Annotated in this window: 54 protein-coding genes, 2 tRNA genes and 1 pseudogene (1 of these 57 running past the window's edge); 30 read left to right on the plus strand and 27 right to left on the minus strand. The window is 60.2% G+C overall.

The annotated features are described in order from the left end of the window. The 10 genes and pseudogenes from H8711_RS09500 to H8711_RS09545 all read left to right on the plus strand — a co-directional run. A pseudogene (locus H8711_RS09500) lies at window positions 1-409 on the plus strand (hypothetical protein); the annotation flags it as partial. Between the two features lie 66 nt (window positions 410-475). Continuing rightward, the gene (locus H8711_RS09505) at window positions 476-700 is read left to right on the plus strand and encodes a hypothetical protein (RefSeq protein WP_249283237.1); all 225 of its coding nucleotides are present in this window, start codon (window positions 476-478) and stop codon (window positions 698-700) included. 42 nt (window positions 701-742) lie between these two features. After that, complete coding sequence (locus H8711_RS09510) at window positions 743-1777, plus strand: aldose epimerase family protein (RefSeq protein WP_249283238.1); 1035 nt, start codon at window positions 743-745, stop codon at window positions 1775-1777. A 251-nt stretch (window positions 1778-2028) separates the two neighbouring features. Further along, a complete protein-coding gene (locus tag H8711_RS09515; RefSeq protein WP_249283239.1) occupies window positions 2029-3060 on the plus strand; it encodes an ABC transporter substrate-binding protein in 1032 nt (343 codons plus the stop codon). A 159-nt stretch (window positions 3061-3219) separates the two neighbouring features. Beyond that, window positions 3220-4728, plus strand: a complete 1509-nt coding sequence (locus H8711_RS09520) for a sugar ABC transporter ATP-binding protein (protein ID WP_249283292.1) — start codon at window positions 3220-3222, stop codon at window positions 4726-4728. Then, entirely contained in the window at window positions 4700-5740 is a 1041-nt protein-coding gene (locus H8711_RS09525; RefSeq protein ID WP_249283240.1) for an ABC transporter permease, read from the plus strand. The genes H8711_RS09520 and H8711_RS09525 overlap by 29 nt, the downstream gene beginning before the upstream one ends. Further along, window positions 5737-6732 (plus strand): galactofuranose ABC transporter, permease protein YjfF, encoded by a 996-nt coding sequence (gene yjfF, locus H8711_RS09530; RefSeq protein ID WP_249283241.1) that lies wholly within the window; start codon window positions 5737-5739, stop codon window positions 6730-6732. Before H8711_RS09525 ends, yjfF begins: the two co-directional genes overlap by 4 nt. 256 nt (window positions 6733-6988) lie before the next feature. Beyond that, window positions 6989-8773: a histidine kinase gene (locus tag H8711_RS09535; protein WP_249283242.1), complete on the plus strand. Its 1785-nt coding sequence runs from the start codon at window positions 6989-6991 to the stop codon at window positions 8771-8773. 23 nt (window positions 8774-8796) lie between these two features. Further along, window positions 8797-10002, plus strand: a complete 1206-nt coding sequence (locus tag H8711_RS09540; RefSeq protein WP_249283243.1) for a response regulator — start codon at window positions 8797-8799, stop codon at window positions 10000-10002. Window positions 10003-10047: 45 nt separating this feature from the next. Then, the gene (locus H8711_RS09545; RefSeq protein ID WP_249283244.1) at window positions 10048-11925 is read left to right on the plus strand and encodes a substrate-binding domain-containing protein; all 1878 of its coding nucleotides are present in this window, start codon (window positions 10048-10050) and stop codon (window positions 11923-11925) included. 79 nt (window positions 11926-12004) lie between these two features. Here the strand turns inward: H8711_RS09545 and H8711_RS09550 are convergent, their stop codons facing one another. Further along, the gene (locus H8711_RS09550) at window positions 12005-12292 is read right to left on the minus strand and encodes a helix-turn-helix domain-containing protein (RefSeq protein ID WP_249283245.1); all 288 of its coding nucleotides are present in this window, start codon (window positions 12290-12292) and stop codon (window positions 12005-12007) included. A 282-nt stretch (window positions 12293-12574) separates the two neighbouring features. Between H8711_RS09550 and H8711_RS09555 the strand changes: the two genes are divergently transcribed. The 3 genes from H8711_RS09555 to H8711_RS09565 all read left to right on the plus strand — a co-directional run bounded on the left by H8711_RS09555 (window position 12575) and on the right by H8711_RS09565 (window position 22339). Beyond that, on the plus strand, window positions 12575-13831 hold the full coding sequence (locus H8711_RS09555; RefSeq protein WP_249283246.1) for an AGE family epimerase/isomerase: 1257 nt from the start codon (window positions 12575-12577) through the stop codon (window positions 13829-13831). Window positions 13832-14035: 204 nt separating this feature from the next. Next, window positions 14036-14653 (plus strand): hypothetical protein, encoded by a 618-nt coding sequence (locus H8711_RS09560; protein WP_249283247.1) that lies wholly within the window; start codon window positions 14036-14038, stop codon window positions 14651-14653. Between the two features lie 33 nt (window positions 14654-14686). Next, a complete protein-coding gene (locus tag H8711_RS09565) occupies window positions 14687-22339 on the plus strand; it encodes a 3-keto-alpha-glucoside-1,2-lyase-like domain-containing protein (protein ID WP_249283248.1) in 7653 nt (2550 codons plus the stop codon). A gap of 100 nt (window positions 22340-22439) precedes the next feature. Here H8711_RS09565 and H8711_RS09570 read toward each other — a convergent pair whose 3' ends face one another. Continuing rightward, window positions 22440-24527, minus strand: a complete 2088-nt coding sequence (locus H8711_RS09570; protein WP_484985948.1) for a sodium-translocating pyrophosphatase — start codon at window positions 24525-24527, stop codon at window positions 22440-22442. A gap of 328 nt (window positions 24528-24855) precedes the next feature. Beyond that, window positions 24856-24942: transfer RNA gene (locus H8711_RS09575), tRNA-Leu, on the minus strand. A gap of 252 nt (window positions 24943-25194) precedes the next feature. On the opposite strand from H8711_RS09575, the gene H8711_RS09580 reads away from it, so the two are divergent. The 7 genes from H8711_RS09580 to H8711_RS09610 all read left to right on the plus strand — a co-directional run bounded on the left by H8711_RS09580 (window position 25195) and on the right by H8711_RS09610 (window position 30848). Continuing rightward, window positions 25195-25779 (plus strand): sigma-70 family RNA polymerase sigma factor, encoded by a 585-nt coding sequence (locus tag H8711_RS09580; RefSeq protein ID WP_249283249.1) that lies wholly within the window; start codon window positions 25195-25197, stop codon window positions 25777-25779. Window positions 25780-25919: 140 nt separating this feature from the next. Beyond that, entirely contained in the window at window positions 25920-26195 is a 276-nt protein-coding gene (locus tag H8711_RS09585) for a zinc-ribbon domain containing protein (protein ID WP_249283250.1), read from the plus strand. 155 nt (window positions 26196-26350) lie between these two features. Next, the gene (locus H8711_RS09590) at window positions 26351-26554 is read left to right on the plus strand and encodes a DUF1858 domain-containing protein (RefSeq protein ID WP_249283251.1); all 204 of its coding nucleotides are present in this window, start codon (window positions 26351-26353) and stop codon (window positions 26552-26554) included. A gap of 72 nt (window positions 26555-26626) precedes the next feature. Continuing rightward, window positions 26627-27334, plus strand: a complete 708-nt coding sequence (locus H8711_RS09595) for a class I SAM-dependent methyltransferase (RefSeq protein ID WP_249283252.1) — start codon at window positions 26627-26629, stop codon at window positions 27332-27334. Further along, on the plus strand, window positions 27331-28101 hold the full coding sequence (locus H8711_RS09600; RefSeq protein WP_249283253.1) for a Nif3-like dinuclear metal center hexameric protein: 771 nt from the start codon (window positions 27331-27333) through the stop codon (window positions 28099-28101). Before H8711_RS09595 ends, H8711_RS09600 begins: the two co-directional genes overlap by 4 nt. Window positions 28102-28149: 48 nt before the next feature. Next, window positions 28150-29907, plus strand: coding sequence for an Rqc2 family fibronectin-binding protein (locus H8711_RS09605; RefSeq protein WP_249283254.1), 1758 nt, complete (start codon window positions 28150-28152; stop codon window positions 29905-29907). A gap of 17 nt (window positions 29908-29924) precedes the next feature. Next, window positions 29925-30848 (plus strand): hypothetical protein, encoded by a 924-nt coding sequence (locus H8711_RS09610; RefSeq protein ID WP_249283255.1) that lies wholly within the window; start codon window positions 29925-29927, stop codon window positions 30846-30848. 18 nt (window positions 30849-30866) lie between these two features. Here the strand turns inward: H8711_RS09610 and H8711_RS09615 are convergent, their stop codons facing one another. After that, window positions 30867-31715 (minus strand): glycosyltransferase family 8 protein, encoded by an 849-nt coding sequence (locus tag H8711_RS09615; protein ID WP_249283256.1) that lies wholly within the window; start codon window positions 31713-31715, stop codon window positions 30867-30869. A 209-nt stretch (window positions 31716-31924) separates the two neighbouring features. Here H8711_RS09615 and H8711_RS09620 point away from each other — a divergent pair, with 209 nt between their 5' ends. Next, complete coding sequence (locus H8711_RS09620; protein WP_249283257.1) at window positions 31925-33337, plus strand: ABC transporter substrate-binding protein; 1413 nt, start codon at window positions 31925-31927, stop codon at window positions 33335-33337. Between the two features lie 157 nt (window positions 33338-33494). Next, window positions 33495-35864, plus strand: coding sequence for a glycogen/starch/alpha-glucan phosphorylase (locus H8711_RS09625; protein ID WP_249283258.1), 2370 nt, complete (start codon window positions 33495-33497; stop codon window positions 35862-35864). 66 nt (window positions 35865-35930) lie between these two features. Here the strand turns inward: H8711_RS09625 and H8711_RS09630 are convergent, their stop codons facing one another. The 3 genes from H8711_RS09630 to H8711_RS09640 are packed head-to-tail and all read right to left on the minus strand — an operon-like array spanning window position 35931 to window position 37847. Beyond that, a complete protein-coding gene (locus H8711_RS09630; RefSeq protein ID WP_249283259.1) occupies window positions 35931-36266 on the minus strand; it encodes a branched-chain amino acid transporter permease in 336 nt (111 codons plus the stop codon). Next, on the minus strand, window positions 36263-36961 hold the full coding sequence (locus tag H8711_RS09635; RefSeq protein ID WP_249283260.1) for an AzlC family ABC transporter permease: 699 nt from the start codon (window positions 36959-36961) through the stop codon (window positions 36263-36265). The genes H8711_RS09630 and H8711_RS09635 overlap by 4 nt, the downstream gene beginning before the upstream one ends. A gap of 22 nt (window positions 36962-36983) precedes the next feature. Then, on the minus strand, window positions 36984-37847 hold the full coding sequence (locus H8711_RS09640) for a pyridoxamine kinase (RefSeq protein ID WP_249283261.1): 864 nt from the start codon (window positions 37845-37847) through the stop codon (window positions 36984-36986). Between the two features lie 208 nt (window positions 37848-38055). Between H8711_RS09640 and H8711_RS09645 the strand changes: the two genes are divergently transcribed. Next, window positions 38056-38247, plus strand: coding sequence for a hypothetical protein (locus tag H8711_RS09645; RefSeq protein ID WP_249283262.1), 192 nt, complete (start codon window positions 38056-38058; stop codon window positions 38245-38247). Between the two features lie 72 nt (window positions 38248-38319). Here the strand turns inward: H8711_RS09645 and H8711_RS09650 are convergent, their stop codons facing one another. From H8711_RS09650 to H8711_RS09735, 18 genes are all read right to left on the minus strand, one after another. Beyond that, on the minus strand, window positions 38320-38793 hold the full coding sequence (locus H8711_RS09650; RefSeq protein WP_249283263.1) for a hypothetical protein: 474 nt from the start codon (window positions 38791-38793) through the stop codon (window positions 38320-38322). Continuing rightward, entirely contained in the window at window positions 38794-39390 is a 597-nt protein-coding gene (locus H8711_RS09655) for a putative phage tail protein (RefSeq protein WP_249283264.1), read from the minus strand. Then, entirely contained in the window at window positions 39387-40466 is a 1080-nt protein-coding gene (locus tag H8711_RS09660; protein ID WP_249283265.1) for a baseplate J/gp47 family protein, read from the minus strand. The genes H8711_RS09655 and H8711_RS09660 overlap by 4 nt, the downstream gene beginning before the upstream one ends. Continuing rightward, entirely contained in the window at window positions 40463-40801 is a 339-nt protein-coding gene (locus H8711_RS09665) for a histidine kinase (RefSeq protein ID WP_249283266.1), read from the minus strand. The genes H8711_RS09660 and H8711_RS09665 overlap by 4 nt, the downstream gene beginning before the upstream one ends. 8 nt (window positions 40802-40809) lie before the next feature. Beyond that, window positions 40810-41184 carry a hypothetical protein gene (locus H8711_RS09670; protein ID WP_249283267.1) on the minus strand — a complete coding sequence of 125 codons (375 nt, stop codon included), beginning with the start codon at window positions 41182-41184 and terminating at the stop codon, window positions 40810-40812. Window positions 41185-41196: 12 nt separating this feature from the next. Next, window positions 41197-42141 carry a hypothetical protein gene (locus tag H8711_RS09675; RefSeq protein ID WP_249283268.1) on the minus strand — a complete coding sequence of 315 codons (945 nt, stop codon included), beginning with the start codon at window positions 42139-42141 and terminating at the stop codon, window positions 41197-41199. Further along, complete coding sequence (locus H8711_RS09680) at window positions 42138-42533, minus strand: hypothetical protein (protein WP_249283269.1); 396 nt, start codon at window positions 42531-42533, stop codon at window positions 42138-42140. The genes H8711_RS09675 and H8711_RS09680 overlap by 4 nt, the downstream gene beginning before the upstream one ends. Continuing rightward, window positions 42533-42961: a hypothetical protein gene (locus H8711_RS09685; protein WP_249283270.1), complete on the minus strand. Its 429-nt coding sequence runs from the start codon at window positions 42959-42961 to the stop codon at window positions 42533-42535. The genes H8711_RS09680 and H8711_RS09685 overlap by 1 nt, the downstream gene beginning before the upstream one ends. Beyond that, window positions 42871-43254 carry a hypothetical protein gene (locus H8711_RS09690; protein WP_249283271.1) on the minus strand — a complete coding sequence of 128 codons (384 nt, stop codon included), beginning with the start codon at window positions 43252-43254 and terminating at the stop codon, window positions 42871-42873. Before H8711_RS09690 ends, H8711_RS09685 begins: the two co-directional genes overlap by 91 nt. 36 nt (window positions 43255-43290) lie before the next feature. Then, the gene (locus H8711_RS09695; protein ID WP_249283272.1) at window positions 43291-44340 is read right to left on the minus strand and encodes a hypothetical protein; all 1050 of its coding nucleotides are present in this window, start codon (window positions 44338-44340) and stop codon (window positions 43291-43293) included. Then, window positions 44337-44828, minus strand: coding sequence for a hypothetical protein (locus H8711_RS09700; protein WP_249283273.1), 492 nt, complete (start codon window positions 44826-44828; stop codon window positions 44337-44339). Before H8711_RS09700 ends, H8711_RS09695 begins: the two co-directional genes overlap by 4 nt. Further along, window positions 44825-45184, minus strand: coding sequence for a hypothetical protein (locus H8711_RS09705; RefSeq protein ID WP_249283274.1), 360 nt, complete (start codon window positions 45182-45184; stop codon window positions 44825-44827). Before H8711_RS09705 ends, H8711_RS09700 begins: the two co-directional genes overlap by 4 nt. Beyond that, window positions 45181-45546, minus strand: a complete 366-nt coding sequence (locus tag H8711_RS09710) for a hypothetical protein (RefSeq protein WP_249283275.1) — start codon at window positions 45544-45546, stop codon at window positions 45181-45183. The genes H8711_RS09705 and H8711_RS09710 overlap by 4 nt, the downstream gene beginning before the upstream one ends. 68 nt (window positions 45547-45614) lie before the next feature. Continuing rightward, window positions 45615-46625 (minus strand): phage major capsid protein, encoded by a 1011-nt coding sequence (locus H8711_RS09715; protein WP_249283276.1) that lies wholly within the window; start codon window positions 46623-46625, stop codon window positions 45615-45617. A 16-nt stretch (window positions 46626-46641) separates the two neighbouring features. Continuing rightward, complete coding sequence (locus tag H8711_RS09720) at window positions 46642-47634, minus strand: hypothetical protein (RefSeq protein ID WP_249283277.1); 993 nt, start codon at window positions 47632-47634, stop codon at window positions 46642-46644. Beyond that, window positions 47631-48779, minus strand: coding sequence for a serine/threonine protein phosphatase (locus H8711_RS09725; protein ID WP_249283278.1), 1149 nt, complete (start codon window positions 48777-48779; stop codon window positions 47631-47633). The genes H8711_RS09720 and H8711_RS09725 overlap by 4 nt, the downstream gene beginning before the upstream one ends. Window positions 48780-48795: 16 nt before the next feature. After that, on the minus strand, window positions 48796-50070 hold the full coding sequence (locus H8711_RS09730; protein WP_249283279.1) for a PBSX family phage terminase large subunit: 1275 nt from the start codon (window positions 50068-50070) through the stop codon (window positions 48796-48798). Then, complete coding sequence (locus H8711_RS09735) at window positions 50063-50569, minus strand: terminase small subunit (RefSeq protein WP_249283280.1); 507 nt, start codon at window positions 50567-50569, stop codon at window positions 50063-50065. Before H8711_RS09735 ends, H8711_RS09730 begins: the two co-directional genes overlap by 8 nt. Window positions 50570-50784: 215 nt before the next feature. Between H8711_RS09735 and H8711_RS09740 the strand changes: the two genes are divergently transcribed. From H8711_RS09740 to H8711_RS09770, 7 genes are all read left to right on the plus strand, one after another. Then, the gene (locus H8711_RS09740) at window positions 50785-51300 is read left to right on the plus strand and encodes a tRNA (cytidine(34)-2'-O)-methyltransferase (protein WP_249283281.1); all 516 of its coding nucleotides are present in this window, start codon (window positions 50785-50787) and stop codon (window positions 51298-51300) included. Continuing rightward, complete coding sequence (locus H8711_RS09745) at window positions 51293-52174, plus strand: DegV family protein (RefSeq protein WP_249283282.1); 882 nt, start codon at window positions 51293-51295, stop codon at window positions 52172-52174. Before H8711_RS09740 ends, H8711_RS09745 begins: the two co-directional genes overlap by 8 nt. A 143-nt stretch (window positions 52175-52317) precedes the next feature. Continuing rightward, window positions 52318-53535 (plus strand): phosphoglycerate kinase, encoded by a 1218-nt coding sequence (locus H8711_RS09750; RefSeq protein ID WP_249283283.1) that lies wholly within the window; start codon window positions 52318-52320, stop codon window positions 53533-53535. Between the two features lie 127 nt (window positions 53536-53662). After that, window positions 53663-54430, plus strand: a complete 768-nt coding sequence (gene tpiA, locus H8711_RS09755; RefSeq protein WP_249283284.1) for a triose-phosphate isomerase — start codon at window positions 53663-53665, stop codon at window positions 54428-54430. A gap of 87 nt (window positions 54431-54517) precedes the next feature. Further along, window positions 54518-56035 carry a 2,3-bisphosphoglycerate-independent phosphoglycerate mutase gene (gene gpmI / locus H8711_RS09760; protein WP_249283285.1) on the plus strand — a complete coding sequence of 506 codons (1518 nt, stop codon included), beginning with the start codon at window positions 54518-54520 and terminating at the stop codon, window positions 56033-56035. A 160-nt stretch (window positions 56036-56195) separates the two neighbouring features. Beyond that, the gene (locus tag H8711_RS09765; protein ID WP_249283286.1) at window positions 56196-56465 is read left to right on the plus strand and encodes a hypothetical protein; all 270 of its coding nucleotides are present in this window, start codon (window positions 56196-56198) and stop codon (window positions 56463-56465) included. A 97-nt stretch (window positions 56466-56562) separates the two neighbouring features. Beyond that, a tRNA-Met gene (locus H8711_RS09770) sits at window positions 56563-56639 on the plus strand. 383 nt (window positions 56640-57022) lie between these two features. Here H8711_RS09770 and H8711_RS09775 read toward each other — a convergent pair. Further along, window positions 57023-57496, minus strand: coding sequence for an LURP-one-related/scramblase family protein (locus H8711_RS09775; protein WP_249283287.1), 474 nt, complete (start codon window positions 57494-57496; stop codon window positions 57023-57025). A gap of 89 nt (window positions 57497-57585) precedes the next feature. After that, window positions 57586-57671: the 3' end of an MATE family efflux transporter gene (locus tag H8711_RS09780; RefSeq protein ID WP_249283288.1), read on the minus strand. The gene runs 1264 nt beyond the window's last position; 86 of the gene's 1350 nt are visible here — the last part of the coding sequence; its start codon lies beyond the right edge, outside the window; its stop codon occupies window positions 57586-57588.

Consider the following 57671-nt stretch of genomic DNA (forward strand, 5'->3'; position numbering starts at 1 on the left):
GACTGGAATCTTCGGAATCGGCGGAGTGGATCATGCAGTGAACGGCGCGGGCGAGCTGAAGGGCTACAGCGCGGCGGCTGTGTACTACACCTCCGACGAGATCAAGGCGATGGCCGGCAACGCTCCTGCTGCGAGCGGCACGACGGCCAGCAACCCGGAGACGGGCGGCGAGGTTCCCGCAGCGGTAGCGCCTGCGGCACCTGAGGCGACGATTCCTGTGGAGCCCGTAGTACCCGAGGCTCCTGCGGTGATCGAGCCGGCGGTTCCCGCTGCACCTGAGGCCCCCGCGGCTCAGGCTGAGACGGCGGAAGCCGGTATGCCGGTCTGGGCGATCGTGGCGATTGTGATTGCGGCTGCTGTCATCGGTGGCGCTGCTCTGATCGTGGTTCGCAGAAAACACGAGAACTGAGACTTGCATGACTGACCGCTGAAAGCGGACGGAAAATAAAAGAAATCGCGCTCGGCGCGTTCCAAAATGGGATGCGCCGAGCGCTTTTCCGCTCCTGTTCCAAAAGATTGTGCTGAATTGGCCGTGTTGCTTTGGCAATCTTCACAAAAATCGGAAAAACATATGGACAAAGCGATCAAAATATGCGATGATGGGAACACGGCCCAAAATGATGGATGGGATGAAGTCCGTTTTTTCTGCCTCAGCGCGGGAAAAACGGTGAAAACAGGAAAAAAGCCGGATGACGGGTGATATCCTGCAAGGGGAGCCCATCGAGCGGCGAAGGAGGTAGCTATGGAGATTACAAAGAAAAAATTTGGCGTCACCCACGTCGGGGATGAGGTCACCGCCTACACCCTCAAAAATTCTTCGGGCGCTTATGTAACTCTGCTGGATTACGGCTGCACAATTCAGGCGATCTGCGTGCCGGACCGCGATGGAAAGCTGGTCGATGTCTGCCTGGGTTATCATACAATCGAAGAGTATGAACAGAACGACAGCTATTTGGGCGCGGTGATCGGCCGCTTTGGCAACCGCATTGAGAAGGGCCGCTTTGAATTGAACGGAAAGACCTATGAGGTGGCGGTCAACAACGGCCCCAATCATCTGCACGGCGGCATGAAGGGCTTCGATAAATACATATGGGATGTACTGACCACAGACGATTCGATTCAATTTTCCCGCCTTTCCCCCGATATGGAGGAGGGCTATCCCGGCAACTTGGCCGTTTCAGTGACCTATCGTTTCACAGAAGAAAACGAGCTGGTGCTGGATTATCAGGCGAAGAGCGACGCGGATACCGTCCTCAACCTGACCAACCACTGCTATTTCAACCTCTCCGGCGAGGGCAGCGGCACCGTTCTCGACCATGACCTGCAACTGCTTTCCAGCCATTATATGGAGGGCGACGCCGATTGTCTGGCCACCGGCAAGGTGCTGGACGTGGCGGGCACCCCGTTTGACTTCCGCGAGGCCAAAAAGATCGGCCGCGACATCGGGATGGACGACGTCCAGCTCAAATATGGCGGCGGCTACGACCACAACTTCATCATCGACAGCAAAGCATACCTGAAGAAAACCGCAGTGCTGAGCTCGAACGCCACCGGCATCCGGATGACCGTCTGGACCACGCAGCCCGGCGTACAGGTGTACAGCGGCAACGTGTTGACCCATCGCCAGGGCAAAACCGGCGTTTATGACCCGCACGACGCCCTGTGCCTGGAGACCCAGCACTTCCCCAACTCAGTCGGCAAGAAGGAATTTCCCAGCGTCATCCTCAAAAAAGGCGAGGAATACAGCCAGCTGACTGTCTATCACTTTGAAAGATAACGATTTTACTCCTTGCGGGGTCAAATCGCTGTCTATACAGCAAGTTGATTGCCAAGAAAACAAGCGGTCAAATTGCCTAAAATGGGTTAAGAAAATGGAATGTTTTTATCCGCGCAATGCGATTTTAGCTCAAGATGTTAAAAAATCGCAAATTTATGTTTTTTTATCGTAAAGACTAACCGGTCTTTTTGCGATAAAATAAAAACACCGAAAGGGACATAAAGTCCCTCAAATTAAAGGAGGATTTTTACATGAAAAAAATATTGGCAGCCATGTTGGCTATGTGCATGGTGACTGCGGTCCTGAGCGGCTGCGGCAGCACTCCGTCTTCTTCTGATCCTGCTCCCGCTCCCTCTTCTTCTGCTGCGGAGCCCGCTCCTGCTGAGCCCTCCAAGGCTGAGAACGAGAAACTGGTTGTTGGTTTCGCTCAGATCGGCCAGGAGTCCGGCTGGCGTGACGCTGAGACCGCTGACCTGCAGTGGTATGCGGCTCAGAACATCGACACCATCGATTTCAAATTTGCTGATGCTCAGCAGAAACAGGAAAATCAGATCAAAGCGATCAAATCCTTCATCGACATGGGCGTTGACGTCATCGGTCTGGCTCCCGTCGTTGAGACCGGTTGGGACGCTGTTCTGACCGAGGCCAAAGAGGCTGGCATCCCCGTTATCTTCCTGGATCGTAGCGCTGCTGTTGCTGACGATCTGTATGCGACCTTCATCGGCGCTGACTTCGAGCTCGAGGGCAGAACCGCTTGCGACGAGATGGCTACCCTGCTCGGCGCTGAGGGAGGCAAAGTTGTTGAGCTGGTTGGTACCGTTGGTGCTACCGCTGCGATCGGCCGTCAGAAAGGCTTCACCGATCAGCTGGCCAATCATCCCGAGATCGAAGTGATCGACTCTCAGAGCGGTGACTTCACCCGTGCGAAGGGCAAAGAGGTTATGGAGTCCTTCCTGAAGACCTATGGCGCTGAGATCAAAGGCGTTTATGCTCACAACGATGACATGATGCTCGGTGCGATCGAGGCTATCAAAGAGGCTGGCTTCAAACCCGGCCAGGACATCAAGACCGTTTCCATCGATGGCGTTAAGGCGATCTTCGAGGCTATGGCTGCTGGCGAAGCGAACGTCAACGTCGAGTGCAACCCGCTGCTGGGCGAGTACTTCTTCACCACCGCTGCGAAACTGAAAGCTGGCGAGGCTGTTGATCACAGAATCGTTGTTCCCGCTGAAGTGCATCGTGCGGAGACCGCTGCTGAGGATCTGCCGAACCGCAAGTGGTAATCATTCGTATCTAATTTCGCTTTTTTCATTTTCTTAATCCAATAAACTGTCGAAATCCGCTCCGGCAATGAATGAGTCGGAGCGGATTTCCTCAGTTAAGGGATAAATTTCGACGCAAGGGAGGATATTGCTGTGAGTAAGGAAAATGCGCTGGTCCAGATGTCGCACATCTCCAAACGCTTCCCTGCGGTAATCGCATTGAATGATGTGCAATTCGAGCTGAAGCGTGGAGAAATTCATGCGCTGCTTGGAGAAAATGGCGCTGGCAAATCGACGCTCATCAAAGTGTTGACGGGCGTGGAGATTCGTGACGAGGGCACAGTACTGATGGAGGGGAAAGAAATTTTCCCGCACAGTCCGTTGGAGGCCCAGGAAGTTGGCATCAGCACCGTGTACCAGGAGGTTAACCTCTGTCCCAACCTGTCGGTGGCGGAGAACATCTACATCGGCAGAGAACCCCGCAAGGCGGGACACATAGACTGGAAGACAATCAACAAAAACGCGGCGGAGCTGCTCGCCCGTTTTGATATGAATATAGATGTGACAAAGACCTTGGATTCGTATTCCGTCGCCGTGCAGCAGATGGTCGCCATCGCGCGCGCGGTGGACATTTCGGCGAAGGTTCTCATTTTGGACGAACCGACCTCGAGTTTGACTGCAATTGAGGTTCAGAAGCTGTTCGACATCATGCGGAGACTGCGCGGCGAGGGCATGGGAATCATCTTTGTTACCCACTTCCTCGATCAGGTGTACGAAGTTTCAGACACCATCACGGTTCTGCGCAACGGCGAGTATGTCGGCACCTATGCGGCGGCCGATCTGCCCAGGGTGGAGCTGGTCGGTAAGATGATCGGTAAGGATTACGCCGAGCTGGACAAGAGCGCGAAGGAGAACCGCGCCAGCAAAGAAGCCGGCGAGTTGTGGATGAGCGTCCGCGGCGCCTCTACCACGGGTATTGCGGATGTCGATCTGGATATCCACAAGGGCGAGGTGCTCGGCTTCTCCGGCCTGCTCGGCTCCGGCCGCAGTGAGACCGCACGCCTGCTCTTCGGTATCGACCACATGGAAAAGGGCGACGTGACGATCGCCGGGAAAAAGGTGGAGCTGAAAGGCACCTTGACGGCGATCCGCAGCGGCATAGCGTTCTGCCCGGAAAACCGCAAGACGGAAGGCATCATCGGCGACCTGAGCATCCGCGAAAATATCATGCTGGCGCTTCAGACCAAGCGCGGCCTGTTTAGAAAGCTTTCCCGCTCTGAGGCGGAAAAGCTGGCGGATGAGTACATCAAGAAGCTGGAGATCAAGACCCCGTCTCAGGATCAGCTCATCAAAAACCTGTCCGGTGGTAACCAGCAGAAGGTCATTCTGGCCCGTTGGCTGGCCACCAATCCCGATCTGCTCATGCTGGATGAGCCCACCCGCGGCATCGATATCGGTACCAAGGCGGAAATCCAGAAGATCGTCGTGCAGTTGGCCGACGAAGGGATGGCGGTTGTCTTTATCTCGTCTGAGATCGACGAGATGCTGCGTTGTTGCGGCCGCATGGTGGTTCTGCGCGACAAGAAGCGCGCTGCGGAGCTGACCGGCAACGAGATTTCTGAGGCTACCATTATGCAATATATCGCAGGAGGTGTGGAGAATGCAAAGCAAGCTGAAGAAGTTAACTAAGTATCAGTTCTTCTGGCCTTTGATGGTGCTGCTGCTGATCATTTTGATCAATGGTATCATTTCGGGCGGTTCTTTCTTCCAGATTAACATCGTAGATGGCCACCTCTATGGCCGACTCATCGACATCCTCCGCAATGGCAGTAAGTTGATGATTTTGGCCACTGGTATGACCATGGTTTTGGCTACCGGCGGCACCGATATTTCGGTCGGTTCGGTTATGGCCATCAGCGGCGCAATCGCGTGCTGCATCATTGATGGAAGACTTCTTCCGAGCGCTGGCGGCAGCGTGGCGGTCGCAGTGACCCTTGCTCTGTTGGCCGGTTTGGCCTGCGGCATCTGGAACGGATTTTTGGTTGCTAAGGTCAAAATTCAGCCGATCGTTGCCACTATGATTCTGATGGTCGCTGGCCGCGGCATTGCGCAGTTGGTCACCCAAGGTAAAATTGTCACCATCAACTCGGCTGGCTATTACTACATCAACGGCGGCTACATTTTGGGTTTACCCTTCCCGCTGTATATTGTCGCTTTTGTGGTGTTGATAACCTTGCTTTTTGTGAAAAAGAGTGCCTTCGGCCTGTTCGTTGAATCGATCGGCTGCAACTCCACGGCGAGTAAATTTACCGGCATCAAGGTGGACAACATCAAATGGGCCATCTACGCGTTCTGCGGTTTGATGGCGGCCTTGGCGGGACTGATCGAGAGCGCGGGCATCAAAGCGGCGGACTGCAACAACTGCGGCTTGATGATCGAGCTGGATGGCATCCTTGCGGTAGCTATCGGCGGTACTTCCTTGGCGGGTGGCCGTTTCTCCATCCCCGCCAGCCTGATCGGCGCTTTGGTCGTTCAGAGTATCACGACTACGGTGTTGGCTCTGGGTATTGCGCCTGAGATCACCAGCGTATTTAAAGCAATCGTCGTTGTTATCATCTGCCTGATCCAGTCCAAGGAGTTCAAGGAGATGCTCACAAAGCGCTTTGCCGGTAAAAAAGGAAAGGCGGTGGCGCAGGCATGAGTACTTTGAGCGTGGAAAAAAAGAATAATAAAAAATTAAGTATTACAAATATTTCCCTTTTGATTACGATTGCACTGTTGGTTCTGACATTTGTTGTCGGCTCTTTGCGCTACGACAAATTCGGTTCCCTTTCCACCATCTTCAATGTGTTCAATGATAACGCATACCTGATGGTGGTGGCTGTGGGCGTCAACTTTGTTTTGCTCACGGGCGGCATCGACATTTCGGTCGCCTCCACTGTGGCATTCACCAGTGTTCTCACCGCCTTCCTGCTGCGTGCGGGCTGGAATCCTGTCCTGGCCATCGCCTTGGTCCTGATCATCAGCATGGCTGTGGGTGCTGGCATGGGCGTCCTGATTCAGTGCTTCAAGGTTCAGCCCTTTATCGCTACCCTTGCGGGCCAGTTCCTATTGCGCGGCATGTGTACGGTTATCACCATCGACTCCATCCCCATCACCGATGACTTCTTTATGTTCATGGCGCTGAAGAAGCTCACCATTGGAAAAGCCAAGCTGTACTACTATGTGTTGGTGGCCTTGGCCATCATCGCGATTGCTTACTACGTGCTCAAATTCACCAAATTTGGCCGCAATGTGTACGCGATCGGCGGCAATGAGCAGAGCGCTCTTCTGATGGGTCTGCCGGTGGCCCGCACCAAGATTCTGGTCTATGTCATCAGCAGCTTCTGCGCTTCGCTGGGCGGCCTGCTCTTCAGCTTCTACACGCTGGCCGGCTATCCTCTGCAGAACATGGGCATGGAGATGGACGCGATTTCCTCCTGCGTTATCGGTGGTACCCTGCTGACCGGCGGTGTCGGCAATGTCATCGGTTCCGCGTTCGGTGTTCTGATTCAGGGCCTGATTCAGACGATCGTCACCTATGAGAATCTGAATACCTGGTGGACCAAAGTTACCATCGCGGCGTTGCTCTGCATCTTCATCGTGATTCAGCGTTTGCTCGCAATCCGTGCTGAGAAGATGAAAGCGAAATAAGAGCGATAGGTCAATACAATACTCAATCAATAAATAGTCTGGCTACTGAAAACGTAGCCAGACTATTTCCGTTGGAAGCACATCGCTTTGCGGCTGGGGAAAATCAGGGCGGCGGCGAAGGAAATTCAAGATATTCGCGATATTCGACATAATTCGACAAAATATTTTTGAAAATCGCCGTACCATAAATTTACGCCCTATGACTTGTCTGCGGCTGTTCCAGCACGGACGGGTGCTTTTAGGAGGAGGGGGAAACGTGGAGAAAATCCTCGATTTTATCCGCAATACAAAACTGAAAAATAAGCTGATTTTCGCCTTCCTATTGATGGCGCTGATCCCGTTTGCCATCTTTTCCGTATTTAATGTGGGGTCGTTCATCAAGCAGACGCAGAAAAACGCGATGGACCACACCTCGCAGATGGTGGGGCAGGTGAACAACTCGATCGACACCTATATTGGATCAATCGATAAGATGGTGAACTACATCAGCCTTTCGCTGCGCAAGAGCCCTGTCTTTGATATCACCACAGAGGATGACGAAAATTGGGCGGAAGAGACCGAAGAGATTGAACAGCGATTGCAGAACATCGCCGCTTCCCACCACGAGGTAGCGGGCATTCTGCTGGCTACCAAGAACGATTTGTATGTGAGCACAGGCATGTCCCGCGTCTCCAAGGACCCATTTGCCAACGAAAAGTGGTATCAGGATGCGATCGCTGCGCCCGACGAGATCATCCTGGTCAGCAAGGCGTCCGGCCGGAATATTGTGACCAACCATGACTACAGTGTGGACGACGTATTTTCCATTGCCAAGGCGATCCGCAATCCGGTGGGGGGCGAGGCGCTGGGGGTCATCCTGCTGGACGTGCGCCACGACATCATCAAAAATTCAATTAATAACATCACCATCGGGGAGAAGGGCTTTGTATTTGTCACCGACAGCTCCAACGAGGTGGTCTATGCGCCGGTGAACAATGTGGTTTACCGCATCAATCCCAAGTGGTTGAGCCTGGGTGAGGATCAGCCGGTTTCGGCCAACATCCGCGGGGAGCAGTATCAGATCCGCTATAAACAGTCGGATTATACCGGCTGGAAGACGGTGGGCGTCTTTTCAGTCGATGAGATTATGGGCGCTGTCACTTATGTCACCTATGTGTTCGGACTTTGTATCGCGGTGGCGATGATCGTGGTGATCGCGCTTTCCTTCCGGCTCGCCAACACCATCACCAAACCGATCCTCAAGCTCAAACACTTGATGAAGCAGGCGGAGCGCGGCGATCTGACGGTGCGGTTTGACAGCCGGTACAACGACGAGGTGGGCGAGCTGGGTCTCAGCTTCAACCATATGATCGACCAGATTGACCAGTTGATCCATATGGTGTATGTCGAGCAGCAGAACAAGCGCGAGGCGGAGCTCAAGAGCTTGCAGGAACAGATCAAGCCCCACTTTTTGTACAACACCCTGGACACCATCAGTTGGATGGCGCGCGACTATGAGGCGGACGACATCGTGCGGCTGGTGGATGCGCTCACCAGCATGTTCCGCATTGGGTTGAGCCACGGCAAGGACATCATTACCCTCAAGGAGGAGATCACCCATGTCTCGAATTATCTCTATATCCAAAAGATTCGCTATAAAGACAAGCTGAACTACACCATCGAGGTGAGCGACCAGCTCTACAAATACCGGGTACCGAAGCTGATCGTGCAGCCGTTGGTGGAAAATGCCATCTACCACGGCATCAAGGCAAAGCGCGGGGGAGGCATCATCCACATCAGTGCGGCCCTGCGGCAGGACGGCAAAAAATTGACGATTTCGATACACGATAACGGGGCGGGAATCCCGCCGGATAAGCTGGAGGAGCTGAACCAACGGCTGAGCCAGCGGGCGGCCGCGGACGAAAACAGCAGCTTTGGCCTTTTCTACATCAAGGAGAGAATAAAACTCAGTTATGGTCCTGAGTACGGAATCCACCTGGAAAGCTCCCTTGGTGAGTGGACAACTGTGACTTTGACATTGCCGGCAGACGTTAATTTCTAAAAGAATAAGGATATGGTGAAACTATGTATCGAGTTCTTATCGCTGACGACGAAGAGATCATCCGCAGAGGGATTGCCAAACTGCTGGAGAAAGACAACGAAATCGAAGTGGTGGCGCAGGCAGAGGATGGGGAATATGCGCTGGAGCTCGCAAAGAAGTATCAGCCCGAACTGCTGTTTGTGGACATCAACATGCCCTTTTTAAACGGGCTGGAGTTTATTGAAAAAATCCACGAGGAGTTGGCGGAATCGCTGATTGTCATCATCACCGGATATGACGACTTCAAGTATGCGCAGCGGGCGCTGCAACTGGGGGTATTTGAATATCAGCTCAAGCCGATCAGTGAGGAGCGCTTTTACGATACCCTGAACCGGGCGAAACAGCGTTTGAGCAGCAGCCACAAGCAGCAGCGCTACCTCGATTGGGCGCGGATGCAACTGGAGAAAAATAAGGCCAACCTCACGGCAGAATTTTTGGATAAGTGGTTTGAGGGGCTCTATAGCGAGACCGAGATTGAGGAGCGCATTTCCTACCTGGGAATGGAGCTGCCCGACAAGTTCGGCGTGTCGATCGTGCACTTTCTGTCCAACGACATCTATGCGGAGACAGGGCAGAAGTGGGACGAGGAGCTGCTGTTTTACGCGGTGGAAAACATCGCGCGTGAGGTTTATGAGCCGCTCGCGCCCATCTCCTCCTGCAAGAACAGCTCGGGCGACCTGATTTTAATCTCCGCGAGCATCCCCGTGGAACAGTGGAACCTGGTGGAGGAGCGGCTGAAGATGCTGCTGCTGCAATATCTCAACCTGGAGGTCAGCCTGGTGCGCTGCGTGGGGGAGAACTACCTGACGCTGCCAGAGGTGTACGAGCACGCGCTCAGCGAGATCGAACGCCAGAGCGAATGTCCGCAGATTATCCGCGAGATCAAGGATTACATAGAGGAAAACTATTCCGATGAAAACTTCTCGCTGCAAGATGCGGCCAACTTCGCCCATGTGTCGCCGCAGCATCTCAGCCGGGTGTTCCGCCATGAAATCGGCATCACCTTTATGGATTATGTGACGCGCATCCGCATCCGCAAGGCGATCGAACTGCTGCGCGACGCGGATCTCAAAATTTATGAGATCGCACAGAAGGTGGGCTACTCCAGCCAACATTATTTCAGCAGCGCGTTCAAGCGGGTTCTGGGGGTATCCCCGCTGGAATACCGCAAGAACGAACAACACCGCTGACACCGTGGCCGGGAATATAAACTGGAAAGGAAGGCCGCGTGCATCATGAATGAAGATGGACAAAATATTAAAAAAATTATCTGGCGCGTGCTGGCAATGCTGGCCCTCATCTTGATGCTCCTCAGCATGTTTTCAGGTTGTCCACCAAAATCGCCGGACGAGGTGGAATACCTGATCGGCATTTCGCAGGCCAATATGCGGGAACCGTGGCGCCTGGTGCTGATGAGGGAGATCCAGGAGGAGGCCAAAAAGTACGACAATGTGCGCATTGTCTCCACCGACGCCACGCAGAACAGCGACAAACAGGTGAGCGATATCAAGCGCCTGCTCGACTACGGTGTAGATCTGCTGATCGTGTCCCCGTGTGATGCGCAGAAGATCACTCCGGTGGTCAGCGACGTCTATCAGTCGATTCCGGTGGTGGTGCTCGACCGCGCGGTGGAGGGTTTCGACTACTCCCTCTTCATCGGCCCGGATAACACGATCATCGGCAAGCAGGCCGGCGAAGCGGTGGTGGAACTGGCCGCAGGAGAGCAGGCCAGGGTTCTGGAAATCTGCGGGGATACCAGCGCACAGGCGACCATCGACCGCAGCAAGGGCTTTTCTTATGTGATCGGCGACTATCCCGGCATCCAGAGCATGCAGATCAGCGTGCCGACCGAGGCGCGCGACGCAGCCGAGGAGCAGGTGCTCAAATATGGCCAGGAGCTGGAGAACATCGATGTCATCTTTGCCTACAACGACTATATGGCGCTGGGCGCTTATCGCGCCGTGATGAAGCTGGGATACCAGGACATCAAAATTGTCGGCATCGACGGCTTTACCGGGGAGGACGGCGGGCTGGAATTGGTGCGCCGCGGAATCATCAGCGAGACGATCACCTGCCCAACCGGCGGCAAAGAGGCCGTACAGTACGCGATGGATATCCTGAAGGAGGTAAGCGGCGTGCCCAAACAGGTAATCCTGCGCAGCCACCGCGTGACAAAGGAGAATCTCGACGAGTACCAGGCGCGGCTGGAGGCACAGCCGGTCAAAGCGGATCGAATCATTCAGGTGGGTTACGCCCAGGTCGGCACCGAGAGCACCTTCCGCATCGCCGCTAACAATTCTGTCAAGGCGGCGGCCAAGGATGAGGGGATCAACCTGTTGAGCCTGGACGCCGATCAGGACCAGGAGCGGCAGATCGCAGCGGTGCGCGAATTCATCGCCCGCGGGGTGGATGTCATCGTCATCTCCCCTGTGGTCGAGACCGGGTGGGACGAGGTGCTTCAGGAGGCGCGCGACGCGGGCATCCCGGTGCTGCTCTCCGACCGAAAGATCATGGTGGAGGACGACAGCCTGGTGATGTCCTATATCGGCGCGGACTTCATCGAAGAGGGGCGCCGCGCGATGAAGTGGCTGCTGGAGGAGACCAAGAGCCAAAAGAAGCCGATCAAGATCATGGAGTTGCAGGGCACCAAGGGGGCGTCGCCCACCACCGAGCGCAAGCAGGGCTTTGAAGACGCCTTGCTCACCGCGCCCGGCTACAGCATCGTCTATTCGCGCGGCGGCGACTTCACCTACGAGGGCGGCAAGCGCATCGTGGAGGAATATCTCAAGGAGCACGAGTGGGAGATCGATGTGATCTTCTCCCACAACGACGACATGGCGCTGGGCGCGGTCGAGGCGCTGGAGGAGCACGACATCAACCCGGGTGTGGATGTCAAGATCATTTCGGTGGACGGCACCAAGCCCGCGCTGACCGCGTTGCAGGAGGGGAAGATCAACTGCGTGGTCGAATGCAACCCGCTGCTCGGCCCGCAACTGATGAAAGCGGTCGGCGACCTCACCTCGGGCAAGGAATTGCCCCTGCGCATCATCACCGACGAGAAGATATTTACCAAAGAAAATATCAATCGAGAGATCAAAAATAGAAATTATTAAAAAACAACCGCGGGCCGCGATAAAAAAGCGCGGCCCGCGGTTGTTTTGCGCCTTGCGGCAGGCAAAAGGGGAGTTTGATTCAAACTCCCCTTTTTCGATCAAAATACTGCACTAAGTTTTGGACAATCCGCTTTTCCTCCTCATTCAATCCGGAAAGATCGAGCGTTTGTTCTGTGGACAGTCCTAAAATATAATCGGTGGAAACCCGAAAAAGTCCGGCCAGCTCAATGATATATTGCGCGGTCGGACAGGACAGGCCCTGCTCCCATGCGCAGACGCTGGAGCGCGTGATATTGAGTCGTCTGGCCAGTTGGGTTTGCGACAGACCGCTTTGTTCCCGAAGCGCCTTGATCGTATTTGCTATCATTGCAGGCCCTCCCTTCTTTGTTAAGTATAACCGTACATAATTGATATTAGATTATCATTATATGTATAGTTTTATTGACAAAGAAAAAGAAATTTGCTATTCTTAATTTCAGTAGAAGGAACAACCTTCTTCCGGAAGGCCTTTTTTCAGCAGGAAGAAAAGATGCTAAAAAATTGTAAAATCTCCCTAAATAATTGCAAATACAGACGGGCAAAAAGCTGGTATGATTAGCTTGAATACGTGTGGGGTTGTTCCCGCACATGGAAAGGATGGGAAAATGAAATGGTAACTGAACTGAAACGCTGCAAGGAGGAAATTACACGCCACTTGGAGAACGAGCTGATCCCGTTTTGGATCAAAAACAGCTTGGACGAGCAGTATGGCGGTTACCTGACCTGCTTTGACAGCGATGGCGTCGCCACAGGGGACACCGACAAATATATCGTGACGCAAACCCGCATGATCTGGGGCTTCTCCGCCCTCTACCGGATGTACGGGGATCAGCGCTACCTGGAAGCGGCTAGGCAGGGACTTGAATTCTTCATCAAATATTTTTGGGATGAGGAATTCGGCGGCTGGTATTGGAAGGTTGCGCGCGACGGCGCCCTGCTGGACAACGGCAAGGTGGTATATGGGCAGACCTTCGCCATCTATGCACTCAGCGAATACACCTTGGCGAGCGGCGACCCGGTGGGCAAACAGTACGCCTGTAGGACCTTCGACCTGTTGCAAAAGTATTGCACCGATACGGCCAACGGCGGCTACTTTGAGAACCTCGAGCGCGACTGGTCCCTTTCAGCGCCCGGCTTTGCGGCGGGCGACCTCAAGTCGCTCGATATCCACATGCACACGATGGAGGCGTATACCACCCTCTACGAGTGCACCGGGGAGGAGATCCACAAGCGCAAGCTGGAGGAGATCATCGACCTGATTCTGACCAAGATGACCGACACCACGATCGGCTGCGGCTTCAACCAGTTTGATATCCACTTCAACCGCAAGCCGGCCATCAACATCCGGCGCACCTGGAATGCCGAGCGCGAGACCGGCGAGACGATCGATACCCCCACCGACACCACATCCTACGGCCACAACGTCGAGCTCTGCTGGCTGCTCAACCGCGCAGGCGAGATTCTGGGCAAGCCCGCCGACACCTGGAACGCGGTGGAGCGCAGCATGGTGGATCACGCGCTCCGCTACGGTTTCGACCACGACCGCGGCGGCGTCTACCGCGACGGCCCGCATCAGGGCGCGCCGTTGGTCACCGACAAGGAGTGGTGGCAGAACTGCGAGGTGCTGATCGGCTTCCTGGACGCCTACGAACACCTGGGCGATGAAAAATACGCCGAGGCGTTCGTCGCCACCTGGGATTTCGACAACCGCAACATGATCAACCACGAGGTGGGCGAGTGGCGCCAGCTTCTCACCGCCGACGGCAAGGTGATTATCCCCAATATCGGGAACCCCTGGAAGGGCATCTACCACACCGGCCGCGCCATGATGGAATGCAAGCGCCGCCTGGATAGGATGAGCCTGTAAAAAAGCGTGCTCTTAACAGCTCCCAACGGAGTGTAAGATATATATTGCCCGCGAACTGCGGGGTTATAAGGACGGGGAACACAGCGCGCGGCGAACTGCCGCACGCCGCGGCCGCGTCCGAAAGTAAAAAGGGAGGTGAGGAGAGGACGGCAGACTTTGGCAAGGTGTTTGGCCGAGAAACAAAGATTAAATGGAGGTAACATTGTGGGAAAAGGAAAAACATTTCAGAGAGCGGTTTCGATCGTTTTGGCAGCAGCCATGACGCTCGGCTCCTCCCTGCAAGCCGTTGCTGCACCGTCAGGGAGTGCGGAGGGGCGCAGGGGAAACTCGAATTATCTTTCCAATCAGGGTGAGCTGATGGATACGCCCCTGGTGCAGCTTCCAGTGGGCGCAGTGCGCGCACGCGGCTGGCTGGAAAACCAGTTGCTGCTGCAAAAGGACAACCTGACTGGCAACATGAAGGGCTACAACGACTACAACGAGGCGACCAGCGCCTGGCTCGGCAGCTCGGGCGAAAGCTGGGAGCGCGGCCCGTATTATATGAGAGGACTCGTCGCCCTGGCCTATGTGCTGGACGACGCGGAGCTCAAAGAGGAGGCCCAGGCTTGGGTCGAGGCTGTGCTGAAGAGCCAGCGCGACAACGGCTATTTCGGCCCCGGCGCAAACGACTGGTGGTCGAGAATGCCGGTGCTGATGGCGCTGCGCGACTACTATGAGGCGACCGAAGCCGCGGGCGAGCCCGACGAGCGCGTGATCTCCTTCATGGAGAACTATTTCCGCTACCAGGAGAAGGAGTTGCCCGGCCGGCCGCTCAGCAACTGAGCGGATGCGCGCGGCGGCGACAATATCGACAGCGTGTACTGGCTGTACAACCGCCTGTACGATTCGTCCAACCCGAGCGCCACCAAGTGGCTGCTCGACCTGGGCGCACTGCTGGAGAGCCAGACGACCGACTGGACCTACCAGTATAACGACACGACCGTGCGCCAGCACGTGGTGAACACCAGCCAGGGCATGAAGACCCCCGCGGTGTTCTACCAGTACTCCGGCGAGGAGCGCGACAAGATCGCCCTCCAGAACGGCCTGCTCAACATGTCCATCGACCACGGCCGCGTGGACGGCCTGCCCAACTCGGATGAGGCGGCCAGGGAGAACCGCTCCACCCGCGGCACCGAGAACTGCGGCATCGTGGAGGGCCTGCTCTCCACCGAGATCGCGCAGAAGGTGCTGGGCGAGGCGTGGATCGGCGACCGCATCGAGCAGCTCGCTTACAACGCGCTGCCTGCGGCCTACACCCCCGATCTTTCCGGACATGTCTACTATGTCCTGCAAAACCAGGTTATGGCGACTCTGGGCAACCACGAGTTCGGCAACGACCACGGCGACAGCTCGGCGTTCGGCGCGCCCTGCGGCTTTGACTGCTGCTACTCGAACACCCATATGGGCTGGCCGAAATTCGTGCAGAACATGTGGATGGCCACCGCCGACAACGGCCTGGCGATCGTGGCCTACGGCCCCAACAAGGTGACTGCGAAGGTCGCGGACGGCAAGACCGCTGTGTTCCTGCAGGAGACCGACTACCCGTTCAAGGACAGCGTGAAGCTCGCCTACGGCGGCGACACCGCCCGCTTTGAACTCAAGGTGAGAATCCCCGCCTGGGCTGCGGGCGCGACGGTCACCGTCAACGGCGTGGCGCAGGAAGGCGTCGCTACCGGCGATTACTACACCATCGAACGCACCTGGGTGGAGGGCGACGTGGTCGACCTGGAGTTCCCCAGTGAGATCAAAACCTCCACTTGGTACAACGACTCTGTTGCAGTGGAAAAAGGCGCCCTGATCTACGGCCTCAAGATCGAGGAGGATTGGCGCACCTACGAGTCCAACGACGCGCGTGAGCTCAAGGTGGAGCATCAGCCCCAGTCCCCGCTGCGCGAGGTCTATCCGGCCAGCGCGTGGAACTACGGCCTGATTGTCAATCCCGACGACCCGGCTTCCAGCTTCGAGGTGGTCGAATTTGAGGATGTGGCGCTGCAGCCGTTCAGCTCCGAGACCGCCCCGGTGGTGCTCAAAGCGAAGGGTCAGCTCATCCCCGACTGGACCTACGACGGCAACCTGGCCGGCCCGCAGCCCTATGGCCCCACGGCTTACGATGAGTCGCTGGTGCGCGACATCGAGCTGATCCCCTACGGCAGCGGCCGTCTGCGCATCGCCCACTTCCCGAAGATCGGCGAGGCGACTGACACCGTGGTTAAGACCGCGGCGCTCGACAGCGAGATGATCCGCCACAACGGCACCGATTACCAGGAATTCGCCAACATCGTGGTGCCCCAGGCGAAGAGCTACACCCTCAAGGTGACCGGCTCCGGCTCCGGCACCCTGGTGATCAACAACAAATATTCGCAGGCGCTCGACCTCTCCTCCGGCGAGGCGGAAGTCACCGATCTGCAGAATAAGCTCAGCGGCGGCTTCCAGTTCACCGCTGGCCATTACAACAACATCCGCTTTACCACCTCGCTCAATGTGGAATCGATCGAGGTCATCCCGGTTGGCCGCACCATCACCGATATCGTGGTGAAGAGCAGCAACCGCAACGAAGAAGCGATCAAGATCAATACCAACCTCGATTGGCAGGAGACCCCCTACAAAGTGGTTTACGGCACCGAGAGCGGCAACTACACCAACACCGTATACGGCTTTGAGAGTTCCACCGCCACCATCACCGGCATCGATGAGAGCAAAGACTATTATGCCAAGGTGATCGCGTTTATCCAGGGCGAGCAGAAGGAGAGCGAGGAGCTCGTCTTCCTGTCCAGCACTTCCTCAGAAGGCGGGCTGAAGCCCAACCCGGGTGTGCCGAACGCCACCTATGCGGGCTTCCCCACCCTCAACTACATGGACCGCGACTGGACGAAGTTCGACCCTGAAGGCAAGGTCGAGTTTGTACAGAACGGCGACACCACCAACATCAAGTTCGGCAAAGGCCCCAAAGTGAAGGCGGTCCTGCTGCCGGAAGATGCCCAGGGTAACGAGTACACCCTGGACTGGGTTGACTATGTTGTGGAAGCCACGCTGTCGGTCGATGCAGTGGACAACAACAGTTGCGGCGTCATGTTCCGTTCCACCAACATCGGCGACGATCCCGATGAGTTCCACGGCTATTTCGCGGGCATCGGTTATCTGAATGTCGGCAACATCGACGGCGCGCCCTACAAGGGCCCCGGCCTGATGATCGGCTACGCCGACGGCGGCTGGCACGACATCCAGCCGTTGAAAGCCGATATCCAGCCCGGCGAGCAGTACACCCTGAAGGTTGTCGTTTTCGGCGACCGGTTCGCGGTGTATCTGGACAACGAGCTGATGGCAACCTTCCGCGACGACCAATTCGGCAACGGCACCGTCGGCCTGCGCTCCTACAACGAGGCGTTCACCGCCTACAGCCTGTCGGTGCGCCCGGTGGAGCAGGAGGACCTCGTCGATTTTGAAGAGGACGAAGTGGTCGAGATCCATCCCGATCCCGATGCGCCCAACGCGGTGTACGAGGGCCTCGGCACTCAGGCGGAGATCGAGAGCGAATGGACCAAATACGACCCCGAAGACAAGATTGAGTTTATCGACAACGGCATCGTGCTCGGCAAGGGTCCCAAAGTAAAGGCCGCCCTCACCCTGGACGGCGCTCAGGCGCAGGCTGAGAACGAGACCCAGCTGGCGGCCGATGAGGCGGAGCCCGCAGAGGAATCCGCACCCGTGGAGGAGCCTGCAGCGGCCCTCGAACAGACCCCGGCCGAAACCCCGGCGGAGGACGAAGCGGTTCTGGCCCCAATGGCGGCTCTGACACTGGCCGATGGCGAGCCTGAAGCCCAGCCGGAGGAGGACGTGGAAGAGGAATCCGTGGAGGCGTCCGCGCCCCGTATGCTCCGCGCGGGCAGCGAAGCGGACGACCCGCTGACCTGGACCGACTACGTTGTGGAAGCGGAGCTCTCGGTCGATATGGTTGACAACAACAACTGCGGCCTCATGTTCCGCGCCACCGAGATCGGCGATGATCCCGACGCATATCATGGATTCTTCGCCGGCATCGGCCTGGCGGGCGGCAAACCTGGCGTCATGGTCGGTTATGCAGACGGCGGCTGGCACGACATCAAGATCATCCCGAAGGAGATCGTGGCCGGCCAGAAATACGACCTGAAGGTCGTGGTATTCGGCGACAAGTTCGCGGTTTACCTGAATAACGACCTGCAATATGTGGGCGACGCCTCCCTGTTCTCGCAGGGCACCGTCGGCGTCCGTTCCTACAACGAGGCTTTCAAGGTTTACGACGTGACTGTGCGCAACATTGAACAGAACGATCTGGTCGTCTTCGGCGGCAAGCCCGACGCAGTGGCCGAGGAACTGTTCAGCGAGGACTTTGAGGATGCCCAGGCTGCGGCTGCTACCTGGACCAAGGTGCCCGCGAATGCGAACATCACCTTTGCGAGCGGCGAGGTTTCGCTGGGCTCCACCACCGATATCAAGCTGACCGCGGGCGACGAGAGCTGGGATAACTACGTCTATGAGGCGGATGTGAAGATCGCCACCAACGGCAACAACAGCGGCATCATCTTCCGCACCACCCAGGAGGGCTCCGGCGCTGACAACTACTACGGCTATTATTTCGGCCTCAACAGCACCGGTTTTGAGATCGGCAAATCCAGCAACAGCTGGACACAGTTGGTCTCCAAGACCTACGATGTCCATCCGGGCTCCTATCACCGTCTGAAGGTGATGGCCTACAATTCAAACTTCAAGTTCTACATCGACGATGTCCTGGTACATAGCATGAAGGACGGCACACATGCTGCGGGCAAGATCGGCCTGCGCGGCTACAACCGCAGCTTTACGGCCGACAATGTGATGGTTCGCACCCTGAGCGCGGAGGAGATCGAAGAGATGTCCGTCACCACGCCGGTGGATAGCATGACCATCTCGGCAGCCCCCTTCTACAACGGTTTCCAGGTGCACTATCCCAAGGGCAACGCCGCCACCTACAAGGTGCAGTTCGGCACTGAGCCCGGCGTTTATACCCACGAGTTTGTGGATGTGAAGTTCAACAACTACGGCGGCAAGATGGAAGCTGACAAGGTGGCTGTCGCTGTTCCGGCTCCGGGCACCTACTATGTGCGCCTGGTCGGCCTGTCCGGCACCACGCCTGTGTCGATTTCCAACGAGGTGGAGGTCACCACCGGATACAACGAGCCGACCGAGTCCGACCGCGCCAAGATGAACGCGGCGCTGGCGGATGCCAAGGCGGCTGATACCTCCGCCTACACCAAGACCAGCAAGGCGCGCCTCGACGAGGCGATTGCTGCGGCTGAGGCGCTCACCGCGCAGGACGATGCGAGCCAGATGGATCTTTCGCTGGCGGCGAGTATGCTGAAAGTCGCGCTGCGCGTGACCGATTCCGAGGATATCGTCTTCACCAAGCCGGTCAACAATGCGGCTCTGGCGGAGGGCACCCTGGCTGGAACGCGCTTCACCGGCGACTTCGCGGGCGGCAAGACCCCGGCACAGAGCACGGTTCTCAAGGCGGAGATCGCCAGCACGGCGGCGGGCGATGCACAGCTGAGCCTGAGCGCGAGCGCGGAGAACGCTGCGATCTGCTATGTGGTCAAGGCGGAAGCCCCGGCCTCTGCGAGTGAGTACACAAACCTCTACACCGCTCCGATCAGCGTGTCGGTTGCGAACGGCGAGTCCATCTGGGTGGAAGTGACCGCAGAGGATGGCGAGACCAAGCTCTATTACAAGGTGGAAGTGAGCACTTACAACGAGATCGATTCGGTTGCTGTGAAACTGTTCGCTCCCGAGGCCGACACGATTATTTCCGAAACCGGCGAGGCTTCGGTGGACAGCGAGGCTCCTTACACCCACGTCAGCACCGGCTGGACGGGTGCGACCGGCCTGCTGCTCAACGATGCGCCCGAGGCGCGTTACGCGGGCTTCGGCAGCCAGGCGGAGACGGTTCCGAACTGGACCGAGTACGACCCCGAAAATAAGGTTTCGTTCACCGCGGACAGCGCGGAGGGCAAGACCAGCATCCATGTGGGAACAGGTCCCCGCGTGAAGGCGGCGCTCAACGTCGCGGGTTCCTCCGAGTGGACCGACTACGTGGTGGAAGCCGACCTGTCGGTGGGCACCAACGACAACAACAACGCGGGTATCATGCTCCGCGCGACCAACATCGGCAACGATTCCGACGAGTACAACGGCCTGTTTGTTGGCATCGGTTACGTGCCCGGCAATACCCAGGCCCAGGCTGTGATGATCGGCTACGCTGACGGCAAGTGGCATGACATCAAACCGATCCCGCATCCCATCGAGGTCAACCGCGTCTACAACCTCAAGGTGGTGGCCTACGGCCAGAACTTTGCGGTATACCTGGACGATGAGTTCATCAGCACCTTCACCAACAGCACCTTCACCAAGGGCACCGTCGGCGTGCGCTCCTACAACACGCCGTTCGACGTCTACGACCTGACCGTGCGGCCGCTCGTGAAGGACGACCTCAAGGTGTTCGCCAACAACGGCCTGAAGGGCGAAGTCTGGGCGAATGGCGACATTCCGGTGGCCACTGTGCGCCTGGCTGCGAAGGATGGCTACACCTTCAAGGGCTTGGAAGCAAAAGATATTTTGGTGGATATCGGCAACAACATTGGCGCATCGGTCAGCTTCGCGTCCGGCCAGGGCGTGAGCACCGACGGCAAGACCCTCACCTTCACCGCGACCTATCCCGAGGTGGGTGCGGTAATAAAGGAAGCGTTGCAGCAACTGATTGAAAGTGCTGAGGCGTTGAACGAAGATAGTTATACCCCTGAAACTTGGGCAAAACTGGCCGAGGCGCTGACTGAGGCGAAAGGGCTCATCGGCAACGATGCAGCCACCCAGGATCAGGTCAACGCAGCTTACGACAAGCTGGAAGCTGCGATCGGCGATCTGGACTTTAAACCCGTGGATCCCTCCGACGTAGACAAGACAGCGCTGAAGGCGCTGATCGCGGCGGTCGACGGGAAATACGACGAAGGCCGCTACACCGCAGAGAGCTGGAAAGCTCTGACCGAGGCGCTGAATGCAGCGAAGGCGGTCGTTGCTGACGCGGCTGCAACCGAGAGCCAGGTATTCGACGCGTACCTCGCGCTGGTAGCGGCGCGCGACGGCCTGACCTATGCGCCCGACAAGAGCCTGCTTACGCTGGCGGTCGAGATCGCGGAAGACCTGTTGAAGGACGAAAGCCTGACTGCGGCCACGAAGGAAGCGCTACAGGTGGCAGTGAACAGCGCGAAAGCGGTGCTGGATAACGCGGACGCGACGCAGGCGGAGATCAACGCCGAGTACGCGGCGGTGATGACCAGGATCACCGAGCTGGTGAAGGCGGATAAGACCCTGCTGAGACAGCTGATCGCAATGGCGGAAGAATTGAAAGAAGGAAACTACCGCCCGAGCAGCTGGGCGAATCTGCAAGCGGTGTTGACCGAGGCGAAGGCAGTGGAAGCAAACGGCAACGCGACCGAGGCGATGATCTCAGAGGCGTGCAGCAAGCTGACAGCCGCAATCAACGCATTGCAGAGCGAGTTCAACTATGCGGCGATCAACGCAGCGCTCAAGCTGGCGAAGGAAATCCTGGCAGACAGCAAGTACGACGAGGCGAGCAAAGCTGGCCTGGCAGAGCTGGTTGTCGAAGCGGAAGCGCTGTGCGAGAGCGATGAAGCGACCCAGAAAGGTCTCGACGATATGGCAGCGGAGCTGACCAGAGCGATTGCGAAGGTGCGCCTCATGCAGGCGGTGGCCGAAGTGAACGGGCTGAACGCGGCGCGTTACACGGCGGCAAGCTGGAATGCGGTGCAGGCAGCGCAGGCGGAAGCGAAGGCGCTGCTGGCGAACGAAAACGCGACGGCAGAAGAGCTGACCGGCGCAGCGACCAAGCTGGCGAACGCAGTGAAGGGCCTGAAGACGAAGAGCGGCTCGAGCGGCTCCGTTTCTAAAGTAAACGACAACGATTACTGGAACGGGATCATCGAGAAGACCAACGGAACCGAAAAGGGCGGCACGGTAAACGCGACGCTGGAGAGCGGAGCGATGACGCCGGCGGCGGTGATCGATGCAGCGGCGGCGAAGGGCGTGAAGCTGAACATCGAGATCGGCGGGAAGGCATACCTGCTGAGCAATTACGCAATCGACGCATCCGCGGTGTACTACAGCGCGGCGGAACTGATTGCGATGGCGGACGGCGAGACGGCGGCACAGAGCGGCGCCATCAGCCTGAACCCGGAGACGGGCGGCGAGGTGGCAGCGACGGTGCCGAACGCGGCGGCGCCTGCTGGCGAAGCGGCCAGTGCGAACGAGACGATCGGCGGCGCGCAGCAAGCGGCGGCGGAGCAGGGCGAGAACCTCTCGGGCCTGTGGCTGCTGGTGCTGGCGGCTGCGGCTATCGGCGGCGTGAGCCTGGTCGTGGTGCGCAAGAAACATCAGGAGAAATAATCCGCACGAAAAAGGCGGCCGGATCCAATTTGGATCCGGCCGCCTTTTATGTATGCAAGCAGGACATCCGTCCGCGCCATAGGCGGTGTCCAGAAAGCGATTAGAACAGCGAATAGGTGAGGAACAGGACGGAAAGCAGGGAAGAGACGAGCGAGATCACCGTGATCTGGGTATTGATGGACGGGCCGGCGGTGTCCTTAAAGGGATCGCCCACGGTGTCGCCCACAACGGCGGCCTTGTGCGCATCGGAACCCTTGCCGCCCTCGTGTCCGGATTCCACATACTTTTTGGCGTTGTCCCACAGGCCGCCCGAGTTGGACATAAACAGCGCAAGCAGCAGGCCGCTGACGATATTGCCGGTGAGAAATCCGCCGATCGCCTCAACGCCGCCGATGAATCCGACTCCTATGGTGGCCACAATCGCCATCAGCCCGGCGGGAATCAGCTCGCGGATTGCGCCGGCGGTGGCAATGTCGATGCATTTGTTGTATTCGGGTTCCGCTTTGCCCTCGCGCAGCCCGACGATCTCCCGGAACTGGCGGTGGATTTCCGCCACCATGCGCTGTGCGTTGCGATCCACACCCAACATCAGCATCGCAGAAAAGACAGCCGGAATCGCCGCGCCCACCAGCATGCCGAAGAACACCAACGGGTTCATCACGTCAAATCCAGTGAGGCCGGGGAGACCCAGGGAAGAAGCGGCGCTGTTCACCTCGCTCATAAAAGCGCCGAGCAGCGCGATGACCGTAAGGCCGGCAGCCGCGATGGCAAAGCCCTTGGTGACCGCCTTGACCGTATTGCCGGCCGAATCCAGCTCATCGGTGATTTCAAGAACATCGTCGCCCAAGCTGCCCATCTCCGCGAGGCCGCGCGCATTGTCAACAATCGGGCCATAGGCGTCGTTGGAAACAATCATGCCGACAATCGAGAGCATACCGACCGCCGCCATAGAGATGCCGAACATCGCGTATTCCAGCGAGTTGGCCGGGTCGATCGGTTCGCAGAGCTTATAGGCGGCGAGCGCCGATATGCCGATGCCGATCATGGCGGGCAGAGTGCTCAGAAAACCATACGAGATGCCGGAGAGGATAGTGAAAGCCGGGCCGGATTTGGATGCCCCTGCCACAAAGTGAACCGGTTTTTTGCTGTCATCGGTGAAATAATCGGTCGCGATGCCGATCACCACGCCCACCAGTAGGCCGACGATACACGCGCCCCAGATGCGCCACTCCAGATTTGCAAGGGCGGTGACAACAGCGGTGAGCGCCACATAAACCGCCGTGGTGACATAGGTGCTCATATTCAAGGCGCGCGTCGGATTCCCCTTTTTCCCGATGCGGGCGGTCATCACCCCGATCACCGAGGCCAACAGGCCCAGCGCTGCATAACAAAAGACGGTCGCCACATGGGAGGTCCCACCGTAGCGCAGGTCGAGGGAGCCGGCCATAACCAGCGCCGCCGCCATGCTTGCCACGTTGGAGTCGAACAGGTCGGCGCCCATACCGGCCACGTCGCCCACGTTATCCCCCACATTGTCTGCGATGACGGCGGGGTTGCGCGGGTCGTCCTCGGGGATGCCGAGCTCCACTTTACCGGTGAGGTCGGCGCTGATGTCGGCGGTTTTGGTGAAGATACCGCCGCCCGCTTTGGCAAAAAGTGCGAGGGAGCTGGCGCCGAAGCTGAAGCCCAGAATTGCGGTTCCGTCGCCGGTGATGAGATAAACCAGAGCGACGCCCAGCAGGCTGGCGCCGACAACCGCCATTCCCATCACGGCGCCGCCGCGGAAGCCCACCATAAAGGAGGGCTTGATGCCCTTCTGTGCGGCCTCCGCGCATCTTCCGTTGGCGATGGTTGCAATCTCAATGCCGATTTTTCCAGCAATCGCGGAAAACAGGGTGCCGGCCAGATATGCGACCGCCATGATGACGTTGTCGGTGAAATTGCCTTTCCAAATCGGGGCCGGCAAAAAGAGAAGGATCAGGAGGGCGGCGACCGATGCGAAGCGGGCCAGCACGCCGTACTCCTTGCGCAGAAAGGTGCGCGCCCCGAGCCGGATCAGAAGGCTGACCTGCTCGATGCGCTGGTTTTGGGCGGGTTGCCTTTTCACCCAAAGGTACAGCCAAGCCGCAAAGGCGAAGGCCACAAGGGAGATAAGGATGGACATAATCTGTAAAGTGGTAGCGTTCAATTGGGATACCCCCTAGTCATGTAATAAAATGTTTTGGCGCTTTTTCGCCTATTGTAACAAATATGGATTTATTTAAGAAGTATTTTTATTTGTTCTTTACGAAATATTTATACGGCCGCCAGGGTTTGGAACAAACAAAAAGGCGCTGCACAAGCTGTGTCCCGCCTAAAAATAAAAACCTCTGATTCGCAAAACGCGAACCAGAGGCTGAAAACGCGGGTGAAAAAATAAAACGCGCCCCACAAAGTAAGATGCGGGTTTTGTGGGCAGGGCACGCTCTGATTGTTGTAAAAAAATCGGAGCAAGCGATGCATCGCTTGCTCCGACATGGTGCCGGTAGTCGGGGTCGAACCGACACGGTGTCGCCACCACTGGATTTTGAGTCCAGCACGTCTGCCAATTCCATCATACCGGCGTAATAAATTTATTTTACACGAACAGACGCAAAAAATCAAGCGTGGAACGGCATTTTTTTTACTTTTTAAGACCAAAATGGGGAGAAAGAGCTGCTCAATGCGGGGGAAATGAATGAAGGTTTGGGGGTAAGAACTGGTGATATTCACCAAGTTTGTGAAATGTACATAAAATAGTTGACAAAACCAACTTTTCCGTGTATCATTAGTTCACAATCGATATTTGTGAGAGTACCATTTCGGAGAGAACTTGCATGCGGGAAAAATTTTTACCTGACGATGAGCTGGTAAAACAAGCGAAAGCGTCGGATGCCGATGCCTTTGCCACACTGGTTGTCCGGTATGAGCCCGTTGCCAAGATATTGGTGAAGGGTTACGATGTCGCGGGCCTGGAGCCGGACGATCTGGTTCAGGAGGCGCTGACCGGGCTACTCAAGGCTGTCCGAAGTTACAACGACAGAAACGGCGTCCCGTTTCGCGCTTATGCGACTCTTTGTATGCGGCGGCAGGTTCAGACAGCGATCAAGGCGGGTCTGGCCGGCAAACAGCAGCCGCTTCGGGATTACTTACCCCTCGACGACAACCCTGAGTTGTCCGTGTATACACCCGGCGATCGCCGCACGGCGAGCCCAGAATCCATTGTGATTATGGAGGAAGAGGCCAACCACCGCAAACATAAAATCGATTCCCTTTTGTCTGCATTTGAACAGGAGGCACTCAATCTTTACCTCAGCGGCCACTCCTATCAAGAGATGTCCAGGAGGATGAAGTCCACCCCCAAGGCGGTGGACAATGCCCTGCAACGAGTAAGACGAAAGCTCAGGTCAATGAAGCCGTGATGCGCGGTGTCATTGACTCCTTCCCATGAATATAACCCGATATCGGGCTATAGAATAATGTCCCTGGTATGTCTGACGCGTTGGTAACTCAATGTACGGCACAACATCTATGGGCAAATTTTAAAAGCGAGGTAAAGACTATGTACGAAGACAGAACCCTTATTTGCAAAGAGTGTGGAGCAGAATTCGTTTTCACCGCTGGTGAGCAGGAATTCTACGCAGAGAAAGGCTTTGTAAACGAGCCGCAGAGATGTAAAGCCTGCCGTGACGCGCGGAAAAACAGCATGAAATCTGAAAGAGAGATGTTCACCGCTACTTGCGCTGCTTGCGGCAAAGAAGCGAAAGTTCCTTTCAGACCCCGTGAGGACAGACCTGTTTATTGCAGCGAGTGCTTTGCGAAGATGAAAGCCGAATAATTTAAGCTTTACGAGGGGCGTCCGGCCGAGCTGGGCGCCCTTTTGTTTTGTCGCGGCGGGACAATTTTTGCGTATTTATCGTTGTATCCTGCGAAAGATATTGTTATAATAAGGATAAATACGGGATGAAGCCATCCCCGAGGGAGGAATTGGATATGGCGTTTACTGTGACCCCAGACAGCGTAATCGGTGAGATTTTGGACTACGACGGGACCACCGCGCAATATTTTTTGGAGATGGGGATGCACTGCCTGGGCTGCCCGGCATCGCGCGCCGAAACCCTGGCGGAGGCGTGCGAGGTGCACGGGGTGGACTGCAACGAATTGGTGGACAAGCTCAACGCGCACTGCAATCAATAAGAAAAAGCGCACGGTGGAGGGGCGGACGCGGTTCGCCCCTTTCGTGTTTTTATCCGGGAGGATTGTGACAAAATGGGACAAAATAGCGACCTGCCCGCGCTCGACGGGCGCCTGGCGCTGATCGCGCGTCTGGTGCGGCCCGGCTCGGTGGTGGCGGATATCGGTTCTGACCACGGTTACTTGGTGGCCTGGCTGGTGGGGACAAACACCTGCCCGCGCGGATATGCCTGCGATATCAACAGGCAGCCGCTGGAGCACAGCCGCGCGACCGCTGAACGCTGCGGGGTGGCCGGCCGCGTGACCGCGCTGTTGGGGGGCGGCCTGTCCCGCCTCAGGGAAGCGGACGTGGACGACATTGTGATTGCGGGGATGGGCGGAGACCTGATCGCACAGATTTTGGGCGACGCGGATTGGCAAGGCCCGGACAAGCGCTACCTGTTGCAGCCGATGACCCGCGCGGACGAGCTGCGGCGTTGGCTGTGCGCCAACGGCTACCGCATCGAGGCGGAACACGCCGCGTGCGCCCGGCGGTTCTGTTACGCGGTGCTCACGGTGCGCCGCACCGGCGAGGCGACCCCCTGTGACGACTGCTACGCCGCAGTGGGCCGTATGCCGGAGTGCGATTGCGAGGATGCACGCATCTACATCCGGCACCAGGCGGGTGTGATTTTAAAGAAAGCGTCCGGGCTGGAGTGTTCGCGCGGACGCGCCGCGGAGGCGGTGCGCTGCCGCGCGCTCGCCGCGCGCATTTTGGCGACGATAGGGGAGGAGACAACATGAGCACGGTCAAGGAAATCTACAATTGGATCGATTCGATCGCGCCGTTCGCGGCGGTCGAGAGTTGGGACAACAGCGGTTTGCTGGTGGAGACCGGGGAGCCCGAGATCGACCGGGTGCTGCTGGCGCTGGACATCACCGGGGAGGTGGCGCAGGAGGCGCAGGAGATTAGCGCGCAGCTCATCGTGGCGCACCACCCGGTCATCTTTCATCCGCTGCGTTCGCTCCATCCCGGGCAGCCCGCCTATTGGCTGGTGCGCTACGGGATCAACGCCATCTGTGCGCACACCAACTTGGATGTGGCGGTGGGCGGCGTGAACGACGCGTTGGCCCGGCGCCTCGGGCTGCGCTGTCTGGAACCGCTCGAGGTGCCGGGGACAAGCGGGCTTTCGCTCGGCCGCATCGGCGAGCTGGAGCGGCCGGTGGACGCGGGGGCGTACCCGGAGCTGGTCAAGCGCGCCCTCGGTTGCGGCGGGCTCAAATATGTCCCGCGCAGCGGCGAAATCCGCCGCGTGGCGGTGTGCGGGGGCGCGGGAGCGGATCTCATCTACCGCGCGCGGGAGCTGGGCGCAGACGCGCTGGTGACCGCAGACAGCAAGCACAACCTGCTGCTGGACGCTGAGGCGATGGGCCTCATGCTGATCGACGCGGGGCACGCCTGCACCGAGCGGGTGGTGCTGGAGCCGCTGGCGGAACGGCTGCGCGCGGCGTTCCCCGAGGTGGAATTTTGCCTGTCGCGCTGTGCGGCCGATCCCGCGCGATACATCTGACGACACGGCCCGCGCATGGTGTGCGGGCCCAACCTGGAGGTGATTCCAATGGCTTTGGACGGAGCCTTTTTGAGCCAGCTCAAATATGAGATCGAGTCGGCCGCGCTGGAAAGCCGCGTCGACCGCATCCACCAGCCCTCGCGCGAGGAGCTGGTGATCGCCCTGCGCTGGCGGGGCGGCGGGGCTAAGCTGCTGCTCTCCGCGGGGGCCAACAGCCCGCGCATCCACTTCACCGAGGTGGCCATCGAAAACCCCAAGCAGCCCCCCATGTTCTGTATGCTGCTGCGCAAGCACCTGGGCAACGCGAAGCTGGTTGCGGTGCGCCAGATCGGACTCGACCGCATCCTGCACCTGGACTTTGAATCGGTCAACGAGATGGGCGACCTTGTCACCCTCACCCTTGCGGTGGAGATTATGGGCCGCCACTCCAATATCATCCTGATCGGGCCGGACGGGCGTGTGATCGACGCGATCAAGCGCATCGACGACGAGATGTCCTCGGTGCGGCAGATCCTGCCCGGCATGACCTATGTGCTGCCCCCCGCGCAGGATAAGCTGGTGCTGACCGACTGCGAGCCCGAGCAGGTGCTCGAACGGCTGCGCGCCGGCCGGGCGGTCGAGCTCTCCAAGGGGCTGATGGAAGCGCTGATGGGCGTGTCCCCCATCCTCTGCCGGGAGCTGGCCCACTATGCGGCGCGCGGGCGGGAGCTGCTCGCCACCGAGCTGGATGGGGACGCCGCGGACCGGCTGGCGTTTCGGCTGCGGGGCCTGATCGAGACGCTCCGGACACATACGGGCGAGCCCACGATGGTGTCCGAGCCGAACGGCCGCCCGCGCGATTTCTCGTTCATCGACATCCACCAGTACGGCCACCTGATGGTGACCCGGCGGTGCGGCAGCTATTCCGAGCTGCTCGACCGCTTTTACAGTGAACGGGACGGCATGGAGCGCATGAAGGTGCGCTCCCACGACCTGCTGCGCCTGCTCGCCAACAACAGTGATCGCGTCGCCCGCAAGCTGGCGGCCCAGCGGGAGGAGCTCAAGGAGTGCGCCAATCGCGAGCGGTTTAAAATCCAGGGGGACCTCATCAATGCAAACATCTACCGCCTTGAGAAGGGGATGACCTACTTCGACGCGGAGAACTTCTATGAGGAGGGCAGCCCCACTGTGCGCATCCCGCTCGACCCGCAGTACCCGCCCGCGAAAAACGCGCAGCGGTATTACGCGGAATACCGCAAGGCGGACACCGCGGAAAAGATGCTGCACACCCTGATCGCGCAGGGGGAGGAGGAAGCCCTCTACCTCGACAGCGTGTTCGATTCCCTGGCCCGCGCCACCACCGAAGCGGAGCTCGCGGCCATCCGCGAGGAGCTCGCGGCGGGCGGTTACATCAAGAACTACAAGGCGCGCAACAAGAAGCCCGAGAAGGTAGCACCCCACCGCTACCGCTCGAGCGACGGGTTCACCATCTTATCCGGGCGGAACAACGTGCAGAACGACCAGCTCACCCTGCGCCAGGCGCGGGGTGGCGACATCTGGCTGCACACCCAGAAGATCCCAGGCTCGCACACCATCGTGTTCACCGAGGGCCGGCCGGTGCCCGACCGCACCATGACCGAGGCCGCAATCATCGCCGCCTGGAACAGCCGCGCGCGCGATTCTGCGCAGGTCGCGGTGGACTACACCCCGGCGCGCAATGTGAAAAAGCCCAGGGGCGCCAAGCCCGGCATGGTGGTTTACGACCCCTACCAGACCGCATATGTCACTCCCGACAAGGAGCTGGTGGAGCGGCTGGAGGAGCATTGAATCGAGGAGGGAGCTGCATGAAGCGTTTTTCTGTGTCAGCCCTGGCGCTGGCGTTCGCCCTGTTGCTGGCCGCCTGCGCCAAGGAACCCCAGGTTTCCAAGAGCGGGTCCGATCAGCCGGTGCAGAGCGCCTCCGTATCCGCGCCGGATGCGCCCGCCGAACCGGTGGAATCGGTCCGCGCGCGGTTGTCCGAGCTGCACGCCGAGTGGCAGAATTGGCCCGAACTGGCCGAACGGGAGGGTTATGTGCTGTGCAGCGGCCGGCCTGTAAACCAGGATGGGGTGGAGCGCTTTCTCGCCTCCTATCAGGCGGGCGAACCGGCTTCGCTGACCGTGCTGAGCTACGGCAGCACGATCCCGATGGTTTATCAGATCGATTTCGACGGCCAGGGCGCGATGTGTGCGACCATCTGTAAAGGCGAAGGCCAATTTGAAGAGGCGGAGTCGGCCGGTGTCTACAGCCGCGCGACCGACTATGTGTTCGAGGGGTTCGGCCTTGTGGTGCCCAAGGAGGAGGAGGCTGAGCGAAGCGAGCTGGACGCCGCGCCCGGCGAGCAGCTGCTCGCCGGCGGCATCTCCCCGGAGCGCGCGGTACAGATTGCGCGGCAGGCCAACGAGCGCCTGTACGCCTACCGCAGCGCGGGGGATGGGGCCGGATTCGGCGCCAGGGGCGTGGTGATCCCGGACAGCATCCCAGAAGACCCCGGCCCCAGGGCGGACGGAATCGCTCTGGATTACCGCCCGGCCGGTGGGGAACGGTTGGGGGAGCGGCCCTGCTACCGCGTCGAAACCTACCGGGAAGGCGAGGGGGATGCCTACTACGACGTCCTCCTGGTGGATGCCCGGGACGGGAGCCTCGTGTGGACGATCGAGATGGTGAACGGCAGCGCGGTTCCCATCTACGACGCTGATCAAACCTACATCACCTGCCCGGCAGCATAAAAAGGGGGCGGACAGCCGTTATCGGCCGTCCGCCCCTTTGGCGTTTCTTTGAGTGGCGCTGTCCAGCCGCGCCTCGGCTTCGCGGTAAAAGATGTCGAGAACGCCGCGGTAGTTGGGCTTCCAGGGCTTGTTGCGCCCGCAGTAGTGGATGAGCGAGGTGTTGGCGCGCACCCAGTCGAGGTCCAGCCGCCTGTCCGCACCTGCATAGAGGTTGTGCAGCCGCAGCACCTTGTCGCTAAGGTTGTAGCGCAGCGGGTCCACCGCGAGGATGCGTCCGCCATACAGCGCGTTGATGATGTCCTGATCGGGCAGAAACAGCCGGTTTTTGTGTTCGCGGATGTAGGACAGAATCTCCTGGGGGTCCAGCTCGGCGCGCAGAAGGGCGAGATTCATCAGCATCACGCCGGAATTGACGTAGGCCGCATCCGGGTCCATCCCCAGCCGCACCTCGTTGAACTTCTGAAACTGCCGATGCACATGCGAGCTGGCGGCAAAAAGGTTGTCGCCGAGGTCCAGGTTGTAAAGCGCGCCGATCGGGTTGACCGCGACAATGTCCGGGTCGAGGTAGAGGATGCGGTCGAGCGAATCGGGCAGGAAGCGCGGGGCGAACAGCCGGTAGTACATCTCGTGCGGGTAACGGCCGCTGGTGGGGGCGAAAGCGATCATCTCGTCGCTCACCCGGATGCTGTGCAGCGCGCAGCGGCCGCCCAGCATGCGCTCCATTTCGTCGAGCTGCGCCTGCTCCAGCGAGGAGTGGGCGACGTAGACGCAAAATTCCTCCCCTGGGTTGGCGGCCAGCAGCGAGGAAAGCAGCACCGCGAGCTGGCGCAGATAGCCCGCGTTGAGAGAGACCAGAATATTTTTCATCCAAAAACCTCCGCAAAAAGAATCTTCCATTTTCTATGGTAGCCCGCAAATGACGGGTTGTCAAACCATATCGGCAAAAATAATCGGGCCGGGGTGAATAATCCCGGTTAAATCTTGGAATTTTAATGGTAGGCAATTTCATAATGATTCTGCCCCCGGGGTGGAACAGCGATACACCCCCAGCACAACGAAAGGAATGGAAGGTTTTTATGAAAAGCAAAAGAATATTGGCAACCCTCCTCGCTGCGGTTCTGGCGTTCCCCGCGGCGGCCTGCACCAAGAAGAACGACAACAGCTCGTCGAGTTCTTCCGGAGGCACCAACGCCAAACAGACCGAGGTCGATATCTTCCAGTTTAAGGTGGAAATCTCCGATGCGCTGCAAAAGGCTGCCCAGACCTATATGGACGCCAACCCCGGCATCAAAATCAACATCGATACAGTCGGCGGCGGCGACGACTACGGCGCGGCCCTCAAGGCGAAGATGCAGTCCGGCACCAAGCCGGATATCTTCAACATCGGCGGCCCGCAGGACCTGCGCGACTGGGACGGCCGCCTGGAGGATCTGAGCGATCAGCCGTGGGTGGCGAACGCGGTGGAGGGCACCCTGCTCGCGGTGAGCGAAAACGGCAAGGTCTACGGTCTGCCGTATGCGATTGAGGGCTACGGCCTCATTTACAACCGCGCGATCTTTGAGACGGCGGGCATCTCCACCGACGGCCTCAACACCTTCGACGGCATCGAGGCCGCGATGAAATCCCTCAAGGCCAAGATCGACGACGGCAGCCTGAAGGAGAAATACCCCGCGCTCGAGGCGGTGTTTGAGCTGCCCGCCAAGGAGACCTGGGTGACCGGCCTGCACACCCTCAACCTCGCGCTGACCAACGAGTTTGAAGGCCCGATCGATGCGTTTGAGGCCGGTACGGTCGAGTTCACCCATGCCGATGCGCTCAAGTCGCTGATCGACCTGCAAGCGGCCTACACCAAGAACGCCGGCGACCTGGGCAAGCTCAACGCGGTGGATTACGCCACCCAGGTGGGCAGCGGCCTGGCCACCGAGCGTGTGGCGATGATTCAGCAGGGCAACTGGATTTACGGCGAGGTCGCCACGGTGGACGAGGATGTGGCGCGCAACCTGGATATGCTGCCGCTGCCGCTCAAGGGCGTGGTCGAGGACTCGATCCCGGTGGGTGTGCCGATGTACTGGTGCATCAACAACGAGAGCAGCGCCCCCGAAAAGGAGGCGGCCAAGGACTTCCTCAACTGGCTGTATCAGAGCGAGGAGGGCAAGCGCATCATCGTGGAGGAGTTCGGCTTCATCCCGGCCTTCACCAACTATGAGGACTTGACCCCCTCCGACTCGCTGGGACGCGCCGTGAAGCGCTATGCCGACGCGGGCAAGACCATGCCGTGGGTGTTCATGGGCTTCCCCACCGCGTGGGGCCAGGAGGTGTTCGGTGCAAACCTGCAAAAATACTTTGCGGGTGAAATGACCTGGGAGGACCTGCTCGCAGATGCGCGCACCAAATGGGAAGAAGCGCGCAAGGACGTCACGGGCGGCGGTTCTTCATCGGCCGCTGAGAGTTCCGGCGCCGCCTCGTCGGGGACATCTTCCGCAGCCTAAATCCGTATGAAACACAAGCGCCCGGCAAGCCGCCGCATCGGCCCGCCGGGCGCTTTGCTGTGCGGGAGTTTCCAAAAATTAGAGAAAAACCGTTGCATAGCGGGCCGGGGATGCGATACAATAGCGTTATTGGCCGATGATGAGGGAGGTACCTTGTATGATCGAAAAAGAAAAATTGATATCTGAGCTGGAAGAAGAGCTCGAGATGGAATATCAGACCACGCTGGAGCGAGCCACCCCGGCACAGCTCCACTTTGCGCTGGGCCGCTGGGCGAGCGGAGCGCTCTATTCCCGTTGGCAGGGGTGCCGGCACAGCCACGCCAACCGCAAGCGCGCTTACTATCTGTCCGCTGAATTTTTGATGGGGCGGCTGGTGTTCAGCAATCTGTACAACATGGGGGTGCTGGACGAGGTGCGCGCCATTTTGGCCGACAAGGGGGTCGATCTGGCCTGCCTGGAGGAGGTCGAGGACGCGGCGCTGGGCAACGGCGGATTGGGGCGGCTGGCGGCCTGCTACCTCGATTCGGCAGCCACCCACAACCTGCCGCTCGACGGTTACGGCATCCGCTACCAGTACGGCCTGTTCAAACAGGCGATCGTGAACGGCGAGCAGAGGGAATCCGCCGACGACTGGCAGCGGCAGGGCGACCCGTGGAGCCTGCGCTGCGAGGCCGACGCCGTGACGGTGGAATTCGGCGACCAGACGGTGAACGCGGTGCCCTACGACATGGCCGTGGTGGGCTACGGCGAGGGCAGCGTGAACACCCTGCGCCTGTGGCAGGCCGAGGCGGTGGAGCCGTTCGATTTCGGCCTGTTCAACGCACAGAAATACGAAGAAGCGCTGCGCCAGAAAAACGAGGCGGAGAACATCTCGCGGGTGCTCTACCCCAACGACGACACCGAAGCGGGCAAAATTCTGCGCCTCAAGCAGCAGTATTTCTTTACCAGCGCATCCCTCAAGGACATTTTGCGCCGGTATAAGGCGGTGTATGGGGACGACTTTTCCAAGTTTGCGGACAGCTACGCCATCCAGCTCAACGACACCCACCCCGTGATCGCCATCCCCGAGCTGCTGCGCCTGCTCATCGACAACGAGCGCATGGAGTTTAACGAGGCGTTTGAGATCGCCCAGAAGGTGTTCTCCTACACCAACCACACCATCATGCCAGAGGCGATGGAAACATGGAGCGCCGGCCTGATGGCAGGGGTCGCCCCGCGCGTGCTGGAGATCATCCGCCTCATCAACGAGCGCCTGATCCGCGAGCTCAATGCGCGCGGCCTCACCCGCGGGCAGGTGCTCGATTACCTCATTCTGGCGCGCGGCCGGGTGCATATGGCGCGCCTGGCGGTATACGTCAGCCACAAGACCAACGGCGTGGCGCGCATCCACACCGAAATCCTCAAATCCCACACCCTGCGCGAATGGTATCAGCTCTACCCCGAGCGGTTTGTCAACAAGACCAACGGCATCACCCAGCGGCGATGGCTGGGCCTGTGCAACCCGGCCCTCGCCTCGATGATCACCGAGCTGCTGGGCAGCGACCGCTGGATCACCGATCTGAGCGAGCTGGCCGGCCTGCGCCGGTACGCCGACGACACGGCGGTGCTTGACCGTCTCATCCGCATCAAGCAGGAGAACAAGCGGCGGCTGTGCGAACACATCAAGCGGCACGACGGCATCAGCCTCAACCCCGAGTTCCTGTTCGATATCCAGGTCAAGCGCCTGCATGAATACAAGCGCCAACTGCTCAATGCGCTGTCGATCATCGACATCTACTTTGGGATCAAGGAGGGCCGCATCGAGAACTTCACCCCGACGGCATTCCTGTTCGGCGCGAAAGCGGCGCCCGGTTACTACCGCGCCAAGGGTATCATCAAGCTGATCGGCGAGATCGCCCGCGTGGTGGACAGCGACCCCGGGGTGAAGAACCTGCTCTCGGTGGCGTTTGTGCAGAACTACAACGTCTCCTATGCGGAGCTGCTGATGCCCGCCGCGGATGTGTCTGAGCAGATTTCCACCGCGGGCACCGAGGCCTCAGGCACCGGCAACATGAAGCTGGCGCTGAACGGCGCGGTGACGCTGGGCACCTACGACGGCGCCAACATCGAGATTGTGGAGCAGGCCGGGGAGGAGAACAACTATATCTTCGGCTTGCGTGTGGAGGAGATCGACAAGCTCCGCCCCTCCTACAACCCCAGGCAGCTCTACGAGTCCAATCCGCGCATCCGCCGGGTGCTCGACACCCTCATCGACGGCACGTTCGACGACGGCGGCACCGGCGTCTTCCAGGACCTGTACGACAGCCTGCTCAAGGGCGCGAGCTGGCACGCCCCCGACCAGTATTTCCTGCTGGCCGACTTCGAGAGCTACCTCGACGCCAAGCTGCGGGTCAACCGCGATTACCGCGACCGCTACGGCTTTGCGCGCAAGTGCCTGCTCAACATCGCGGGCTGCGGCATGTTCTCCAGCGACCGCGCGATCAAGGAATATGCCGACGAGATTTGGGGGATCGCCGACCGGGCGTGAACCGCTGCAAAGAAAAAGGCCCCGGCCCTCTTAGATGAGCCCGGAGCCTTTTTCTTTTAGACGCAGTTAGTGAAACACCGCCTGCACCAGCACCATATAGAGCGCGGTGCCCGCCCCGATGCTGAGCAGGGTGTTCTTTTTCCAGAGGTGCAGCGCGGCCACCGCCGCCACGCTCAGCAGCTCGGGCAGCCCGTAAGGGGCCTGCGCCGGCTGGATATCCTTGAGGCAGAACACCACCAGCAGTCCGATCACAGCCGCGGGCAGCACCGTCCCCAGGTAACGCAGATAGCGCGGGATGGCGCGGTGCTCGGGGAACAGCAGGAACGGCAGCGCGCGGGTCAGCAGGGTGACAGCCGCGATCAGGCCGAAAAAAACGAGCGATTGCCCGGTAGTCATCGTCATGGCAGCTCCTCCCTCGCAAGCGGCTTTTGCAGCAATGTCACCAGCAGCAGGATGCAGGCCATCGCGGGCAGCACAAAGCTGTCCGCGCCGAACAGCATCCGGCAGAGAACCGAGCCGCCCACGCCGATCAGCGCAGGCAGGCGGTTGCGCCGCTCCTGCCACTGGCCTGCGAAGATCACCACAAACAGCGCGGTCAGGGCAAAATCCATGCCGGTGGTGTCGAACGGCAGCAGGCCGCCCACCAGGCCGCCCAGCACCGAACCCGCCACCCAGTAGAGCTGGTCGAGCAGGGTGACAAAAAAGTAGAACCAGCCGCGGTCCACCCCTTCGGGCGGGTCGGTGGTACAGACGATCGAAAAGGTCTCGTCGGTCAGTCCAAAGATGAGGTAGGGCTTCACCTTTTTGATCCCGCGGTAGCGCCCCAGCATGGCGATGCCGTAAAACAGATGCCGCGCGTTGACCATCAGCGTCATCGCGCAGGCATAGAGCGGGTGGAACCCCGCAGTCAGCAGGCCGATCGAAACGAACTGCATCGAGCCCGCAAAGATCAATAAGCTGGTGAGCAGCGCCCAGACCGCGCCGTAGCCCTTGTCCGCCAACAGGATGCCATAGGCTGTGCCCAGCACCAGATACCCGGTCATCACCGGAATGGTGAGCGGAAAGGCGGCGCGCAGCGCGCGTCGTTTGGTATCCATGATGATCCCCCCGGATAATTTGTCACAGCAGGCGGTAGCGCGCCGCCTGGTCGCGCTCGCCCAGCAGGTGCAGCGTGCGCTCGAGCATCACACCCTCGCGCGGGTCGGTGCCGTAGGAGAAGGTGGTCTTGATCGCCGTCTCCACAAAGCGGGTCGCCCGGTCCATCGCGATGGGCAGGCTGTCGCCGCTTAAAAAGCCGCCGGTCAGCACGCTCGCAAAGATGTCCCCGGTACCGGGGTAGGTCGCGGGCACATAGTCGCAGTCCACGCACCAAAACGCGCCGCGCTCCTTGTCGTAACCGATATTGCACATGCCGCTGGCCGCCAGGCTCACCCCGGTGACGACCACCAACCGCGGTCCCTTCTCCGACAGGCGGGCGAGCATACTCTTGGCCTTCTGCTGGGTCAGCGGTTCAAAGGCATAGGGCTCGTCCAGCAGGATGCAGGCCTCGGTGAGATTGGGGGTGATCGCGTCGGCCACCGCCACCAGCTCCGCCGTCCGCCGCTGCATGGCCGCGGTGTAGGTTTTGTAAGGCTTGCCGTGGTCGCCCATCACCGGATCTACCACCGCCAGCGCATCGGGATAGGCCGCAAAAAAGTCGAGGCAGTGGTCGATCTGCTCAACCGAACCGAGAAACCCCGAGTAGACACACTCGAACTCCAGCCCCAGCCGACGGTAGTGGGCGAGGGCGGGCCCGATGTAGTCGGTGAGGTCGCGGAACTCCACCTCGCCGAAGCCGCCGGTGTGCGTCGAAAGCACAGCGGTGGGCACGGGGCAGACCTGCACCCCCATGGCGGAGAGCACCGGCAGGATCACTGAGAGCGAGCACCGCCCGAACCCCGAAAGGTCGTGGATCGCCGCCACCCGCGCGGGCCGTTTGTACATCGGGCACCCCTCCTTGTATGGCCGCATGGCGCGGCCTGAATGCAATTTATTATAATGCAGCGGCGAGAAAAAAACAATATCCGCCGGGCGCAGCGGCGCCCGCAAAATTTGAAAACTGGAAAAATTGCCACGGTTAAAGGCCCGCCGCCTGCAAAAGCTAAAGAAGCAAAGAAGATTTGCGCAAATTTGAACCGGGGAGGCGACCACTTTGAAAAACAGCAAAGCGACGGGCGCCGCGATCACCGGCGTGTGCGTTGCAATGGCGGCGGGCACGGCGGCCTATATGATGGCGGGGCACAACAGCAAAAAAATGAATACCAAAAAGCTCAAACGCAATGCGGGCAAGGCGATCCGCGCGGTCGGCGACGTTGTCGACAGCATGGGTACCTATCTGCGCTGACCGGGCGGCAAAAAAAGAGGGAAACGCATATGCGTTTCCCTCTTTTGCTGCTCTCCTGGCGGGCCTTGCACCTCATCGATAGACCAGATAGAGATAGGTCTTTCCGCTTTGATTGAGGGCGCAGGTCGAGCTGCCGGTCACAGCCGTGGCGTTGGTTTCCACCGTAAAGCCGTTGTCGGTCGCGGCGATCCCCTTGGAGACGCCCAGCGGGGTGATCGCCGCGGAATAGACGTTGTTGGTGTTGACCGCCGCATTGTATTCGCACAGCGGCCGGTCGGCGGTGAACAGCAGCAGAACGCGCGGCCGGTAGCCCAGCGCAATGGCGCGCGAGGCGGCGCCGTCTCCCACATAGCTGCCCAGCGTGAACGCCCCGGAATTCCAGGTCTCGCGTTCGGCGTCGGTGACGTGCGCGCCGGTGTCCTGCACATGGGTTTTGATTGCGCTGTCGATCAGTTGGTTGTCGAGGTTGAAATCCTCGCGCTTGGGCTTGTCGCTGCCCAGCCAGTGGTTGAGCTGCAAATGGGATGTCTTTTGTGAACTTGCCATTTAATGATCTCCCTCCAAAATACCCGCCCCGTCCAGGTCGAGTTGATTCCAGGTCGCGTCTTTGGCCTCAAAGCCTGTCCAGGTCAGGTCGGCGGCGTCGAAGATATCCCAGGTGAGGGTGCCGATCTCAAAATCCGCCTCGAGATGGGCGGGCAGCATCCGCCGGACCTCCTCCTTCACCGCGTCCATATCCTCAAAATTGCCGATGTACCCGTCCTCGACGATGCGGATGCGTTCGTTTGCGATGTCCTCCACGATTTGGGCGTTGAGGCCGGCCGCCCGCACCGATCCGGTCATGCCCGCGAGGTTGTAGTCGTTGGGCGCGACCGCGAGGCGGTAGAGCAGCAGCTCGCGCCGTTTTTCCACCGTATTCTGCGGCCGCAGAAAGAGCTGCATCGCCGCCTCGCGCAGCGACAGCCCGTAGTCCTCGGCGGTCTGCAAAAAGCATTCGCGTTCGAGCGCGCCGAGCTGCGCCTCCACCAGCGCGAACCCCGCGCCGTAGGCCGCCAGCTCGGCGTCCACCAGGGTGCCGCCCTCGAGCGAATACAGGCCGAGCGGCCGCAGCAGGCGAATCATGTCTGTCAAGCTGTTTGTCATGACACAACCGCCATTCTGCTGATGGTCACCGTACCCAGCGTGAAGAGCTGGTTGGCCTCCGCCTCTTGGTCGGCGGTGGGCGCGGTCAGCTTGTAGTTGTAAAGGCCCTCGGTGTGATACAGCGCGTCGCCGACCGACGAGAGCAGCAGGTCCTGTCCCACAGCCAGCCCGCGGAAGAAATCGGTGAGGCGCTGGGTACAGGCGGCCTTGAGGCTTTCAAACTCCACGCCGCTGGTTCCCTCAATTTGCAGCGTGAGGTTGACCGGCACGGCCTGGGCGCTCGCCACCGTCACATCCACATTGATCTCGCGCGCCTGCGAGAGCCGCGCCTCGATCTCCTGCACCAGCTCAGAGGATGCGGGCGCGCCCTCGCCCGCGAGGTAGACCCCCACCGTGCCCCGGCCGGATACGCGCGGCACCACATTGGCCGACGCGATGCCGTCAAAGCCCATGGCGAAGTCGTAGTAGAACGCGGCGTTCGCGCCGTTGCTGATCGAGGCGAAGCTCCTCAGCAGGCGGGCGCGCAGTTGATCGTCGGTTTCAGCGTCGGCCCCGCCCGAGAAGGCCGCGGGGTTGGTCACACCCGACAGGCCCTGCACCGGCGTCACCAGCACGCATACCGCGCCGGGCGCGGCGTTGGTGTCGGCCCCGCCCCGGTCGGCGCGCGCGGGCAGGTCGATCGAGGTATCGCCGGCCTCCAGGACGCCCGCAGCCGTGGTGACAAAGCGCAGCTCGGCCTCCCCGCCGGTCTGGCGCAGGGCGCACACCACCCCCTCGGGGACGGAGATATCCGCAGCGGACGGGGTGTCGCGGTAGAGCCGCAGCGTGCCGGAGGAGGGCGCCGCCGCCTTGCGGGAGAGGCCGCGCGTCTCGGCGTGGTAGTCAAGCCACCCGTTCGACGCGGTCTGCGGGAACGCCTCGGCCTTCAGCGCCTCCACCCGGCCGGAGAGCGCCGCAAGCTGGGTCGCCAGCACCTTTAGCCGGATGCCGATGTCCGAGGCGTCGTCGGCCGAAAAGCCGGTCTGCGCTGCATATTCCGCCTGCATGGCGGAAAGGAATTCGGAATAATCGCTCATATTCCCAGGTTCACCTCCAGGGTTTTGGTTTCATTGCCCACGGTCAAGGTCACGTTCACGCGCAGCCGATCGCCCGTGCGGGAGCAGGACACTCCGGTCACCGACACCCCAGCGAGGGGCGTCAGCGCCTGATGCGCGAGGCTGAGCGCGGCCGCGTCCAGGTCGCGCGCGCCAACAGCGCCCAGGGTGTAGAAGGCGCTGCCCAACTCTGGGTCGGGTGCAAAGCTACCGCGCCGCACCGCCAGGCGGATCATCGCCCGTTGGATCAGCTCATCGCTCCCGCCGATCGAGACCGGCAGGCCGCGCGAACCGCGCTTGTGGTCGCCCTGATACAAAAGCGTGTCTATGTCGCATCCCTCCCGCTTGCAGCTTGGGCGATGGTGCCGTCCGGGGCGACGACCGCCCCGTTGATCCACACCTCGCCGTTGTTTTTTAACACGATGGCCGCACCGCCAGCCGAGCTGAGGCGCAGCTCGCCGGGTGCGAGGCCCTCGCCGCCCGCGCACAGCGCGCCGATACAGGCGTAGCCGCCGTCCAACGGCAGAAACAGCGCTCGCGTCCCCTCCGGCGGCAGTCCATACACCCCGTAGGGCGCGTAGAGGGGCGCGCAGAACCAGTCGGTGCTGTCGGTTGCGTCCACCGTGCCCCCGCCGCTGCGGGTCACCGGGGCGGCCGCGCAGGCCGGCGTGTCGCCGTGCAGCATCTGAGAAAACAGCATATTCATCGCCTCCTAGCTGAGATAGTCGTCCTGCACCAGCAGCAGGGTGGTGCTCTGCTTCGCGCCGTCCGCGCGGTGGGTCGCTTCATAGACGATCAGCCGACCCAGCCCCACCAGGTCGGCCAGCTCGGCGGTGTCCCCCGGTCCGGCCGGAACAAGCCCGGGCAGCACAGCGGTGACCGTCCGCTTTTTGAGCATCGAGTCGCGCATCATGCGGTCGGCGCTGCGGCGAGGATTGACCCATTCGCGGGGCGGGCTGACGTAGCGCTTGCGGCGGATTCCGAGCGCCTCCCCCTGCGGGTTATACACCGGCGTGTCGTAAAGCTTGGTGTCGCTCTTGAGAATCACCTTGGAGATCACCCCATAGCGGCGGTTGCTGAGCTGGAAGGAGGAGTAGCGCAGCCCGTCCGCTGTGATGTTGGAGAGCGTCAGGCGCCGCGCGGGCTTCCGCGGGCGCGCGGCGATGTACTGCCCCTCCACATGCGGGATGAGCTCGAGTGTCTGGCGGCAGAAGTTTTCGAGGGCCTGCCACTCGCTCTGCCCCTTGGCCACCGTGAAGGAGGACAGGGTGGGGTTGCGCTCATACAGGATGCCCGCGAAGCCGTATTGGCGGCAGTGGGCGTTGTAGATGTCCCGCAGGCTGACGTGTTGGAAGGTCTGCGGAATCGCTTCGTTGTCGAGGAGTAAGGCTGCGCGGCTGCGGGCGCGCAGGGTGAGCCGCACGCCGGCCGCGTCCCTCGTGAGCACCTGCTCGTCCACCAGCCCGTCGAAGACGAGCTCGCCGTCGAGCAGCAGCCGCAGCTCGGTCAGCTCCCCGAGCTCCTCCAGCGCGTCCGCGGGGAACACCGCGTCTAGCCCGTCGGCCGGCACGTCGTAGGCGCGCGCACACTCCAGCGAAATCGGCGCGGGCAGCTCAAAGTAGCTGCCGTGTAGCACCTTGGCATATAGGTTCATCACGAATACACCACCGCCCCGCCGATGCCGCCGCGCGCCGCGCCAGAGGAGAGGTCCTCCACAAATTCAAACGAATAGCGCAGCACCGCCGGGCCCGCCTCGCCCACCACACGCAGGCTGGAAAAGTAGGCGTAGATCGGCTCGCATAGCGGGCAGAGCAGAAGCCCTGCCCCGCCCCGCAGGAACTCGGCCTGGAGTTCGGAAAACCGGGCGGTGCAACTCGGGCCGAACAGCTCGCCCTCCCCCTTCACCACGCGGGGGCGCGCCTGCTGTTCCCGTACCAGCGCGGGTGAAAACGGCATGTCGGTGACGGAGACCGGGCGCAGATAGCCCACCTCGATTTTGCGGGGATTGTAACGGAAGGAAAAACCGTTGTATTGCATCACATTGGCCATCAAAGCACCTCCTGTGCGGCGATGTCGCTGGCATAGCGCCGGCAGTGGGCGCAGATCGCGCCGCTGAGCGTGGCCAGGTCGGGCGTAGCTTCCGTGAGCTGAACGGTCACGCCGCTCGTCGCGCCGGGGAGGGAAGCGAAGCTGTCCGCCTCCCATCCGATGCCGACGGACCGCCCGCCCGCCCCCATCGATTCGGCCTGGGCGGTAAAGCTGCGCGCAGCTGCGGCGTCAGCGGGCGCTGCGGCGCGGAATTCCTGGCTCGAGGCGGCGGGGGAGACAGTCCCCCCGCGCCCGGCGAGCGCCGCTGCCGCCGATTTCAGGCGTTCCCACAGCACGCTCATGACAGTTCCATCCTTTTGCCAGCCACAATGGTGGCCTTCTCCAGCGCCGCCTCGCCGAGCGCCGCTGTCTCGAGGATCTCGCCCCACTCGCATTCCGAATAGATGATCTGGCGGTCAGGCTTCACGATCACCACGTTAAACCCCGAGAGGGAATAAAAGTCGATGCCGTCGCTCACTGCGTCGCGGGTGGCACAGATGCGCGAGAGCTCGAGGATGTGCTTTTGACGGCCGCCCACCGTGCCCACCGGCTGTTCGCTGCCGAACGCCTCGATGTAGCGGCTTTCACGGCTGGTTTTCACCTTGTAGCCCTGCGCGACCGCCAGGCGGCGGCCGTTGATCTCAATATAGATATCCTTGCTGGTTGGAAATAGAATCGCCAAACACAGCCCCCCTTATCAAACTGGCTTGCTGCGGCGTCACAACGAGATGCGCGCCGCAATGTGGATTTGATTGATCGCGGTGGCCGGGGTGAACGCGAGCTCCACCACGCACACCGACGGGTCGTCCGCTGAAATCGACGCGAGCGGGGTGGCGAATTCGCTGAGCAGCCCCTCGCTTTCCGCCTCGGCGAGCAGTACCGCCATCTGCGCCACGATGCTTTGCAAGGTGGCCGCGTTGCCGCGCGCGTTTTTCAGCAACAGCTTCATGCGAGCGCGGGCGCGTTGCAGCACCTGGTCGATGATGCGCACGGTCGAGACGTTGGCGAGGCTGTAATCGGCCACGCCGTCGGATTTGGTACGGGTGGTCATCCCGCGGATACATTCGACCGCGCCGCCCACCGTCTCAAACACGGTGACGCCCGCGCCGAGCAGGGTTTGCACCGCGCTTTCGGCCAGATTTTCCCCGTCCAGCGCGATCGATTCGCACACGCTCCCGCTGAGATTTTCCCCCACGCCCGAGGTGAGCAGCAGCCCGGTGTAAGCGCAGGCGGTGTAGAACGCGCCGGTCTGCCCCTCGTATACCGAGGCCGGGCAGCACAGACAGATGCGTTCACTGGCCAGCGCGAGCGCCTGGGCCGCTGCGGATTCCGCGTTCGCCATCGCCACAATGCCCAGCCGCTCGCGCAGCGCGGCGCTCGCCTCGCACACACTGGCCTTCAGCAGCGTGTGCACCGCGGCCTTTTCACTGTCGCAGACCACCGCGCCGATGTTTTCAATCGCGGCCACCGCGTCGAACGCGTCCCCATAGGCGCTGTCTGCGGGTTCGGTTCCGTCGGTGCTCACCGGTACGCAGACCACCTGCGATACACCGGCGCGCAGCAGCAGCCGGGCGCCGTAGTAGAGCGCCCCGCCTGTAAAGGTATTGGCCAGCTCCTCCAAGCTGGAGAAGCGGTAGACCGTCCCGGCCGTGCCGCCCACGGCGCGCGCGCAGATTGCCGCGTACTGCGCCGATACGGCCGCCGCCGAGCCCGAGGAGATGGTGTAGGTCGAAAACACCCCCGGGCGCAAGCTATTGGTCGCCGTCATAAACTCACTCTCCTGATTACAAAGTCGAGGGCTCCGTCCACGCCCTCGGATGCCTGCACCGCCAGCCGCAGCCGCGCATAGCAGGGCAGCACGAGCGCGCCGAGCTCCCTGTCGTAGGTCACCTTGCCGCACCACACCCGCTTTACCTCATAGGCGAGGCCGCCGAACAGCAGCGTGTCGCAGAGCTTTGAAAATACCGCCTGGCATCCGGCCGCTTCATCGCCGGTCGGGCAGCAGACGGACAATGCGGCCGTCAGCTCCAGGCTGCGGGCGAACACCCCGCCGTCCTCATCCAGCCCGGCGAAATCGGCCAGCGCGCAGGGAAGCACCTCCGCATCCTGGATACCCACCGCGACCACCTGCCGGCTCAGCGGGGACGGACGGGCCTTGTCGGGGTACTCCGCCGCAACGCGGATTCCATCGCCGGCCAGGGCGGAGCTGAGTACCCGGATCAGATCGCCTGTGACCTGCGCGATACTTCCGGTCATCGCGTCCCCTCCTCGTCCTCGGGGTGGGCGCGCCGCAGAATACCCCACATATAAAACGGCTGATCGCCCACCCGCATCATTTCACAGACCGAGACGATAAACCACTCGCCGCAGTCCAGCACCAGGTCGCCCACCGCAAGGGAGGCGCCCGCCCCCTCGGGGGACCCGATATAGAGGAAGGCGTTCTGGTCGCGGTAGCCGAGCGTCGAATATTTGTCGTCGAGATATTGCCGGTTTTCGTGGTTGAACGGCGCGATGTAGGCGGCGCACAGGTGGCGCTCGGTTCCCTTGCGCAGCGTTACAGTGCGCCCATAGCGCCCCAACAGCTCCAAAAAGGTCCGGTATAGATCCCTCATACCGCCTCCACCTGCACCAGGAACGCCCCGTCCGCCCGCAGCAGCGGCGCGATTGCAGCCATCAGCTCATCGCGCGCGTTCCGTGCGTCCAAAAGGCTGATTTTCGCCCCGCCGCTGATCGACAGGTCGCCCAGCTTGAAACTGCCGTCCGCCGACTGGGGCAGCGCCGCGTATTGGCAGAGCAGGAGGCTCGCCGCCGCGGTGCACAGCTCGCGCGCGTGTTCTGCCTCGTCCACATCGGGGCGCAGGCGGGAGCGCAGATGCGCCGCGCACAGGCGCGCCATCGGCGCAAAGCCCTGGCAGTCGGATGCGGAAAGTCCGGTAAGGTCGGCAAACTGGCGCAAAATCTCAGAAATTTTCATCCATTGGCCCCCTTTTTGGTGGGCCGGACGGAGAGCCTTCTCCGCCCGGCCGGCCCGCTGTTATAAAATTAGGATTGGGTGGTCTTGATCTTGAGCACCTTGACCGCGTCGGGGAAGATTTTTCCGAAGCCTGCAATCGAGGTCACGGCCGCGCGTTCCAGCTGGGTGTTGATCAGCTTGTCGTAATCCACCTGCACACCGCCGGCGGTCACCATCTCCAAAGCGAAGCGTTTGTCCAGCGCGATCAGCTTGTCGTCCGCCACGCAGGAGGTCTTGATGATCTTCGCGCCCAGCGGGGTGATGAGCTTGCCGGTGCCGTGGAAGGCGAGGCCCGCAGCCGCATCCTGCATCTCGGTGAGGGAGAGCAGCTTCTGCACCATAGCAGGGCTTGCGATCAGGGTGTTCATCTCGTAGGCGCTGTCGAACTGGCTCCACAAATTGATCAGGTCGCTGTAGGCGACGGTGGACGCGGTGGCGGTGTCGATCGGAGTGACGTCTGCCAGCAGCTCGGTCACCGCGTCGCCCAGCTGCGCGCGGGCGATGTATGCGTCGATCTGACGCAGCGCCACGGTGAACAGGTCGAGACGCTGGAACTTGACCGCTTCATAGGAAGCGGAGAGCAGGCGTCCGCGCTTTTGCAGGGTCACCAGATCCTCCTTGAGGGAGATGGTAGTCTCCGGGATCGCGCTGCCCTCGGCCACCACCGGCGCGGTCTGGCTGGCCGATGCGAAGTCCACTACGATCGAGCGGTAGTCCGGCGCGTTGATGTCGGTGCGCACGGCGATAATCTCATCGATCAGCTGCGCGTCGTTCATCCCCTGCGCCACCGCGCGGGATACGTACTCGGGGAACAGGCAGCTGCTGTCCGAGGTGGAGAAAAATTTCTGGATGCTGTCCGACTGCGGGCCGCTCACATGGATGTCGAAGCGCTTGAGCTGGCGCTGGTAGGCGTCCAACCCGGCCAGCTCGGTGCCGGCGTAGTCGGCCGACGGATCGAGCCGTTCCAGCTCGCGGGTAAACGAACTGCCGCCCACCTGGTACATCGATTTGTCGAGGGTGATCGATTTGGTCAAAGACATAGAGAGTTCCTCCTTGTTAAATTAAAAATTGTGCGTTGTCCGCGGGTTGGGATGCTTCCTGGCTGCCCGCGAGCTGCACCTGGGGCACATAGCGGTGTTCACCGGCCGCTGCAAAGGTTTTTTTGAGCGCGCGCAGCTCCTCCGGGTTGAGCTTGTCGGCGATCGCTGAGACCGTCTTGACATCGATGCCACTGCCGGACAGCGCGGCCGCGCGCAGCACCTCCTTCTTGAGCTGTGCAAGGTAGCTCTCCCCGGCCTTGGCGAGCGTTTGCAGCCGCTCCAGCTCGCCCGCCAGCGCTGCCGCGTCGCCCGGCGTCAGGGCTTCGCCTGCCTGGGCCGCCTTCAGGCGGCCCAGCAGGCCGTCCGCATCCGGGCGGACGGCCCCGCCGGGCGCGAGCAGCGCCTTGGTCACGCCGGCGGCGGGCTGGGCGGGCACCGCGACAAAGCTCCATTCGTAGGCGTCGGTGGGCCGCTCGAGGATGCGGTGGCAGACAGCCCCGTTGTAGGTTTTGCCCACCTTGTGTTCGCAGGGGCGCTCCTTCACGTTTCTGCCGCAGATCGAGCAGACCACGGCCTCCACCGCGCAGCCCACGCTCACTTCCTTTTTGATGCCGGCGTCGATCTCGAGGATCAGGTCGGCGTTTTTGTCGCTGCGCACCATGTAGGCGCGCGCGGTCAGAAAGTGGTACTCCTCGCCCCCCTGGGTTTTGCGCAGCGGGTCCTTCTCCACCGCGGTGGAAAAGATGCGCGCGGTCTGGTTCTGACCCTTTGGGTTGTGGTCGAAGATGCCGGTTTTCCCCAAAAACAGCCGGCGCAGCTTATGCAGCGCATCAATTGAAAAGCGCTCGCCGTCGCGGTCCACCTCGTTGTCGCACAGGATCAGCGGGAAGACGTAAACCTCGTCGGCGCTGAGCTCCCGGCGGGTGTAGCGGTTGATTTTTTGCAGGTCCTCCTCGGTAGCCCCGGCCGATTCAAACCCCTTGTAGATCATGGCCTGTTTGGTCGTCATTCGGTTGCCTCCTGTTCTTTTGCGGCCTGCGCCAGCAGCAGCTGCGCCTGGGCGGTCTCCAGCTCGTCCTGGAGATTGATCATATCCCATTCCACCGTCACGTCGGCCGCAATGCCCTCCAGCGCGAGAAACACGCCGCAGATTTTCTGGATTACCGGCGTGAGCACGCGGCGGTAGGCCTCCAGCTCGCTGGTCAGGATATCCGCCTGCTGCTTGCTCATCCGCTCGGTGGTGCTCCAGGAGAGCCCCAGCAGGAAGGGCGGCAAGCCCAACTTGGCCACCATCTGCTGCAGCATCTGCTCCACGGGCACCTTGGTGTCGATCACCTGGTTGTCCGCGCCGATCACCTTGATGTCCACGTCGCCCACCGCGACGAAGTCCTTGACACGCCCCTTGGCGGAGGCGGACATCGCTTCGCCCCACTCCTGCGCGATGTTCTGCGCGATCTCCCGCGCGCTTGCAGCGTCCACCGCGTTGTCACCCGGGCGGTAGGTGACGGCGAAACGCACATTGCCCACCCGGTCGAAGTTTTTGCCGATACATTCGTAGATGCGCATCAAAATGTCCCCGATCATCGGCAGGCCGCGCAGCAGCGAACGCCCGCGCAGCTCGCCCGCCTCGGGGCCCAGTGCGCTGTAAAGAATCAGTCCCGGCTGGGCGATCGGGCTGACGGTCAGCCCATCTCGCCGGAAAAATTCCGCCTGCACCGGGCTGTTGGGCGCAGCAACCTCCAGGGCAGAAAGCGGGCTGTTGTAGAGCGCAAAGATGCCGTCCTGCTCCTCGTTGAGCACGATCTCTCCCGCAGCGCCGCCGTAGGTGAGCAGGTCGTCGAGGTAGCAGGACAGAAATGCGTCCAGGCCGGTTTGCACCCCGCCCACCGGGACGCCCGCCGCAAAGCGGCGCAGCTGATCCTGTGCGTCGGGGTCGGTGCAGTCCAGCCGGAACCCGCCCACCAGCCGCACGATCTTCTGGATCGCTGCGTCCACAAGCGGCACGCTTTCCCGCAGCCGTTCATACAGGCGGTGTTCCGCTGTCAGCAGGGCCTGCCGGTGGGACGGGCTGTCCCATCCGAGGTTCCGCGGGGCTGTCTGCACACAGGCCGCGCCCGGCGGCCTGCCGCCCGACAGCCTTTGCAAAAATCCCAAGGAATCATCCCTCCAATCATTCTTTCTCCCCCGCAGCTTTCCGGCCGGCGGCGAGCGCGAAGAACCCGCCCCCCGCCTCCCGCAGCGCGGTCATCACGAAGTAACGCATGTCGTCCATGGCGTGGTCGTGCTCTTTTTTGGGGCAGTCCCGCCCGGCTCCCTCGTCCCAGCGGTAGAGGGAAAACTCCCGCAGGATGTCGGGGCATTGTGAAGAAAAGAGCAGCTTGCCCTCCCGCAGCAGGTCGCCCACCCGCCGGATGCCGGTGGCCACATCGTTGATTGCCGGAATGCACCGGAACCGCTCGTGCCGCCGCACACATTGGATAAAGCTGGCTGCCGAGGGGTCGACGATCACCGCCGTCACCGGCAGGCCGCCCGCCAGCTCCTCGAGCGCCGCGTAATACTCTTCGTCGGTGCGCTGTACCCCGGCCGCGCGGGAATCGTGGTAATATTCCCGCAGGCGGTACCACACGCCGCCGCAGAGTCCCCAGAGCCCCATCGACATGGGGTTGACCGTGCCGTAGTCGCAGGAGATATAATATTGTTCGCACGCCGAAGGGAGGGTGCGCGCCACATGGCGGTCCTCGCGGAACATCGGGTAGACCAGCCCTTGGGCAGCCACCCAGCGCCCCAGCACGAACCGCTCGTAGAACGCACCCGAATACATCCCCTCGTACCGTCGCCGGATGGCGGGGGAGAGGGAGGGGTTGTCCCGCATGGTGAAATGCAGGTAGAGCGCGTTTTTCTGCTGCGCCTTCTGAATCCATTCGGTGTGGAACCAGTGAAAGGGATGCTCCGGATTGCAGTTGAACCAAAAGCGGGAACCGGGGACTGAGCAGCGCGCGATCGCCTGCTCCACAAAGGAGCGGGGCATCAGCGCCACCTCGTCGAGCAGCACCCCGGCCAGCGTCACACCCTGAATCAGCGCAGCGGACCCCTCGTCCTTGCCGCCGAACAGGTAGTAGCGGTTTTCCCGCCCGCCAAAGCGGATGTCGATGCGGTTTTGCGAGAGCCTGTCGCGGCAATCGAAGCCCAAATCCCGGAGATTTTGCAGCAACGGAACAACCAGGTTGCGCCGCACTGATGTCACCGTCTTGCCACAGATGGCAAAGGCCATGCCGTCAAAACAGGCCATGCTCCACGCTGCAAAGCCCAGCGACATGCACAGGGTCTTGCCGCTGCGGATCGCGCCGTCGCAGATGATCGCGTCCCGCCCCGCGTGGGGGCTGCCCGGGCACCACCAGTTGATGGCGGTGCGCTGCTTGCGCGAAAAGGCGTAGAACTCAGTCATCGCGTCCGCCGTCTTCCGCCGGCTGCTCCACGCTGCCCAGCAGCGCGCGGTAGAAGGGCAGGGCCGTTCCGGCCGTCGTTTCCGGCCGGTCCAGGGCGGCGAGCGCCTCCAGCGCCTTGATGCGGTCAAAAAATTTGACCTCCACGCCGTTTTTGCCACGCCGCAGCTCGGCCACCTGAAACAGGTCCAGGCCCTCCAGCGCCTGCGGGCCGGGGTCCTCCTCCCAGAAGAGCAGTTTGGCCGCGTCGGCCGCGCTGCCAAACGCGAGCCGGTGGAGCCCGGCCCGCACCTGCGAGGCGAGGTCGCGCCCCTCCTCCTCGCGGGCGAGCGCCGCGAGCTGCGCGCTAATCTCCGGCCGGGCCAGCAGCGCGCGGCCGGCGCGCGCCGCCCGGTCGGCCGGATACCCAGCGGCGAGGGCCGCTTCGCGCGGATTTTGCAGGGAATGATAGTGGATACAGAACGCCAGTTCCTTTTGGTTGAGTGCCTGTTTCAATCGCATAAGCCTCCCTTTCAAATCGAAGGGGACAACCCCGCCCCGATGGGGTAAAACGGCGCAAAAACTACACAAAAGCGCAAAAATTCCGCGAAAATCCAAACCTTCCTATTGTGCAATCAGAAGTGAACGGGTATAATAATCGGGGATGTTTTGGCAAATTCCGTTTGACGGGGCGCCAAAGCGGAAATACTGCAAGAAAGGGAGCGCGTCTTAACAGAATGCCTACCTTAAACCTTGTGCTCGTCGAACCTCAGATCCCGCAGAACACCGGCAACATTGCGCGCACCTGCGCAGCGACCGGCGCGCGGCTGCATCTGGTGGGCCCGATGGGCTTTACCATCGATGATAAAAAGCTCAAACGGGCGGGGCTGGACTACTGGCACCTGCTCGACATTACCTATTACGAAAATACCGAGGACTTTTTCCGGAGGAACGCGGGCGGGGAGTTTTTTTATTTCACCACCAAGGGGCGGCGGATCCACAGCGAAGTGGCCTTCCCGCACAACGCCTACCTGGTGTTCGGCCGGGAGGACGCGGGCCTGCCCGAGCCGCTGCTCTTCGACCATCCCGACCGCTGCGTGCGCCTGCCGATGATCACCCAGGCGCGCAGCCTCAACCTGTCCAATACCGTGGCGGTGGCCGCCTACGAGGCGCTGCGCCAATGGGGCTATCCCGAACTTTCCTCGGCGGGTCAGCTCACCAAATATAAATGGGAGGATAAACAGCTTGGATAAAATCAAATTTTTGACCGATTCCGCCTGCGACCTGCCGGAGGAACTGGCGCGCGAATACGATATCGCCGTTTTGCCCATCCCCATCGCGGTGGATGGCGTGGGCTACCACGAGCGGGTGGATTTCACCGCGCAGGAGTTTTACAAAATCCTGCTGGACGCCAAGACCATTCCGGTGACCAGCCATATCACCCACATCGCGTTTGCCGACCAATACCGCGCGGCGTTTGAACAGGGGTATACCCATGTGGTGGTCACCACAATCAACTCCAAGGGCTCCAATATGTTCGAGGCCGCCAACATGGCCAAAACCCTGTTCTACGACGACTGCCCCGAGGCCAGCGGCAAGCTGGAGGTGGTCGTGATCGACTCCAAGACCTACACCATCCCCTACGGCCTGGCGCAGGTGGAGGCCGCCAAGCTCGCGCGGGCGGGCAAGCCGTGCACTGAGGTGGTGGAATTCCTCTACGACTTCTTCGACCGGCTGGAGATCTACTTCGGCGTGTATTCCCTCGAGTTTGCCAAAAAGTCCGGCCGCATCAGCTGCGCCGCCGCCTTTGTGGGGGATGTCCTGGGCCTGCGGCCGATCCTTTCGATCATCGATGGGGAGATGAAGATCGTCGACAAGGTGCGCGGCGACAAAAATGTGGTTCCCAGGCTGGTTGATTTTGCCTGCCGCGATCGTAAGGGCGATTCCCCCTATCTGTGCATCCGCGCGCTGACCGACGAGGTGGGCGAGCAGGCGGCCGCCCTGATGGAGGAGCGAACCGGGCAAAAGCCGGTGGGGCTTTACTATGCGGGCGCGTGCATCACCATCAATGCAGGCCCGCGTCTGGCGGCTGTGGCGGTGCTCGGGGAAAAAAGAACCAAAAAATAGCGCTAAAAATCGGCTTTTTGTCAAACTGTACAGTTGCAAATCTGCGGGGTATCAGCTACAATAAGGATGGATTTGTGATACGTTTAACAATGCCTGGCATCAGGCGGAAAATAGAATTTTTGAATACAGGAAGGAAGAACGATATGACAGCTCTCAACAAGAAGACCGTCGATGATATCAACGTCGCCGGCAAAAAGGTTTTGGTGCGCTGCGACTTCAACGTCCCTCTGAAAAACGGCGTGATTACCGATGAAAACCGCATCGTGGCGGCGCTGCCCACCATCAAAAAACTGATCGCGGACGGCGGCAAGGTCATCCTCTGCTCCCACCTGGGCAAGCCCAAGGGCGAGCCGAAGCCCGAGCTTTCGTTGGCCCCTGTCGCTGCGCGTCTCTCCGAGCTGCTGGGCCAAGAGGTCGTCTTTGCAGCTGACGACAATGTGGTGGGCGAGAACGCCAAGAAAGCGGTCGCCGCGATGAAGGACGGCGACGTGGTGCTGCTGCAAAACACCCGTTACCGTGCGGAGGAGACCAAGAACGGCGAGGCGTTCAGCAAGGAGCTGGCTGAGCTGTGCGACGGACAGGTGTTCGTCAACGACGCGTTCGGCGCTGCGCACCGCGCGCACTGCTCCACCGTGGGCGTGGCTTCCTTTGTAAAAGAGGCGGCCGTCGGCTACCTGATGGGTAAGGAGCTCAAATATCTGGGTAACGCAGTCAACGATCCGGCCCGTCCGTTCGTCACCATCCTGGGCGGCGCGAAGGTCGCGGATAAGCTCAACGTCATCGAAAACCTGCTGAGCAAGGCCGACACCCTCATCATCGGCGGCGGCATGGCGTACACCTTCCTGGCGGCCAAGGGCTACGGCGTGGGCACCTCCCTGCTGGACAACGAGAAGATCGACTACTGCAAGGAGATGCTGAAGAAGGCGGACGAGAAGGGCGTCAAGATCCTGCTGCCCATCGACTGCACCATCGCCAAATCCTTCCCCGATCCGATCGATGCGGAGATCGAGGTCAAGGTGGTCGATGCGGATAAGATCCCGGACGATTACATGGGTCTGGATATCGGCACCAAGACGGCCGAGCTGTTTGCCAACGAAGTGAAATCCGCCAAGACGGTTGTGTGGAACGGCCCCATGGGCGTATTCGAGAACCCGATCCTTGCGAAGGGCACCATCGCGGTGGCCAAGTCGCTGGCTGAGACCGACGCCATCACCATCATCGGCGGCGGCGATTCCGCGGCTGCGGTCAACACCTTGGGCTTCGGCGACAAGATGACCCACATCTCCACCGGCGGCGGCGCCTCCCTGGAGTTCCTCGAGGGCAAGGAGCTGCCGGGCATCGCCTGCGTGAACGACCGCTGAATCCGGTTGCAGCGCGGCCCTGCCTTTTGAACATGAGTGAGAACGGGCGGCTGCCCGTCTGACGACAGGGCGCGGGCAGATCACCGCGCCCTGTTCCATTGAAAAACAACAAAGGAGAAGACTTGTTATGAATAAAGCACTGCGCAAGGCGGTTATCGCCGGCAACTGGAAGATGAACAAAACCCGCCCCGAGGCGAAGGCACTCATTGAGGAGCTCAAACCCCTCGTGGCGGACGCGGGCTGCGATGTGGTCATCTGCGTGCCCTATACCAACCTCGAAACCGCCCTGGAGCTCACCAAGGGCACCAACATCGGCGTGGGCGCGGAGAACTGCCACTGGGCGAAATCCGGCGCGTTCACCGGCGAAATTTCGGCGGATATGCTCGCGGAAATGGGCGTACAGTATGTCGTGATCGGCCATTCAGAGCGCCGCCAGTATTTCGGTGAGACCGACGTCACCGTCAACAAGCGCGTGCGCGCGGCTCTCGACGCGGGCCTCACCGTCATCCTCTGCGTGGGCGAGCTGCTGGAGCAGCGCGAACAGGGGGTCACCGAGGAGATCGTCGGGATGCAGACCAAAATCGCGCTGCAGGGCGTCTCGGAGAAGGAGCTCAAAAAGATCATTATCGCCTACGAGCCGGTCTGGGCGATCGGTACCGGCAAGACCGCAACCGCCGATCAGGCGGATGAGGTCAACGGCTGCATCCGCGGCGTGATCGCGAAGCTGTACGGCAAAGCTGCGGCGGATGCTGTCACGGTGCAGTACGGCGGTTCGATGAACGCGGGCAATGCCGAGGAGCTGTTGAATAAAGAGCATGTGGACGGCGGCCTGATCGGCGGCGCGTCCCTGAAAGCGCCCGATTTTGCGGCGATTGTCAAGGCTGCCAGCCGCTAAGGCGGGGCAATCCGGCGGAATTTCCTGTATCTTGTATTTGGCATACCCGGTGGTTCACCGGGCCTTGCCCGGAAAGGATGGATCACTATGGCAAAACGACCCCTCGCTTTGATTATTTTAGATGGCTTTGGCTACAATCCCAGCGAATACGGCAACGCGGTCAAGACGGCCAACACCCCCAACCTGGACCGGCTGTTCGCCGAATATCCGCACACCCTGATCGGCGCGTCCGGCATGGATGTGGGCCTGCCCGACGGGCAGATGGGCAACTCCGAGGTGGGCCACACCAACATCGGTGCGGGCCGCATCGTCTATCAGGAGCTCACCCGCATCACGAAATCGATCCAGGACGGCGATTTCTTCCAGAATGAGGCGCTGCTCGGCGCGATGGAAAACTGCAAAAAGAACGGCTCCGCACTGCATCTGATGGGCCTCGTGTCGGACGGCGGCGTGCACAGCCACAACCAGCACCTGTACGGCCTGCTGGAACTCGCCAAAAAGGCGGGGCTTTCCGAGGTATACGTCCACTGCTTCATGGATGGCCGCGACGTTCCCCCCTCCTCGGGCCGCGACTACCTCGCCGAGCTGGAGGCGAAGATGGCGGAGATCGGCGTCGGCCGCATCGCCACCGTGATGGGCCGCTACTACGCGATGGACCGCGACAACCGTTGGGAGCGCGTGGAGAAGGCGTATGCGGCGATGGTTTACGGCGAAGGCAACCAGAACCCCAGCGCCGTGGACACGATGGAGAAATCTTACGCCGATGATGTCACCGACGAATTTGTCATCCCCACCGTCTGCGCAAAGGGCGCTACCATCAAAGCGAATGATTCGGTTGTGTTCTTCAACTTCCGCCCTGACCGCGCGCGTGAGATCACCCGCACCCTCGTGGATGAGGCGTTCGAGGGCTTCCAGCGCAAAAACGGGTTCTTCCCGCTGTACTTTGTGTGCATGACCCAGTACGACGTGACCATGCCCAATGTGCATGTCGCTTTCAAGCCGGAATCTCTTACAAATACCTTCGGCGAGTATATCTCCAACAAGGGCCTGACTCAGCTGCGCATCGCGGAAACCGAAAAATATGCCCACGTCACCTTCTTCTTCAACGGCGGCGTGGAGAAGGCTTACCAGGGTGAGGACCGTGCGCTGATCCCGTCCCCCAAGGTCGCCACCTACGATCTCAAGCCGGAGATGAGCGCCTATGAGGTGACCGAGGAGTTGCTGGGGCGGATTGAGAGCGACAAATACGACGTAATCATCTGCAACTATGCGAACTGCGACATGGTCGGCCACACCGGCGTGTTCGAGGCAGCGGTCAAAGCGGTGGAGGCGGTTGACGCCTGCGTGGGCAAGGGGGTTTCCGCCATCTTGGCCAAGGGGGGCGCATTGCTGATCACCGCTGACCACGGAAACGCGGATAAGATGTACGAGGAGGACGGCTCGCCGTTCACCGCGCACACCACCAATCCGGTGCCGTTCCTGGTGGTGGGGTATCCCTGCGAGTTGCGTGAGGGCGGCCGCCTGGCCGATATCGCCCCCACTATGTTAAAGGTTTTGGGTCTGGAACAGCCCCCGGAGATCACCGGCGAGTCGATTATCCGCTAATTCATTCGGAGCATAAATGCAAAGGGCCTGCGTATACTACCATGGAAACGCAGGCCTTTTGTTTTATTGAAAAAATGCTTGTTATTTTGCGCCAGTGGGCTTATAATAAAACCAGTTTCGCTGGAAAAAATAAACTCTGAGGATGAAAGGAGGCCCTCCTATGAAAAAAGGAACCTTGGTATCAATCATCATCGCGCTGATTGCGGTGGCAGGCGCACTGCTCGGGCTGGTGGCCTATATGAGAAGCCGCAGATGCCTTGAGTGCGGCGATGTCGAGGAGGATTATGTTCCGGACGCGCAGGGTGATTACGATATGGAATACTATGTCGACGATCAGCCCGAGGCGGTGTCGGAGGCAGCGACCTCCCCCGAGTATGTGTCCGCTCCGGTGGACGATACCAGCGTGGAAGGCGACGATATCACCGAGTGAGAAAAGAGCAAAAATACCCTTTGTAAAAAAAATTACAAAGGGTATTGCTTTTTCTAATTAGATATAGTATAATAATAAAGCACTCAAAATTAGATATCGCGGGGTGGAGCAGTTCGGTAGCTCGTCGGGCTCATAACCCGAAGGTCGTAGGTTCAAATCCTACCCCCGCAACCACCAGACAGAGTCTGGACGCAGTTCGCGTTCGGACTCTGTCTTTTTGTTCGGATAAGGCGCCCGCAACGGAGATGGAATCTAAAATGTCCGCCCCTTCTATTAAAAAACGCCAGAGAAGTAGTTTCCTCCGGCGTTTTTTATATCAGGGAAAACCATGCGATAGTCGCGTGGTGGGTTTAAGCGATGGAAACTCCCGAAGGGACTACCGTTGCCCCCTCTGTTTCGGGATGCCAATTTCATATGAATTGTGAGAAAATATTTATTTTAAAAAACAGAACCCGGCGTATCCTGTAAAGGATGCGCCGGGTATTTCTTGTGTTCAGCAAAAAATGAAATGGCATGTAACTTCATCCGTAAAAGGCATGGGAAAGAAAGCGTGTCGCTTAGTCGTTGCCGGAAGAGCATTTCGCCGCATCGATTGCGAGCACGATCATCAGAGAATAGAGGACATTTTCCGGCTTTACTACGTCGATTTCATAGGTATCGGTGAAGTTCCACAGCCGCTTGGAGGCGCGCATGATGGTTTCACTGCCGTTCATCACCTCGTAATCCCATTGCCAGAAGTTCCCTTCCACCGTCCATCCGTTAAAATCCAGCGTGAATTTTGGCCGGAAGAAGGTGAACTCCTTGCGGATTTCCCCCATCAGTTGATCCGCTACATAGATGCGGAATCGGGGCAAAAAGGTCAATACCTCTTCCTTCACAGTGCCAAGGTGCAGGCCCGCCATGTTGTAGATTTCGAGACAGTGCCCCCATGAGATTCGTCCCTCAACTTGGAACACCACATTGCCCGTCTCATCAAAAATATCGTAGCTGTCCAACCACGAAAAAAAGCGTTGTTTAAAAAGCAGTTTCATCGTTTGATCCCCTTCCAATGCATCATCGGCGAAACTATCTACCTGTAAAAGTATAAGCCGCCTGTGCATTTCCATTTGCGGCTATTATATCACACCGGGCGAATTGGCGAAACAGGGGAGTTTTTCTGCTTTTCGCCGGGGAAGGAGCGGCGCAGTGCAAATATCCCGGCAACAG

This window comes from Ligaoa zhengdingensis (assembly GCF_014384885.1).
Lineage (GTDB): Bacteria > Bacillota > Clostridia > Oscillospirales > Ruminococcaceae > Ligaoa > Ligaoa zhengdingensis.

Bases quoted from the DNA above. Each gene is read 5' to 3' on its own strand.
- H8711_RS09595 (WP_249283252.1), top strand. From the start codon at position 26,627: ATGGGACAAAATAGCGACCTGCCCGCGCTCGACGGGCGCCTGGCGCTG.
- H8711_RS09635 (WP_249283260.1), bottom strand. From the start codon at position 36,961: ATGGATACCAAACGACGCGCGCTGCGCGCCGCCTTTCCGCTCACCATT.
- H8711_RS09580 (WP_249283249.1), top strand. From the start codon at position 25,195: ATGCGGGAAAAATTTTTACCTGACGATGAGCTGGTAAAACAAGCGAAA.
- H8711_RS09600 (WP_249283253.1), top strand. From the start codon at position 27,331: ATGAGCACGGTCAAGGAAATCTACAATTGGATCGATTCGATCGCGCCG.
- H8711_RS09615 (WP_249283256.1), bottom strand. From the start codon at position 31,715: ATGAAAAATATTCTGGTCTCTCTCAACGCGGGCTATCTGCGCCAGCTC.
- H8711_RS09555 (WP_249283246.1), top strand. From the start codon at position 12,575: ATGGTAACTGAACTGAAACGCTGCAAGGAGGAAATTACACGCCACTTG.
- H8711_RS09510 (WP_249283238.1), top strand. From the start codon at position 743: ATGGAGATTACAAAGAAAAAATTTGGCGTCACCCACGTCGGGGATGAG.
- H8711_RS09590 (WP_249283251.1), top strand. From the start codon at position 26,351: ATGGCGTTTACTGTGACCCCAGACAGCGTAATCGGTGAGATTTTGGAC.
- H8711_RS09775 (WP_249283287.1), bottom strand. From the start codon at position 57,496: ATGAAACTGCTTTTTAAACAACGCTTTTTTTCGTGGTTGGACAGCTAC.
- yjfF (WP_249283241.1), top strand. From the start codon at position 5,737: ATGAGTACTTTGAGCGTGGAAAAAAAGAATAATAAAAAATTAAGTATT.
- H8711_RS09680 (WP_249283269.1), bottom strand. From the start codon at position 42,533: ATGGCCAATGTGATGCAATACAACGGTTTTTCCTTCCGTTACAATCCC.
- H8711_RS09655 (WP_249283264.1), bottom strand. From the start codon at position 39,390: ATGACAAACAGCTTGACAGACATGATTCGCCTGCTGCGGCCGCTCGGC.
- H8711_RS09740 (WP_249283281.1), top strand. From the start codon at position 50,785: ATGCCTACCTTAAACCTTGTGCTCGTCGAACCTCAGATCCCGCAGAAC.
- H8711_RS09715 (WP_249283276.1), bottom strand. From the start codon at position 46,625: ATGTCTTTGACCAAATCGATCACCCTCGACAAATCGATGTACCAGGTG.
- H8711_RS09515 (WP_249283239.1), top strand. From the start codon at position 2,029: ATGAAAAAAATATTGGCAGCCATGTTGGCTATGTGCATGGTGACTGCG.
- H8711_RS09695 (WP_249283272.1), bottom strand. From the start codon at position 44,340: ATGACGGCGACCAATAGCTTGCGCCCGGGGGTGTTTTCGACCTACACC.
- H8711_RS09620 (WP_249283257.1), top strand. From the start codon at position 31,925: ATGAAAAGCAAAAGAATATTGGCAACCCTCCTCGCTGCGGTTCTGGCG.
- H8711_RS09765 (WP_249283286.1), top strand. From the start codon at position 56,196: ATGAAAAAAGGAACCTTGGTATCAATCATCATCGCGCTGATTGCGGTG.
- H8711_RS09670 (WP_249283267.1), bottom strand. From the start codon at position 41,184: ATGCTGTTTTCTCAGATGCTGCACGGCGACACGCCGGCCTGCGCGGCC.
- tpiA (WP_249283284.1), top strand. From the start codon at position 53,663: ATGAATAAAGCACTGCGCAAGGCGGTTATCGCCGGCAACTGGAAGATG.
- H8711_RS09650 (WP_249283263.1), bottom strand. From the start codon at position 38,793: ATGGCAAGTTCACAAAAGACATCCCATTTGCAGCTCAACCACTGGCTG.
- H8711_RS09525 (WP_249283240.1), top strand. From the start codon at position 4,700: ATGCAAAGCAAGCTGAAGAAGTTAACTAAGTATCAGTTCTTCTGGCCT.
- H8711_RS09585 (WP_249283250.1), top strand. From the start codon at position 25,920: ATGTACGAAGACAGAACCCTTATTTGCAAAGAGTGTGGAGCAGAATTC.
- H8711_RS09540 (WP_249283243.1), top strand. From the start codon at position 8,797: ATGTATCGAGTTCTTATCGCTGACGACGAAGAGATCATCCGCAGAGGG.
- H8711_RS09660 (WP_249283265.1), bottom strand. From the start codon at position 40,466: ATGAGCGATTATTCCGAATTCCTTTCCGCCATGCAGGCGGAATATGCA.
- H8711_RS09520 (WP_249283292.1), top strand. From the start codon at position 3,220: ATGTCGCACATCTCCAAACGCTTCCCTGCGGTAATCGCATTGAATGAT.
- H8711_RS09545 (WP_249283244.1), top strand. From the start codon at position 10,048: ATGAATGAAGATGGACAAAATATTAAAAAAATTATCTGGCGCGTGCTG.
- H8711_RS09505 (WP_249283237.1), top strand. From the start codon at position 476: ATGGGATGCGCCGAGCGCTTTTCCGCTCCTGTTCCAAAAGATTGTGCT.
- H8711_RS09730 (WP_249283279.1), bottom strand. From the start codon at position 50,070: ATGACTGAGTTCTACGCCTTTTCGCGCAAGCAGCGCACCGCCATCAAC.
- H8711_RS09720 (WP_249283277.1), bottom strand. From the start codon at position 47,634: ATGACGACCAAACAGGCCATGATCTACAAGGGGTTTGAATCGGCCGGG.
- gpmI (WP_249283285.1), top strand. From the start codon at position 54,518: ATGGCAAAACGACCCCTCGCTTTGATTATTTTAGATGGCTTTGGCTAC.
- H8711_RS09700 (WP_249283273.1), bottom strand. From the start codon at position 44,828: ATGACCGGAAGTATCGCGCAGGTCACAGGCGATCTGATCCGGGTACTC.
- H8711_RS09605 (WP_249283254.1), top strand. From the start codon at position 28,150: ATGGCTTTGGACGGAGCCTTTTTGAGCCAGCTCAAATATGAGATCGAG.
- H8711_RS09610 (WP_249283255.1), top strand. From the start codon at position 29,925: ATGAAGCGTTTTTCTGTGTCAGCCCTGGCGCTGGCGTTCGCCCTGTTG.
- H8711_RS09710 (WP_249283275.1), bottom strand. From the start codon at position 45,546: ATGAAAATTTCTGAGATTTTGCGCCAGTTTGCCGACCTTACCGGACTT.
- H8711_RS09625 (WP_249283258.1), top strand. From the start codon at position 33,495: ATGATCGAAAAAGAAAAATTGATATCTGAGCTGGAAGAAGAGCTCGAG.
- H8711_RS09750 (WP_249283283.1), top strand. From the start codon at position 52,318: ATGACAGCTCTCAACAAGAAGACCGTCGATGATATCAACGTCGCCGGC.
- H8711_RS09550 (WP_249283245.1), bottom strand. From the start codon at position 12,292: ATGATAGCAAATACGATCAAGGCGCTTCGGGAACAAAGCGGTCTGTCG.
- H8711_RS09705 (WP_249283274.1), bottom strand. From the start codon at position 45,184: ATGAGGGATCTATACCGGACCTTTTTGGAGCTGTTGGGGCGCTATGGG.
- H8711_RS09640 (WP_249283261.1), bottom strand. From the start codon at position 37,847: ATGTACAAACGGCCCGCGCGGGTGGCGGCGATCCACGACCTTTCGGGG.
- H8711_RS09735 (WP_249283280.1), bottom strand. From the start codon at position 50,569: ATGCGATTGAAACAGGCACTCAACCAAAAGGAACTGGCGTTCTGTATC.
- H8711_RS09630 (WP_249283259.1), bottom strand. From the start codon at position 36,266: ATGACGATGACTACCGGGCAATCGCTCGTTTTTTTCGGCCTGATCGCG.